Source organism: Dokdonia pacifica, from assembly GCF_900188275.1.
GTDB lineage: Bacteria > Bacteroidota > Bacteroidia > Flavobacteriales > Flavobacteriaceae > Dokdonia > Dokdonia pacifica.
The window spans coordinates 459,934-517,604 of sequence record NZ_FZNY01000004.1; the positions used below are offsets into that span (position 1 = coordinate 459,934).

The following is a 57,671-nucleotide window of genomic DNA, read 5'->3' on the forward strand; positions in this document are numbered from 1 at the left end:
GGGTGAGTGATGGAAAAGCAGCTCAAAATGCAGGTCTTGAAAAAGGAGATGTTGTTATTAAAATGGGGGATAGTACTGTGGTAGATATGATGAGTTATATGCGTGTGCTCTCCACCTTTGATGCAGGCGATACCACGACAATTGTTATTGATAGAAAAGGAGAAAACCTCACTAAAGAAATTGTTTTTATAAAGGACTAGTACGCTTTCAAGGAGAGAAGCGACACAGAAGTTTATACTGAGCGATGTCTAAGTGCGAAAGCATATAAAGAAAATATAGTTAAAAGAATAGCATGGCAAAAATTGGAGATATAGATGTAGGTGATTTTCCGTTATTATTAGCGCCTATGGAGGATGTAAGTGATCCTCCCTTTCGTGCTTTGTGTAAAGAGCAAGGTGCAGATGTGGTGTATACAGAGTTTATCTCTTCAGAAGGTTTGATACGTGATGCCGCCAAAAGTACCATGAAGCTAGATATTTATGAAAAAGAGCGTCCCGTTGGGATTCAAATCTTTGGCGCTGTGATGGAATCTATGCTTAAAAGTGTAGAAATTGTGGAAGCGAGTGGTCCGGATATTATAGATATTAATTTTGGTTGCCCAGTTAAGAAAGTAGTTTCTAAAGGCGCTGGAGCAGGTATTCTGAAAGATATTGATCTGATGGTAAAGCTTACCGAAGCTATGGTAAAACATACAAAGCTTCCTGTAACAGTCAAAACACGCTTAGGTTGGGATCATGACAGTATTAGAATTGTTGAAGTTGCAGAACGACTACAAGATGTAGGGTGTGCTGCTATTTCTATACATGGACGTACGAGAGCACAAATGTATAAAGGAGATGCGAATTGGCATCCTATTGCAGAAGTGAAAAATAATCCAAGAATGCATATTCCTGTATTTGGAAATGGTGATGTAAATACTCCAGAACGTGCTGTAGAAATGAGAGATCAATATGGGTTGGATGGCGCTATGATAGGAAGAGCGAGTATTGGATATCCATGGTTTTTTAAAGAAGTAAAACATTATATGGCTACTGGAGAAAAATGCAAACCTCCTACATTAGAAGAACGTATAGAAGCAGCGAGAAGACATCTTCAAATGTCTATAGATTGGAAGGGAGAAAAATTAGGTGTTTTTGAAACGAGACGTCACTATACAAATTATTTTAGAGGAATTCCGCATTTTAAAGAATACCGTATGAAGCTTGTAACAAGCGATCATAGCGAAGATGTATTTGCCGCAATGGATCTTATAGAGAGAGAATTTGCCGGCTATGAGTTTACCTGAATTAATTAGTTGTTAGGAAGTTGTTGTTTATTCTACTGGATGCTAATCTTGCAGCCAATATTCCTAAAACAAGAATAGTTGCATATACTATCAAAAGATTTAAGAATTCAAAACGCATAGGGTAGGGAAGTGAAGCGGTAATATTTACTAAGCCAAATTGTTGCTGTATAAGAACAATAATGCTTCCTATAAATAGGCCTATGCCTCCTCCTAAAATGATCATTAAAGCGCCTTGGTAGAAAAAACTTCTACGTATGTCTGTAAGCGTAGCGCCAAGGTCTGAAAGTGTTTTGATATGACCCTTTTTGTCAATAATAATCATGATAATACTCCCTACAAAACTAAATAAGGCGATAATGAGCACTAAGGTACAAATGAAATATAATGCAAGGTTTTCTGTATTGAGCATTTTATAAAGTGCATCATTAAGTTCTGTTCTGTTTTTAATAAGTATCGTGTCTAAAAAAATAGTTTCTAGTTCATTTCTTATTTCAGCTTCATTAGCGTCCTGAGTCAGTTTTAGTTCTAGTGTGCTTACTTTATCTAATGGATAGTCTAATAATTCACCCACAAAATCAATGTTTGAAAAAAGATGATCGTTGTCTAGAGATTCACCTGCTTGAAAAATTCCACTGGCAACAGCACTGGATCTATTAAAAGCACTTGTGGGGTCGGTAATCTGTCCTGTGCCAGGTTTTGGTACCATGATACGCAACAAATTTCCGTAATCACTTATGCCTAAAGATAGCCTACGCCTTATACCAATACTGATGACTACTTCTGGTTCTCCTATACTAGGCCAAGAGCCTGCAAATAAAGTAGTATCTATATTAGTTACTTTTAGGTAGTTTTGATCAACGCCTTTTATAAACCCAAGATGTGTTTTTCCGTCGTATTCTAAGTATACACGTTCTTCTATTACTTTAGAATAGTTTTGTATACCGGTTATTGCAGCAAGTTTTTTTTCTTGCTCAGGAGTTATGGTAATTGTTTTTCCGCTACTTGGAAGGATTTTAATATCTGGATCTATAATGGAGGTTACAGATATATTATAATCTTTAAGTCCAGCAAATCCAGAGAGTACAATAAAAAGTACAGCTGTTCCTATAATAATACTTATAACAGATATTAGTGTAATAATATTAATTGCATTAGTGCCGCTTTTTGAAAAGAGGTATCGTTTAGCAATATATAAGGGAAACCGCATTTACGATTTTTTTCTTTTTTCCAATAGGGTAGGATCTTCAATAGGATTATCAATTCCTTTAAGAGATCTGTCTATTTCTTCCATGTATTCAAGAGAATCATCTATATAAAATTGAAGTTCAGGCATGCGCCTTAATTGATGACGTGTGCGTTGTGAAATCTCATGCCTAATTTTAGGTTTAACTAAATTGAGCTCTTCAAGCATTTTTTGAGCCTCAGCATTTGGGAATACACTTATATATACTTTGGCAATAGAAAGATCTGTTGGGACTTTTACTTTTGAGACAGATACAATAATGCCTCTATGACCACTATCTCTTAAGGCATTTTGTAATACATCTGCTAGGTCTTTTTGTAAAACACCTGCTACTTTCTTCTGTCTGTTAGATTCCATACGGCAAAAATACACTTTTTATAGATTGTGTTACTTTTGTAGGGCATGTTTTCAGTAATTATATGCTTTCGCGAAAGCGTATTTAGAAAGAAATAAAATAAATGGATAAAATAGAACACATAGGAATCGCCGTTAAAAATCTTGAGGCCTCTAATAAATTATATGAAAAATTACTTGGGAAGCCACATTATAAGATCGAAGAAGTATTATCAGAAGGGGTAAAAACATCTTTTTTTGAAGTGGGACCTAATAAAATTGAATTGTTAGAAGCAACAAAAGCAGATAGTCCTATCGCAAAGTTTATTGAGAAGAAAGGAGAAGGGATACATCATATTGCTTTTGCTGTAGAAAATATAGAAAAAGAGATGGCTCGTTTAGAAAAAGAAGGTTTTGTGTTGCTTAATAAAATACCTAAGCAAGGTGCTGATAATAAGCTTGTAGCGTTTGTTCACCCGAAGACAGCTGGAGGGGTTTTAGTAGAATTGTGTCAAGAAAATAATAATAAGGTGTAAAATTCTTTGCTCTGTTGAGTAATTATTATAAATTTGCACCCGTTTTTGGTCCCATAGCTCAGTTGGTTAGAGCATCTGACTCATAATCAGAGGGTCCTTGGTTCGAGCCCAAGTGGGACCACTTTTAAAAGATCATCATACGTGTAAAATAATAGATTGAAATTACTTTTTACGTGTATGATGTTTTTTTATGAATGTTAATTGAAATTTATGTTTTTGTAAAAAAAACAATAAAATACTTGTTTTTACCGATAAAATGCTTAATATTGTCGACCAAGAACACAAATTGCATTATACTATTAGTATATTTATAACGTTAGTATTAAGTACATTTTTAATTACATATTTTTGTAGTCCATGAGCCCCAAACTCAAAAACTTACATATGACAGTATTCCTACTTGCTGTTGGGTATACCTCTTTAGCACAAGAGGTAGTGACTGGTGGTCCTACTCCTCCACCTCCGCCTGATGGTGGACGTATCCCTGCACTCCCAGGACTTGTAGTTCCAATAGATGAAAATATATTGATACTTCTTGTATTAGGTGTAATTACAGGAATAATATATTTCATAAAGAAACGTACTGTAAAAACTTGTTAATAGGCTTCTGTAAGTCTCTTAACATATTTCCCTATTACGTCAAATTCTAAGTTGACAATACTCTCCTTTTGTATATTTTTAAATACAGTATGCTTGTATGTGTATGGTATAATAGCTACACTAAAGCCATTTTTTGTAGAGTCAACTACAGTAAGGCTTACTCCATTTACAGTGATAGATCCTTTTTCTATTGTTACATTGGCTAGTTTTGGATTATATGAAAAATCAAATCGCCAACTTCCATTTTCTTCTAGTTTATTTGTGCAAATCCCTATTTGATCAACATGTCCTTGTACAATATGACCATCTAATCTAGCGCCTAATACCATAGCGCGCTCAAGATTTACTTCATCATGTACATTTAAGGTATGTAAGTTAGTTTTTTCAAGTGTCTCTTTTATAGCTGTAACAGTATATTGGCTGTTGTTTATGGATACCACAGTTAAGCATACCCCATTGTGTGCAACACTCTGATCAATTTTAAGTTCTGGAGTAAGATTACTTTCAACAGTGATGTGAATATTATCTTGTTCTTTTTCGATGGAAATAATCTTGCCTAAATCTTCGATAATGCCTGTAAACATGAATGACTATAATTTGGTTACTTTTGTGGTGTAAAAATACAAAACCCATAGCTGGTATATAATGAAGAAAGATCAAAAAATTAAAGTTGGAATATCTATAGGAGATCTTAATGGTATAGGAACTGAAATAGTGTTCAAGACTTTTGCCGATAGTATGATGTTAGATTTTTGTACCCCCATACTGTTTGCTTCTGTTAAAACACTTTCTTATGTGAAAAAAGTTTTGGGAAGTCAGATTGGATTACACGGTATAGATACGGTGTCTAAAGCGCTAGAAGGAAAGATAAATGTTTTGAATGTATGGAAAGAGCCTGTGAAAATAGCATTTGGAGAAGCGACAGAAGAAGCCGGGAAGTATGCACTAAAATCATTTGTTAGAGCAACAAAGGCTCTCAAAGATGGTGAGATAGATGTCTTGGTGACTGCTCCTATAAATAAAGCTACGATTCAAACCGATGATTTTAAATTTCCAGGGCATACAGATTATCTAGCTAAAGAATTAAATGGGGATGCAATGATGCTTATGACTACAGATAGTCTTAAAGTTGGCTTGCTTACAGATCATGTAGCAGTAAAAGACGTTCCGGTTCATATTACACCAGAAGTAATTACTCAAAAAGTAGAAACCTTATATAAAACACTTCAAAGTGATTTTGGAATTCATTTGCCTAAAATAGCCTTGTTAGGTATCAATCCCCATGTAGGAGATAATGGTGTGATTGGTGATGAAGATGATAAGGTGCTCATTCCTACTTTAGAAAAAATAAGAGATACGGGCAAAATTGTTTATGGTCCTTATGCGGCTGATAGTTTTTTTGGATCGGGTAATTACAAAAACTTTGACGCAATATTGGCGGCATACCACGATCAAGGTTTAATTCCTTTTAAGACATTGTCATTTGGGAAAGGGGTGAATTATACAGCAGGCTTAGATCAGGTTAGGACCTCTCCAGATCATGGAACTGCTTATGAGATTGCAGGTCAGAATAAAGCAGATCATGGTTCTTTTAGAGAAGCTGTTTTTATGGCAATAGAGATATATAAAAAAAGGGAAGATTATGAAGAGCTTACAAGAGATGTTTTGAAAATTTCACCAAGAAAATCTGTTCATAAAGGACGTCAAGCTCCTAAAGAATCTTAAATAAAATCTTTTCACTCATAAGTAGGTTGCAACCTATTAATAAAAAAAGAATAAGAAGTTTTTAAATAAAGAAAATTATGTATCTTTGCACGCTCCTAACGGATGAAGTGATGAAAGATTTGAAACTATTTACCATACAGTATGTAGGTTTAAAAGAAGGAGAGCATAATTTTGAATATCAAATAGACAAGTCGTTCTTTGATTATTTTGAATTTGATGACTTTAACAGTGTCGCTATACAAGTAAGTCTTGGTTTTGAAAAAAAAACAACACTTATGCAGTTACACTTTAAAGTAGAAGGAAGCGTCAATGTAAATTGTGATCTTACTAATGAGCCTTATGATGAACCTATTCAAGGTGAATTTGAGCTTGTTGTAAAGTTCGGTCATGAATATAATGATGAGAATGAAGAGATTCTTATTCTACCGTATGGAGAATATGAATTAAATGTGGCACATCATATTTATGAGCTTATCATTCTATCTGTTCCTAATAAAAGGGTTCACCCTGGCGTTAAGGACGGAACATTAAAATCAGAAATACTAAATAAACTTGAAGAGTTGAGTTTAGGAAGTAAAAAAGAACAAGAAAATAACGATCAGTCGGAAACAGATCCCAGATGGGATTCATTAAAAAAACTATTAACAGATAAATAAGAGTACGTAATGGCACATCCTAAAAGAAAAATCTCCAAAACTAGAAGAGATAAAAGAAGAACACATTACAAAGCTGCTGTACCACAAATAGCTGTAGACCCTACAACAGGAGAAGCACACCTTTACCACAGAGCACACTGGCACGAAGGAAAATTATATTATAGAGGTCAAGTAGTTATTGATAAAACTGGAGAAGAAATAGAAGCGTAAAACCTCTCTAACTCTACATAACACAAAAACTCTCACGATGTGAGAGTTTTTTTTGTAAATGTTTTTTGGTAAAAAAAGTTAATTTTTGACTGGTTTTGGTCAAATTTTAGTATTTTTCGCTCCATTTTACATCATTTTTGAGTAAAATGTACAAACCTAACTGAAGCAAATGAATAAAATCTCAGCGGCAATTACAGCTGTAGGGGCATATGTTCCAGACTACGTGCTCACCAATAAAATTTTGGAGACCATGGTAGACACTAACGACGAGTGGATTACTACCCGAACGGGAATAAAAGAACGTCGTATTCTTAAAGAAGAGGGGAAGGGTACTTCTTTTCTCGCTATTCAAGCCGCAAACGATTTACTTAAGAAAGCAAACCTCGATCCTTTAGAGATTGATATGGTCATTGTTGCTACTGCTACTCCAGATATGCCAGTGGCATCTACAGCAGTGTATACAGCATCTCAAATAGGTGCTACCAATGCATTTGCGTATGATCTTACGGCAGCTTGTTCAAGCTTCTTATATGGAATGTCTACAGCCTCTAGCTATATAGAGTCAGGACGCTATAAAAAAGTACTGTTAATAGGAGCAGATAAAATGTCTTCTATTATTGATTATACAGATAGAGCTACGTGTATCATTTTTGGTGATGGCGCAGGAGCTGTTCTTTTTGAACCTAATGAAGAAGGATATGGATTGCAAGATGAAATCTTACGATCTGATGGCGTAGGACGCGAGTTCTTAAAAATAGACGCAGGAGGCTCTATACTTCCAGCTTCTCACGAAACTGTAACTAATAAGCAACATACTGTTTTTCAAGATGGGAAAACGGTATTTAAATATGCTGTTTCTAATATGGCTGATGTAAGTGATAAAATCATGGCCCGAAATAACCTAACGGGAGATGATGTAGATTACTTAATTGCACATCAAGCTAATAAAAGAATAATTGATGCTACCGCAAAACGAATGAAATTAGAAGAAGATAAAGTTCTTATTAATATTCATCGTTACGGTAATACAACATCAGCAACATTACCACTGCTGATGAGTGATTATGAAAGCCAACTTAAAAAAGGAGACAATATCGTGTTTGCTGCCTTTGGAGGCGGATTTACATGGGGGTCTATTTATTTAAAGTGGGCCTATAACTCCTAAAACAAAAAACCTAAAAGACTAACAAACGCACTATGGATTTAAAAGAAATTCAAAACCTTATCAGATTTGTTGCAAAATCGGGCGCTAGTGAAGTGAAACTTGAAATGGATGATGTAAAAATCACCATAAAAACGGGTGCCGATGAAGATAAAGGTGCTACGACAATAGTACAGCAAATGCCAGCAATGGCTCCAGTTCAAGCTCAAGCACAACCTGTAGCAGCAGCACCAGTTGAAGCAGCAGCTCCTGCTCCAGCAGCTCCTGCAGAAGACGATAACTCAAAATACATTACAATAAAATCACCAATCATTGGAACATTTTATCGTAAACCATCTCCAGATAAACCTACGTTTGTAGAAGTAGGAAAATCAATCGCAGAAGGAGACGTTCTTTGTGTAATTGAGGCAATGAAACTTTTCAATGAAATTGAAAGTGAAGTTTCAGGAACCATCGTAAAAGTTCTTGTAGACGACTCATCACCAGTTGAGTTTGATCAACCATTATTTTTAGTAGACCCATCATAACCCCTTACGGGTATTTTTAATGTATTAAGGAATAAGTACGCTTTCGCGAAAGCGTATAATGAATTTTTTAGAATTCTATAATTTCTTAAAAATAAATTGAACACTATGTTTAAGAAAATACTTATTGCAAATAGAGGCGAGATCGCATTACGCGTTATAAGAACGTGTAAAGAGATGGGTATAAAAACCGTAGCTGTATATTCAAAAGCAGATGAAGAAAGTCTTCATGTGAAATTTGCAGACGAAGCAGTGTGTATAGGACCCGCTCCAAGTAACGAGTCTTACCTTAAAATGGCAAATATTATTGCTGCTGCAGAAATCACAAATGCCGATGCAATACATCCAGGATATGGATTCCTGTCTGAAAATGCTAAATTTTCAAAAATCTGTGAAGAGCACGATATTAAATTTATTGGGGCAAGTGCAGATATGATTAGTAAGATGGGAGATAAGGCAACTGCAAAAGCTACAATGAAAGCGGCAGGAGTGCCTTGTGTACCAGGCTCTGATGGAATTATTGCAGATTTTGAAGAGTGTACAAAATTAGCACTTGAAGTTGGATATCCAGTGATGCTTAAAGCAACTGCCGGAGGTGGAGGAAAAGGAATGCGTGCTGTTTGGAAAGAAGAAGATCTTTTAAAAGCATGGGAATCTGCTCGTCAAGAATCTAAAGCTGCTTTTGGAAATGATGGAATGTATATGGAGAAGCTTATTGAAGAGCCTCGTCATATTGAAATCCAAGTGGTGGGCGATAGTAATGGTAAAGCATGTCACTTGTCTGAAAGAGATTGCTCCGTACAACGTCGTCACCAAAAATTAACAGAAGAGACACCATCTCCGTTTATGACAGATAAACTTCGAGATGCTATGGGAGAAGCTGCAGTACGCGCAGCAGAATTTATCAAATATGAAGGCGCAGGAACGGTAGAGTTTTTAGTAGACAAGCACCGTAACTTCTACTTTATGGAGATGAATACACGTATTCAAGTAGAGCACCCTATTACAGAGCAAGTAGTAGATTACGATTTAATTCGTGAGCAAATTCTTGTTGCTGCTGGTGTGCCTATTTCTGGAAAGAATTACTACCCTCAATTACATTCTATAGAGTGTCGTATCAATGCAGAAGACCCTTATAACGATTTTAGACCTTCTCCAGGACGTATTACTAATTTACATGCGCCAGGAGGACACGGGGTTCGTATTGATACCCATGTGTATAGCGGGTATATGATACCACCTAATTATGACTCTATGATCGCTAAGTTAATTACTACAGCGCAGACTCGTGAAGAGGCTATCAATAAAATGAAACGTGCATTAGATGAGTTTGTGATTGAAGGAATTAAAACAACAATTCCTTTCCATAGACAATTAATGGATCATCCTGATTATATTGCTGGAAATTACACAACAAAGTTTATGGAAGACTTTGAAATGAAAGCATAAGTATAATTGAAAGAATATATTTTTAAAAGCCAACCTAGTTTTAGGTTGGTTTTTCTTTTTTAAAATACTATTAAGATTATTTTATAGATATGGTTTTATCTTTAGTGCTCCATTGAAATGAAGAACGTGAAGAAAAGAAAAATTTTAATTCTAGATTATTCAGTAGATCGGTTAGAAACCCCTACCATTAAAAATTGTTTGACCGAACCTAACTGGGAGGTGTCTTCCTTGTTTATAGATACCGCTGCATCATTTCCAGATGATCTGATCACAAAGGAGTATACGCATATCATTCACACAGGATCTGCATTGTCTATAAATGATACGGCTCCTTTTACAGAGAAGGCTATTCAATATATTCAGGATGCTTGTGATAAAGGAATATGGCAAATGGGGATTTGTTATGGGCATCAGTTAGTTTGTAAGGCCTTGGTAGGTGATCACGCGATTAGATCTTCTCCTCATGGATTTGAAGTAGGATGGGGACGCGTAAAATTTATAAATAGTGCAGCAAGTATATTACAGGTAGAACATCAAGAAGATGTATGGCAACACCATTTTGATGAAGTAGTAGCATTACCCGAAGGATCAGAGGTGTTAGCAACAAATGCGCATTCTTCAATACAAGCCTATATTAATTATGATCTCCATTTATTAGGAACTCAATTTCATCCTGAATTTTCTAAAGAAGCAGGAGATGCCTATTTTCAAAAGGATCGAGCGTTTATAGAAAAAAATAATGTAAGTGTAGATGATCTAGTATTGGGATGTCCCTCTTTTGATACCGCAAAAGTGTTCTTTACCTATTTCTTATCACAAGAGTCATCCTAATGTTATCCATATAGGGGAGGACTATTTAAAATATCACGATGAATTTCCCCTGGATAAATTACATGTACAGGAACTTTGATATGATAGTATTTGCAGAGTTTAATAACATTGGTGTTTATCTCTTCTTTGGAATATCGAGATGAAAAGTGGTGTAAAATGAGCCTGTCTATAGTAATATTAGAAACCATTTCTAATACTTCATTTAGTTTACTGTGTTTATTTCTTTCTTTAGGACTCTTTATAATAGCATTTGCTTGATCCTGAAGAAATGTAGATTCATGGATGAGTATTTTTGAGTGATCCCATTTGTTATAGTCATCTACGGGTGTATCTCCTGCATAAGAGAGTATATTGGTATGTATAGTTTCCATCAAGTGATCTCTACCGTGTAATCCGATCATTTCTTTGATACTATTACCATTAAGATGAGAAAATTCTTTTTTTAATTTTTGTTTGGTTTGATAGAGTTTAAAGCTCAAGCTTTTTGAAACGTTTTGAGGAACAGCCACATGTTCATTACGAATAGCTTCTACATATAAATCATTACGAATTTCGATAGTATCTAAATGTTTTATAGGGTGCCATTCAGTTCCTTGTATGTGTGTGTCAAATTTGTGCAAAAAATCCTTTATTGCGGGAAAAGAGCCACTATCTTTTGGATAATATACTTTTGGGAGTCCTTTTCTTGCATTAAGTTGATGAAGCTGAAAAAGCCCTGTGATATGATCTCTATCTGGGTGCGTAATAAAAACATATTTAATCTTTCCAGATTTTTGTAATAATCCAGCTGTAACTCCATCACCAGCATCGAATAAAAGATGTAATTCTTCTATATTAATCCATGTAGAAAATAAGGCTGTAGAATAGGCAGTGATGTTTAAGTTCATTATTGAGTTTTAATTTTTTGCTGAAGTTTCAGTAATTAAACTACTTATGGTTTTAGATAAAAGATCTTTTTCTTTCTTTTTAAAAATAGTAATAATAAATAATGGGGTATTCTTTCCTTGGTAGTAATAAACTAATTGATATTCATGTTTTTTATCTTTAGTATATCCTATATCTAGTACATAGATATTATTAACTGCTTGTATTTTTTTTCCAATTTTTGGATTGTGAGAAATGTCTTCTATAAGATTTTCTATATAATCGGCATCATATTTTTTCTTACTCTTTTTTTGAAATTCTAATCCAATAATAACTGTATGCATATGAAATATAGTGTTCCTTTGATTGATTGTAAAAAAATGAGTTCTAAATGTATAATAAAAAACCGCCTCAATAGAAGCGGTTTTTGTTTTTTTATACGCTTTATCGCTTCGCTCTTCCGGTGGTCGTGAATCTCACAAGTTCGATTTCGCGAAAGCGTACATATAAAGAATCTTATAGTAATTAACTTGCGTTTTTATTATTTACATAGTCCATTAGGTCTACATCATTTCCTAATAATACTTCAGTAGGATTGATACGACCTTCTAAAGAATCGTTTTCTAATTTAAGAACGCCACGAGGACATACCGCAGAACATACACCGCATCCTACACAACTAGAGCGTACAATGTTTTCTCCTTTTTGTGCATAACTACGTACGTCAATTCCCATTTCACAATGTGTAGAACAATTACCACAAGAGATACATTGTCCTCCGTTAGTGGTAATTCTAAATTTAGAGAAAAGACGTTGTTGTATTCCTAAAATACCCGCCATTGGACATCCCATACGACACCATACACGATTTCCAAGAATAGGATAGAATCCTGTCCCAATAACTCCTGAAAAGATAGAACCTATTCCAAATCCGTAAAAAGTTCGCATAGCCCCATCAAGACCATACGTATTTGTATTTAGCCCAAAAGAGAAATAAGCAGCATTTATTTGAATCTCATGAAAACGTAAGTATGACATTGCTACAAATGAAGCTAAAGTGATGACTAATGCAATTACGGCACCTTTAAAAGCATCATTCTTAAGTTGGTCTCTCTTAAAATATGCTACAATGGCAAACATAATGACTAGAAATGCTCCAGCACTTATAAGAAAAGTATTTTTTGTAAACCAGTATTTTGTACTGTCATAACCTAGATATGTAGAAATAACCGCAGTAGTCATTACTACAGAAAATACAAGTACAGCATTGATCATCCAACGCTCTAATTTCCAAGCAGACATTTTTTTGGAAGATAAGTGTCTATATGGGTCTCCTGCAGTTTCTGCAAGACCACCACAACCACAAACCCAACTGCAATACCAACGTTTTCCGTATTTATACGTAAGAAATGGAGAGATAACAAAGATGGTTACGATCCCTAATATCAAAAAGAATAATCCAATATTTTGAGCATTTATAAATTGATCTACACGCCATTGATCAAAAGCATAGTAGTTTAGAGGCCACATGAGCTTAATATCATTGTATGGTAAAGAGAATGTATCTGAATTTAAACGAGCCATAAGTTCTGGAATGACAAAAGCAAATGCTGTTTGGAAAAACATGACACTTATGGTACGTAATTGCTCATAACGGTTGTGCTTATATTTCCACATAAACTTGACACCAAAAGCTAAGATAGCTATGGTGTATAAGGTTCCATATACAAACCATTCACTTGCGGCGCTTCCTTTTAATAAATAACTTAATGGGTCAAAAAGGCCAATAAGACCTGTGTTTGCACCATCTACTCCTTGGCCAAGCCCTAGTACTCCTGCGTAGAAATAAAGGATAATGTAGAAGCCTGTGAGCACAATACCAGCGATCCAACCCAATACTCCACGCGATGACATTGATTTAAACCAAACGCCATCATTTTTAATACCAGGAAGCTTATGAGCATATGCTCCTTTTGCAAAAATAATGACACCAGCAGTGATCGCTGTAAGTGAGATAGTAAGCCATAATGCAGCACTTCCTAAATCTACTCCTAATGCTGCTAGTAGCAGTATAAAAAGGCCAGCCATTCCTATGAGAACACCTATTTTTTGAGTTGTATTAATACTTACAGGTGGCTGTCCCGTAAGTGACATATTTCTTTCTATTGCCATATCTTATAATTTAAACTCCTATTTTGTGAAATAAGAACTTTGTTGATTTATGATTTGATTTTGTTGTTTTACGCAGTTACTGCTTGCGATTTATATGTACTTATAATATCTTTTTCAAAGTGTTTGAAAAATTCAGGGTCAAAGTTTGCTTCAGCAAGATGTTCAACAACATAATCTGTACTGCGTTCTTCTGTAAGCCAACGATCAAAAACCTCATGTCTCATGCGGATCCCAAAATTGTTGATTCCTATAAATTTTCCAGTTGCAGCTTCCGTATTGATAGTGATACACTTTGTGTCATCTGTATGTTTCCAATGGAAATGTGTTTCTCCTTCGCGAGGTTTAGAAAATACCCATCCATAAGTTTGATATTCTATATCTAAAAACTTAGCGCTATTAAACCAGTGACCAGGATTGTATTGTCTAGGATTTCCACATATGGTTTGTGCTACGGTTTCTCCCATCATTCTTCCTGTATACCATACTGCTTCTATAGGACGTCTTCCATTAATCCCTTCATGTTGCTCTGCGCAATCGCCTACAGCATAAATATCTGGAATATTGGTTTCTAGCATCCTATTTACTTTAATGCCTCTACCTAGTTCAATACCACTGTCTCTTAAGAAGTCAATGTTTGGAGATACACCAGCCGTAAGGCCTACGACATTACATGGAATTTCTTCTCCAGTTTCACCTATAACAATAGCACGAGCACGTCCATTTTCATCAGAGATAATTTCTCTAAGATTGGTGCCAAGTCGTAAATCAATATGATGATTTTTAATATGACGATTTATCATACCACTTTCACCATCTGGTAACACCCCATTCCAAAAACTCTTTTCTCTTACTAGAAAGGTAACAGGAATATCTCTAGATCGTAACATTTCTGCCATTTCAATTCCGATAAGACCTCCACCTACAATAACAGCTCTATTACAGGCACTTTTATTAGGTGCATTTTTTTCAAGTTTTTCTAAATCTTGATAGGAGTATAAGCCTTGGACACCTTCTAAATCTTGACCGGGCCATCCAAATTTGTTCGGTTTAGAACCTACAGCAAGAACTAACTTATCATATGACATCGTTGTATCGTCTGCAAATTGTAACTGCTTATTGGCATGATCTACATTCTTTACAAATGCACGTTTTAACTCAATTCTGTTTTTCTTCCAAAAATAATTTTCATACGGTTTTGTATGTTCATATTTCATATGCCCCATGTATATGTACATAAGTGCAGTACGTGAAAAGAAGTGATCAGTTTCTGCCGAGATAATAGTGATTTTCTTGTCAGATAACTTTCGGATGTGTCTTGCAGTCGTTACACCAGAAATTCCGTTACCTATTATAACAATGTGTTCTTCCATATGATGGTGGTTGTTTTTTTGCTTTCGCGAAAGCGTATAAAACAGCAATCACGATAGATTCCTAAATAAGGTCGTCTTAAAGATAATGAACTTAACAAATACAAATCATTTAGAATTATTTTAAATAAGCTTACAGTTTGTAAGGTTTTTGTGTTTTTTACTACACGGATTTTTTTTGCAGAAAAGGAAAATATGACAACTTTTTTTGTAAGCGTAAAGAAATACTCACGACAGAAGCCAACATAAAATCGAAAATAAAAATGAAACAAATAACCACTCTTATCGCATTATTATTTGTAGCCGTAAGCTACTCACAAAGTGTAGATACTTTTGTAAATAAAGCAGATGCTTTTTTCAAAACGCATATAAAAAATGGTCGTGTAGATTATAAAGCAATTAAAAATAATCCAGCTACACTAAATGAACTTACATCGCTTGCAAAAGAAGTGAGAGTTTCAAAAAGTGATGCAAAATCATACCAAGCATTTTGGATTAATGCATACAATATCACTGTTATAAATGGTATTGTAGCTAATTATCCAGTAAAACAACCTTTAGATATCAAAGGGTTTTTTGATAAAACAACACATGAGGTGGGAGGTGTCAAAACAACTTTAAATGATATTGAAAATAAGTTATTAAGAGCAGTATTTCCAAAAGAAGCACGTTTTCACTTTGTGTTAGTATGTGCAGGCTTAGGATGTCCTCCTATAATTAATGAAGCATATACACCTGGAAAGTTAGAAGCACAGTTACAAAGACAAACGGTGAAGGCGTTAAACAATCCTAATTTTATTAGAGTAAAAGGGAATAAAGTGCAAATCTCTCAAATCTTTGAATGGTATAAAGGAGATTTTACACAAGGAGGATCGGAAGTCGATTTTATCAATAAGTACAGAAAAGAATCACTTCCTGCAAAAGCAAAAGTTTCCTACTATCCTTATAATTGGACATTAAATCAAGTAAAATAATAACAGATTACATTTTTTATATAAAAGTCTTCCTGCCTGATTTACTGCTATGAATAAGTCAGGTACGGGAAGCACAAATCAAAAAAACAAAATGAAAAAGATTTATACACTAGCATTAGCCACATTATTTACTATAGGAGCTTTTGCTCAAGACAACTCAGATGATGATCAAGATCAAGGAGGGTCGGTAATACAAAACTTAACGCCTTCAAAATTGATTGGAAAAGGGCAAGTAGATGTTAAATGGTTTAATAATTTATTTACACAAACTAGAGTTGCAGATGCTAATGGAGATGTCTCAACTGCGCCTCGTGGAAACTTTTTTACTTCTACCTTAGATTTCTTTTATGGAGTATCTGAAAATCGTCGCGTAAGTATAGGTGCAATTCTTGAGTTTCGATCTAACACAATAGGAGGTCGTGGAGCTTTTGATGTATTTAGCTTTGATGGAGAGAGAGGTTCTGCTCGTAGTGGTTTAACAAGTATAGCCCCTAGTATCAAATATGTACCTTTTGCAAGTTTGAGTAATTTCTCTATTCAGAGTAGTATAGTGATTCCACTTATAGATAGCGAATTTGAAAATGGCGTGTTTTTAGATGAAGATGCTTTTGTTCTTCAAAATAGATTCTTTTATGATCTTCCATTAGGAACTTCAAAAGAATGGCAGTTATTTTTTGATGTAAATACAGAGTATAACTTTGGTGACGATTTAGTTTTTACTGATGACGGTCGATCTGAAGGAAGTTTTGCTAGTAATAGTTTAAGACTAACTCCGGGAGCTTTCTTAAGTTATTTCCCAACATCTAAATTTACAGCACAGGTATTTGCACAACATTTCCAACTTATCTCTTTTGATGATGATGGTTTTGAGCAAGATTTAACGGCCGTAGGTGCAGGAGCAAAATATCAACTTACAGAATCATTAAACCTAGAAGTACTTTGGAGTTATTTTGCTAGAGGGAATGATACTGGATTAGGAGAATCATATAATTTCGGACTTCGTTATGTCCTTTAAGAAATAACGTACATCGCCTAGTCAGTGTTCCCCCTATATTTATACTCTCTAGGCTATCGTATTCCAAGTGCCTCGCAAAGTTTTGAAACCGGTTAAACAAGCTTTGCGGGCCTTATTTTTCAACAAAGGAAATAACCCTAATTGTATTAGGGTTTTACCTTTTTATAGTACTGATAGGAATTGTCTTGAAGTTATGACGATTTTAACACTAGCATATCTATATAATACAGTAATTTGATATAAAAAATAACTATGTACTCTAAGATTCGTTTTTTTATTGCATTCATTTTTGTTTTTCAAATAAACTGCCTACATGCTCAGAAAATTAATGGGATTAGCTTTGTCGCTTCAAGAGATAAGGCTACCAATGAACATGTAAAACCTGTTGTGGAAGTAGGAGCTAATTATGCTGCAGTCATGCCATTTGGGTTTATACGTGCTTTAGATAACCCAACTATAGTGTACAATACAGATCGGCAATGGTATGGTGAACGTCGAGAAGGGGCTAAAGACTATATAAAATTATTGCAGTCTAATGGGATTAAGGTGATGTTAAAGCCTCAATTATGGATCTGGAGAGGCGAGTATACTGGATACCTCAAAATGGAAACAGAAGAAAATTGGAAGGCATTAGAAACTTCTTATGAGGCGTTTATTTTAGATTATGCAAAACTGGCACAAGAAACGGGAACATCTATTTTTTCTATAGGAACAGAGTTAGAACAATTTGTTGCAAATCGGCCAGCATTTTGGGAATCCCTTATCAAAAAAATAAAAGCAGTTTATAAAGGGAAACTTACCTATGCTTCCAATTGGGATGAGTACAAACGTGTTCCTTTTTGGGATCAAATGGATTATGTAGGTGTAGATGCCTATTTTCCTCTTTCAGAAATGCAAACTCCTTCTGTAAAAAGTGTGATAGATGGATGGCGATGGTGGAAAGGAGAGCTATCTGCTTTTTCAAAATTGCATGGTAAAAAAATCTTATTTACAGAATGGGGATATCGTAGTGTAGATTTTACAGCTAAAGAACCATGGACTTCAGATCATTCTGTAACTACTGTAAATCTAGAGGCACAAGCAAATACAACCAAGGCTACTTTTGATGCTTTATGGGGAGAAGATTGGTTTGCAGGCGGATTTATATGGAAGTGGTTTATTCATCATTCAAGATCTGGGGGAAGTGATAATAATAGATTTACACCTCAAAATAAACCTGCTGAAGCAGTAATAAAAGAATATTATGATAAAAACTGATTTCTTATGGGTTTGTTTTTTAGTATTGCTAATGTCATGTAATAGTGATAATGAGACGATTGCTGGACAAGATGATGATGGCTCATTAGCTACTTTGGTGGCTCAAAATACTATAGAAATAGATAATGTGATTGCCTGTGCTTCAGGTTCTGAAAATCCAAATGAAATTATTGCGTATGTATATCCTAGGCCGGGCGCTTCAGATATACGTTATTTTGAAACGGAAACCGTTACAGTAGATAAAAATGATTATCAAAATTACACTCAAGTACTTCTTCCTGAGGGTGATTTTTTTAATGGATATCTCAAAACTTTTACACAACAAACGGCTGTTGAGAAATGGGTGATTATAAGCTTTCGCGAAAGCGGAATACTGCACCTTTCCAATCCTATACGATTAAAACATCAAACGCAGAATACTCATTTTACCGATATGGTATCTATTGATCAATCCCAGACAGGAATGCCTCTTTTTAATTGGGAACCTTTAGTACAGCCTCAAGATGCTATTTATTTTCAAGTAGTATCTGATGCTTCTAATGAATTACTTTCTGGAACATACACCTTTGAACCTCAATTTAGATATTACCAATTAGAGAATGTGGTGCTTAATATCACAGAAGAAACACCGCCAGAATTAATAAGTCAAACTCCATATGGTTATACCGTGATGGGCGTAAGTGAAGATAATTGGGTTAATACATTGTTACAGGCAGAATTTGTTTTGGAGGATTAATAATTAGGGAATAAAATAAAAGTAGATTTTGTTTTAATATTCTGTAATTATCCTAAACATATCCCGTCTAAATTTCCTGAACCTCGAAAAAAAAATTGCTATGAAAAAAACCATCATTTTGTTGGTTTTAATGGTGACTTCTTTTGCCTTTTCGCAAGAAGTGATTGTTACAAAAATTGAGATAGAAGGACTTAAAAGAACGAAAGAATCTTTTTTAAGAAGATTAGTTAAAGTCAAACCTGGAAGTGTATATGATTCCTTAAAAGTTGCTACCGATGTAGAACGCCTTAATAGGCTTGCGGGTATTGCAAATGCTACTTCAAAAATCACCGAAAATTCTGATACAGATTACACCATTACGTATACGATTGTAGAGAATTTTACAATTATTCCTGGGATACGTGTATCACAAGCTAATAATGATGAAGATGTTGCTTTTAGGATTTCGGCATTTGAGTTTAATCTCTTTGGCCGAGGACAAATTTTAGGAGGTTTTTACTCTAGAGATGTTTTTGATTCTTATGGAGTGTTTTGGGAAGCACCTTTTTTGTTTACTAATAAGCTAGGTGTAGGAATTAACTATCAGGATAATGTAACTTTTGAGCCTATTTTTACTGATTCTAAAGATACTTCGGAAGATTTTAGATTTCAAAATAGAGCTTTTCAAGCTAGCTTGATTTATGAATATGATTTTCATAATAGATTTGAACTAGGCTTTACCATAGGAAGTCAAGATTATGTAGTGCAACCTGACCAACCTGATCTAGATCTTCCTGATGAGTTGCAAGCAAATAGTGTAGGAGTGATTAGTGAATATGAGTATAATGACTTAGATATAGAATATCAATATGTATCGGGTTTTAGAAATCAAACAAATGCTCAATATATTTTTAACTCTGGAAGTGAAGAATTTTTAGAAGATGCTTTTGTAGGGACCAATGATCTGGAGTACTTTCACAGGATAGGTGAACGAGGAAATCTTGCCAATAGACTGCGCTTGTCATTTACTTCAAATAGAGATTCGCCTTTTGCACCTTTTGCACTAGATAATCAAGTAAACATTCGAGGCGTAGGAAATACTGTAGATAGGGGAACAGCTTCTGTTGTTATTAATACAGAATACAGGCATACTTTATTGGAAAAAGGCTGGTTTGTGATTCAGAGTAATGCATTTATAGATGCTGGGACTTGGCGTACACCTGGAAATGATATTAATCAATTATTTGATGGAAGTACGATTCGTGTAAACCCAGGGTTAGGAGTGCGCTTTATACATAAACGTATTTTTAATGCAGTGATCCGATTAGATTATGGATTTGGGTTAGGAGAAAATGAAACCAGTGGTCTTGTTTTTGGAATCGGGCAATTTTTTTGATAGAAACTATATAATAATACTAACTTTAAGGTTTATATTACTGATTCTACTTTACGCTAAAAAATAATGTACAAAAAAGCACTACTATTTTTCTTTCTGATAGCTTTGTTTACAAAAGGCTATGGACAAGAATCTTATATAGCAGATGTAAAAGTGCAAGGTAATAAGCGCCTTAAAAGTTCTTTCGTACGTTTAATAAGCGATGCAAAGACGGGACGTAAATTAGACTCTACAGTATTAGATCATGATATTATTAGATTAAAACGTCTTCCAGCAGTTTCACATGCCTATTATCAGGTTTTTTATTCGCAGGATAATCATTACAATGTTTTTTATAATATAGAAGAAAACTTTACCATTAATCCTCAGCTTAATGTGTATACAACAAACGATGATGAGTTTGCATATAGAGCTGGTCTTTACGAGTTTAATACCTTAGGTAGAAATATTGCTTTTGGAGGGTTTTATCAAAGAGATATTTTTGACTCTTTTGGAATCAATTTAAGGGCTCCATTTGTGTTTAATAATAAAATTGGAATCGCTTTAAATTTTCAAAGTCTAACAACGCAAGAACCTGTGTTTTTAGAAGAAGGAACTGCAGAGTATAAGTATAATAATACCTCTTTTGAAGTTTTAGGATTGTATGCTTTTAATTTCAGACACCGTATAGAATCTGGTGTTACTTTTTTTACTGAAGATTATGAGTATTTATTTGGCGCAACAAGTGAAGCGGTTCCGCAAGAGCTTGTTGTAGATAAATTACTTTTTAAAGGGGTGTATGAGTTTGATAATTTAGATTATTATTATCAATATACGGGTGGTTTTAAGAGTACGTTTAATATTCAGTATGTTATTGCAAGTAATGAGACCTTACCTGATTTTTTAATATGGTGGAATGATTTTCAATATTTCATGAGAGTAGGGGATAAAGGTAATTGGGCAAATAGGTTACGTATTGGTTTGGCTACCAATGCAGATTCTCCTTTTGCTCCCTTTTCAGTAGATAATAATTTGAATGTGCGAGGCGTAGGAAATACTATTGATCGTGGTACTGGAGTTATTGTTTTAAATACAGAATACCGATACACCTTTGTAGATAAGTCTTGGTTTGTAGTGCAAGGAAATGCATTTGTAGATGCAGGAAGCTGGCGTAATCCAGGAGGTGATTTAAGTGATTTTGGGGATGATCAAAATTTACGTGTGTATCCAGGAATTGGGATGCGATTTATACATAAGAAGATATTTAATGCTACCTTTAGAGTGGATTATGGGTATGGTATAACTCCTAGTGCAACTAGTGGTTTTGTGTTTGGAATCGGTCAATACTTTTAACTAAATAACAATGATGAAAAATAGCATTAAAATTGGATTTCTTTTACTAATAATTCAAATAGGGATGGTTGTAAACGCACAAACAGCATTTGAACAAAATGCAATCAGTATAGGGGTCGTGGTTTCTGATTTAGAAGCATCTACTACGTTTTATAAAGATGTAGTGGGAATGCTAGAAGTTCCTGGTTTTAATGTGACAAGTGAAGTCGCAAAGAAAACAGGTCTTACAGGCGGATTGCCTCTACAAGTAACTGTATTGAAATTAGAGGACAGTCCTACAGCTACAGAATGGAAGTTAATGAGTTTCAAAAAAGAAGCAACACATCCTAAACAACAATATATTCAAGATGATACAGGGATGCAGTATATTACTATCTTCCCTAAAGATATGAAACAAGCGATGGCACGTATCAAGAAATATAATGTCCCTACTTTGGGTGAAACGCCTACAAAACTCCCTAATGGGAAAACATTTATCTTGATACAAGATCCAGATGGAACATTTATAGAATTGATAGGAGATTTATAAGCTGTTGTCTATTTTGATATAAAAAAGCTCTCGAATGATTATTCGAGAGCTTTTTTATTGGTGACACCAAAAGGGGTTGATACTCCGAGGCTACCCTCGAAATTAAAATTCAGTTCCATGTAAATGCCTTCCGGACTTTCCCCGTGGTAGTTTGCTTAGCTGTATATGAAATTTACTTTTGAATAAATACAGAACGATCTACATTTCCAAACTGAATGTTTTCCCAAGTTGTAATTGCGGGAATGGTACCAATAATCTCACCATCCCAATTAGATTTTATATAATTTCTTCGCGTAGGAATTTTAATCCCATCTATAGTTTCGTAATCAAATCGCATAAGGTTAGGCTCTGTAACTCCAAATGCTGTGATCGTAAACAAGAATTGATCAATCAGTTTTGTTTCTTTATTGATATATAATACATAGGTATCTTGAGCATCTCCTACTTTTTCTCCAAACGTAATTTTAACGATGTTATACGTCTTACCATTCATTGTTTTAGTACCTGTAAATTCTTGATTCACACCGTCATCTAAAAGTTTAAAAAACATGGTAAACCAATAGTAATTTGTTTTACGTAAGAAGCGAGCAAAGCCTAGGGCTTCTTCACTAGTTGTTTTTTGACCATCTATGTTTACCCAAAAATTTGTGCCATCATAACCTTCGGTAACGGCTCCACCTTTTGGGGCGGTCATGGTGTGTGTTGTAAAATTGGCGCGAGATAATTCTCCGTCAAAATGATACATCTCTTTTCCTACAAAATGAAGTCCTGAATTTGGATCGTTATACTCATAATCATAGGATACGCTTCCTTTATTATAAAAATTTGTTTTTCCTCCCATAGCTTCCATCGTTTCTGCTAAGAGTTGTTTTGCATCTTGCGCATACGTAGTGCTTACTATAATGCTTAGTAGTAAAATAAAAAGATTCTTTTTCATGATGTTGTTTTTATGTTTGATATTATTTTGATTCTAGATATTTGTAAATAGCGGTAAAGTCTAAATCTCCTAAACCGTTTTGTGTTGCTTTTGCATAGAGCTCTTTTGTTACATTTAAACTAGGAGTAGCTACACCAACTTCGTACGCAGAAATACTAGAGAGGTGCAAATCTTTATGTAGCCATTTTAGGGGGAAGTTTGCCTCGTAGTTTTGTTGTTCTAATTTAGGTCTTACGGCCTGTATAACAGGAGCGACTACAGGTGTAGCAGTCAAAACATTCAATAGAAGTTCTTCTTGAAGTCCCATTGCTTTTCCCATGGTAAGCGCCTCGGCAACAGCTGCCATTTGCTGTCCTAGTAATTGATTGATCAGCATTTTCATAGCGGCTCCTTTTCCAATAGTACCCAGGTGTATTGTTTTTTTGCCCATACAATCCAAAAGCGGTTTTGCTTGTGCCAGATCTTGTGAATCTCCTCCTACCAAAAACAGCAATTCTCCAGCTTCAGCAGGACCTTTAGTTCCAGCTACAGGAGCATCTAAATAACGTATGTTATGCTTTCGCGAAAGCGTACCCATCATTTCTGTAAATGAGGGGTTAATGGTGCTCGTATTGATCCAAAGCGCATTGTCTTTAAATGATGACAGTATGGGTGTGATAGTATTCTCAACCACTTCTGGAGTAGATAGCATGGTGATTAGAATATCGCTTTTCATGACTACATCTTTAGGGCTAGAAGCCCATAATGCACCGTTTTCTATAAGCGCTGTTGCTTTTTCTTTTGTGCGATTATAAATAATGAGATCACAACCTGCTTTTTGAAGATTGCGAGCCATACGACTTCCCATAATTCCTAATCCGATAAATCCTATTTTTTTATTCATGATTTTTGTTTTATGAGAACAAATTTCTATCAAAATGGAAGCGTTAAATTTCCAAATACATCAAAAATGGTGATTTCTAGTCAAAAATCATATGAGTGTATTTTTTCTATTCTGAATTTGATATTGTTTGGGAGAAGTGCCAAATAATTTATGAAAAGCTTTGATAAAATGTGATACATTTTCGTAGCCTACTCGATAGGCAATATCCGTCACAGAATCTGATGTTGTACGTAATAATTTGGACGCTTCTTGCATACGTTTTTCAATAAGCCATTTTTTAGGAGACATATGAAATGTAGATTTAAAGTCCCTTTGAAATGTAGAAAGACTTCTTCCAGTGAGATATGCATAATCAACAATATCTAATGGTTTTTCAAAATTTTGAAGCATGAATTTTTTGATATGTAAACGCTCTCTGTTTTTTAATGCAAAAAGATGTTGTACAAAAGCATCTCCCTTTTCAGAAATACTAATAAGATGTAATAGCTCTAATAGTTTTGGTTTGGTAAATTGATGCGTGCTTTTGCCTCTGTATAAAGCTAGTAGAGTGTCTGTGAATAGACGTAAATTCTCATCGTAATCTATTAAGAATGTACATGTTGTATGCTGTGACTTGCTTATCTCAAAACTGTTTAAAAACTCATCTGTAATTTCTTGATCAAAGAAAAAGACAATAGCCTCAAAGCATTGATCCACTGGAATAATATCAGTTATGGCATACAATCCTTTTGGTAATAACACCATTTGGTTTTTGTGGATTTTGGTGAATTCCCCACTATGTTTTTCTATTTGCAGTCCTCCTTGCAGAACAAGCGTAAGCGCATGAGAAGCTAAATAGCGTTGGTTTTGTATATCTGATGCTGTCACTTTTTTATGAATGACAGCAGAATTTCCATCTATTAAAATTTTTTCAATAGCTGGATTCAAATAAAAAGCGTGTGGTACTACTTTCATAGGCAAAAGGTGTTTCTGTATATGGAAACACAAGACAAGATTATAATTTTAAAATCATATAATCTTGTCTCTTTTCTTAAAAGTAGTGATTTCTGGTCAACAATTACTTTTTTATAAATGTTAAGCTTCCTTTCAATGTAAAATCATCTGCAATAACATTTTCTTTTAAGCTTTTAAATATAGATGGAGAATTATAATTTACACCATACGTAGTGCGATCCATTTTATGGTTAAAAGCAATTGAGATCATTCCTTCTCTTATAGTTACTGTGGCTTTTACTTGCTCTTTGTTTTGAGTGTCTTTTATGGTCATATAACCATTTAAAATACAAGTGCCAGATGAAATAGCTGCTGGTTCAGAAAGCGTGAATTTTGCTATTTTGTATTTTTTGACGTGAAAGAAATCCTTATCTCTTAAATGTCCAGACAGTTGTTTATTTTCTTGATATAAACTTGTCATATCTACAATAATTTCAAGAGCGGTAATGGTATTGCTTTCACAGGTAATTATTGCCTTTTGGATTTGTAAAGTTCCTTCAGGTGCATAACCGCCTACAGCGGCTTTTCCACCCCAAGTAAGGGTGCTGCTATTGTCTGTGATGGTATAGGTTTCCTGGCTAAATAGTAGCGTAGAGATACTTAAAAATAAAATTGAGATATATGTTTTCATAATTAATTGTTTAAAATATTATTTGTTGTGTGAATGGTATTATAACCGCAAACAGTTTCTCCATTTGCTGTTTTGCCTATAAAGTACCACATGGCCCAACCTGCATATGGATTTTTATCTGTACGCCAATTATCTGTCCAGGTGTAGGGCTCTCCTTGGAGTAATTGTTGTTTTTTAGTACCGAAAGTTTTATCAAGCTCTTTAAGAGGATATGATTTTCGAAGATTCCATTTACCATCATAAAATAAATAAGCGCCGTACTCTATGATCGTAATAGCACTTTCTTTACATAAAATGGAAGTCGCATGCTTCCAGTAATAACGATCTTTTATTTGTACAGGATCATTTTCTTTAGGGAAGTTGACAACAGTTATCGCTTGTCGAATATCTTTTAGTTTTTCTGGTAATGGTTCTTTTCCTGTGGGACCTGTCCAATCTCTTTGGCTACATGCCGAGAGCGTTATAAGCATAAAACAGATAGTGAGATATGTTTTCATCTTTTGTGTTTTTTATTGGTTGACACAAAGATGCTATATGAAAGGATGCTAGTCGTCTCAATTCTGGGAATGACACTTTTAAAAGGTGTCAATTTGAAAATTGAGCCTTTTAAGTGTTTGCCTTTAAGTGCGTTGGAGATTTTCCGGTAATTTTCTTAACCGCTCTATTAAAAGATGCTTTTGAATTAAAACCAGCATCATAGGCAATAGAAAGTAAGGTGTATTTATTGCTTTTAGGGTCTTGGAGTACTCGTTTTACTTCTTCTATTCGAAGCTCATTGATGTAATCGGTAAACTTTTTTTGTAGAATGTTGTTTAAAGATTTGGTCACGAGGTATGGTTTCTGGTTTAGCTTTCGCGAAAGCGTACTCAACGTTAATTCTGGATCTTTATATAAAGATTCTTCTTCCATGAGTTTCTGTATGGATGCTGCAATGTCTTCTAGTTGTCTTTGCTCTTTGGTAGATAGCTTCTGGATGGGTTTTACTGCGGCATCTTTACGTCTGGAAAATCCTTCTATTCCTAACCAATAGGTGATGATTGCCATTCCTATAAAAACAGGGTGTCCATAAAATAAATTACTAGCAAAATTGAAGAAAAAGTAATCTATAAGAATCCCTATGATGTATACAATAGCAAATATTTTGATCACGATTACAACGCGCTTAATCCATTGTAGCTTTCCTGCTATACGTTCATAATTTGTAAGTTCAGAAAGGTGAGAAAGTATTTTTTGAGATTTGCTTGTATAATAGATGAGAAGCGCACTTGAAATAACGTACATGGTTGGATAAAGCATCCAAGCCATATATCCATAATAACCAAGCCAAGAAAGACTTTCTCTGGTTCCATCCCAATAGAAGTTTTGAGATTTTATAAAGAAACTCCAAATGATTTCAATAACAACGGGAAGGAAATGAATGTAATCTTTTCGCTTTAAGCGAAAATCAGGATTGACATAACTCTTCACAAAGAAAAAGAGGAGTGTACCGTATATCCAATTATACTCTAAGAGTACTTGATACCAAAAATCATATCGGCCATATCCAAATATCTTACTTGTTTCTACTAATAATCGATAAGAAAAAAAGAAAAGAATAGCTGCGAGAAATCTATTGGCATAAAAATGCATGCCTTTTTTTTGAGATAGAATACTTCCATATACAATCCCTTGAAAAGCACCTACAGATAATAAGACAATGAGGATATACTCTATAGATTTCACTCCTCTAAGATAAAAAAGTGTCGTTAAGAAACAATTTTCTTTTTATAGTACTCATGCAATTCTTCGGCAGAAGCGCCTAACCATTTTTTTACATAAATGGCCCAGAAATGGTATTGTAGTTTCCAAATACCATTGTTTTTATAACGTCTAGAGGAAGTTGTTATTTTTTTATTGATCACCACAAACTCTTTGCGAGCGTATAGTTTATTAATGAGGTCATTATCTTCATAAATAATAAAACGTTCATCATATCCGCCTAGTTCTTCAAATAAATCTTTAGTGATAAACTGACTTTGATCACCTCCTCTACAAGCTCTCCATGAGAATTGGGTGAGCCAGCTAGCGAGACGTAACCACCAGTGATTACTATCAAAGCGCATTCTAAAACATCCTGCGTGATTCCCTTTTGAAACTTCAAGTATGATATTTTGATCGTAGTTTTTTGGAGGGAAACTATCGGCGTGTAAAAAATATAAAATAGGCCCTTTTGCAATAGCAGCGCCTGCATTCATTTGTTTAGCTCTGCCTTTGGAAGCAGTAGTTACCTGAATGTTATTGATGTTGTTTTGAGTAGCATAATTTTGGATGATACTCAGTGTTTTGTCATCACTACCCCCATCTACAATAATAATTTCTACGGGCGTACGAGCATCTTTATTACTTGATAGATGCTCTAAAAGCCGAGAGATATTCTCGGCTTCATTGAGTGTGGGTATTATTATTGAAATTTTGGGAGTTCCCAAATATGTTTATTTATTAAGCGACCAATTATAATCTTTATATTTCCTCTTTGCCTTTGCATTAATTGGCGTATCCGAGTACTTATTTAAAAAGTCTATAACCGATCCATCTGTTTTAAAATCTTTTGCAAACCAATTAAAAATTTCTGAGATTTCAATACTATTAGCCGTAATAGTATTACGTTTTTCATCATTTACAAAACGTCTTGCTAATATGTCTAATTGCTTATCTACTTTTTGAGCAGTAAATGCTTCATTTAATAGAGGCGGACACGAGAAGGAAGCACAGTTAATTCCAAAATGAATTCGGGCATCTCCCATTTTACGTAATATCTTATGTTCAATTTCATTAAGATTATAGTATTTTTCGCCTAGTTTCCAGAAACGTTGTCCCCAAGGGTCTTTAATATCTTTAATACTAGCCAATGGATAGTTGCGAAGTATAAGATCTATAGTCATTGCATTATATGCATTCATCCAAAAGGCAAGCTTATCTTCTTTTGACCATGCATCGGTAGGCATGTTTTCGCTTAATGCTTTTATATAATTTCTTAAAGAACTCCAGTTTCTTTTAAAACCATCATAATCTACATTTCCTTGCTCAGATACATATTTTGAAATTAAGTCATCGTAGCTAGTATGATCAAAAGCTTCTAGGATGTTTTTTACAGGCACTTCAGCTTCTCCCATTTTTTCTTCATTGGGTTGTATATCTGTATTAGGTACAATTAATGTTTCCTCTTTCTTTGGAGCTTCCATCATGTCTTTTTCTACTTCAGGAGCTTCACGTTCTATAACAGTTTTGGTTTCTGTTTTTACTTCTTCTTTAACTACGTTTTCTTTAACAGTAACTGTTTGTTTTGTTTGCTCTGTGGCAGCTATTCTTTTACTTCCGCCACAGGCAGTTAGGATGCCAGTGATAAGTGTTAATGCTATTAGGTAATATTTCATTTGTTTGATTTTATGGGGTATATTATACCAATACTTCCTTTTTGAACTTATTCTATTTTCATTCTAGTAGTCCAAAATTTAAGCCATACTTTACATATTGAGTTATTTATTTTTCCATAAGTGTTTTGATAGGAAAGGAAACCAAGCAGTTATTGAACTATTCACGAAACGAATTCAAAGTTTATTTTGAGTTTCGGTTTTTATAAATACATAATAAACTGCATAGGAATTGTAATGGTATTTAAACACCTATATCTATTTTATTTAGAGCTTGATTTAAATTCATGTGCTGCGATGCCACAAGTGATGGAATATAAGAGACGAAGGATAGAAAAATTTATTAAAAAACAACTTTAACTGTAGAATATGGAAAATTCAAATTATAAAGGAATTACACCAATGGTCCTATTTATGTGCGATTTGCTTCGCTGGCAAATCACACATAAATTAGGATTAGGTTATCATCCAGAGCAGATGAAGTTTTCATCCATACAGATTATTGAGCATGTAGTGCAACTTCTTACAAAACGACTACTATAAACAGTAGGACCTTTGCAAGTGCAATAAGAATTACCAGAAGAAATGGAATCTTCCCCTATACCACCTTGAATAGCTTTTTGTTGGGCTTTATCTAAAACTGAACCCAAGCTTGAAATTTTTTTTAACATAATATAAAATTTTATAGTCAATAATAGGATTGTTCAAAAAATAACAGAAATGTTACCCTTGTCACCTAAAGAAATAGTAATTAGTAGATAATCTTAAAAAAAATATAAGAAAAAAGATAAATAAAAATTATTAGTAAGAGAAGATGCACAAAAACAAAATAAATGACCATAACAACATTTGTCAAGGGTTTATCCTTTTTTAATTTTATTTCTTGGGTGCGTAAAATTTTTTTCATAATCAATCCTGTAAATACAAATGAAATTATGATACATATAACCCAAAGAATTCCTTTCATGTTAATAAGACTGAGTAAAATTGAAATAGTTACAAATCCATGAATACTGTAAAAAAAAGTGATAAAACCAGATAGCCAACTTAACTCAGACAGAATCCATCTATTAATATCTGCTTAAATAGATGCAGGAAAGCTGATGTTTAACGTCACAAAAGTGAATCTTATCACTCCGTAAATATAAAAACAACTTTAAATACTGTGGTTAATTATTAACAAATACATCTTTAAAAAGTGAATATTCAGCTGACATATAGCATACATAAATAATTGCAATGGATATTATAATTATGATACCCCATTTTAGGACAAAAAAGAATATGTCTATTAATCGTTTTGTAAAAGGTTTCATAAATGATAAGTCAATAAACCAAGTGTAAATTTACAAATCAATTAATACTATAGTTATGGCATTAAGAAACTTTAATAATTGGTTTGAAGCATACAGGAAACTTCTAAAAGATAAAGAAAGTTGGAGTCATTCAACCTTTGGACACCTAAGATCAAAAAACATTTAAGGAAACATATTTTGATGAAGGTTTAACCGTGGAGCAATCTTATCAAGAGGTGCTGTATGCTTCAATTTAACAGTACTAATCTGATGTACCACAAATATTAAGACAAATACTTACACTAGAAGCGCAGAAGCTACCACCATTACAATTACATCGGAACATTCCAGAAGGGCACCAATTAGGACAAAAAGCACCAACACCCCCTCCATTAATAGAGGACTCCTCATTTTTACTTAGAGTTTGACCGAGATTTGAAAGTTTTTTTAACATAATAAAAAATTTAAAGATTAATAATGATAAAACATAGAAAATATGAAAACAATATTCAAGTGCTATTTCAAAAGCGCAAGTGAATAATGTAAAAGTGTAAGTACTATTTTAATTAGCTAAGAATTAACTAATAATGGTAGTTTTCGTATTAGAAATACAAGTTTCTGTTTTTTATTTCAGGCAAAAAACACCCAATAAAAAAGGATAGCTCAACAGCTATCCTTTTTACTATTCTGATTAAAATGCGTATTAGCAACATCCACCTCCATCATAATGGAATGTAGACTCGCTAATAAAAATATCATTACGTCCTAAATCGGCAATGGCTTGTGCTGTTTTATCACAAATCGCTAACGGCTGATTCTTTAAAAGCACATGTCCTTTTTTGTCATCAAAGTACTCTTCACTTCCGTAATAAATAGCAGCCTTTCCTGTAAAGATACAAGGACCATCTGCTGGCATAGGATCTTTAATCGCTGCAATCTCTATAGACTCTATATAGATTAATTCATCGGTAGGATAATCACCAGGATTTAAGATACGGTATGGTTTACGAGCTCTTATCTCAATCGTTCCAAAACCTACATCTGTCAATGCTTTTACATATTCGGCTATAGGAAGGCTTCCACTTAAGCAAAGTGCACGTAACCTGTCATCATTACGCAACTCTTCATTCATAGGTTGCTCACAGGTAGGATCACTCATCACCAAACGACCATGCGGTTTTAAAACGCGGTACATCTCTTCTATAGCTTTCTTTAAATCTTCTGCTTTAAAGATGTTAAAAAGGCAGTTTTGAGCAGCCACATCAATAGTATTATCTTCCACAGGTAAGTTAAGTGCATCTCCTTTTTTAAGATCTACAAATTCGCTTTTAAACCAAGGATTTAATTCTTCTGCTTCTTTAAAATTAACACGAGATGCTTCAAGCATTTCATCTACAACATCTACACCTACAACACCTCCTTTGTTTCGGTTAAAATATGCAAACTGTAAAAGTTCCATACCACCACCTACACCAACATATAACATCTTTGGTTCATTGGTGAGATCTCTTGCATTTACGGTACTACCACATCCATAGTTCATTTCTTGCATGATTCTAGGTATTTTTAATCCTGGTAGTTCCCAAATAGGATTTGTAGTACAACATAATCCTACATCTGGTGTTAAAGCCGCTTCTTTATATACATCTACTGTGGCATCTAAATAACTCATATTTCTGTCTGTTTTATTATAAAATGGTAAGGGGTTTTGTATAACTAGACTCCTTAGTCGTATTAATTTCTTTTTATATAGTTTTTATTAATTCTGTAAATAAGGTGATCATATTAGGCTCTGCTTTTGCTGCCATCGCTATAATCTCTGGAATATCTACAGGTGCTAAATTATCAGGATCACACTCATCTGTTAATACAGAAATAGCACTTACAGGAAGCTTTAAATGATTGGCAACAATAATTTCTGGTACAGTACTCATTCCTACTGCATCAGCGCCAATAAGCTTAATGTATCTGTATTCTGCTCTAGTTTCTAATTGTGGTCCAACTACAGAGGCATACACTCCTTTATGTAAATGAATTCCATGCGTAGTAGCTATTTTTTCTAGAGAAGCATTCATCGTTGCATTATAGGGAGCGCTCATATCTGTAAACCGTTCTCCCAGTTTTTCTACACCTTTAAAAGCAAGAGGAGATCCACCTTGTAAATTGATGTGGTCATCAATAAGCATAAGTTCTCCTTTTTTAAAGTTGAGGTTTACAGCGCCTGCAGCATTAGAGACTAATAGTTTTTGAATACCTAATGCATGCATAATGCGTACAGGAAATGTCACATCTGTAAGGGAATACCCTTCATACAAATGAAAACGCCCTTGCATGACAATCACTTTCTTTCCTACTAATGTTCCATAAATTAACTTCCCCGTATGAAACTCAACTGTCGCGGTAGGAAAATTAGGGATGTGATTATAACTCACTTCTTTGATGATCGTTATTTTATCTAGAAGTTGTCCTAGTCCAGTTCCTAGAATAATTCCAATTTCTGGATTGTCAAATCCTTTGTTTTTAAGGTAGTCTGTAGTCTCTTGAATGATTTTTATCATAGTTGTTAGTTACTGAATGATCAGTTTTTTTGTTGTTTTTTGATCCCCTGATGAAATGGTCATGATATAGATTCCAGCTTTTAAAGAGGGTACATATATGGTTTGATTGGTAATATTTTGTTGTGTATGAACTTGCTTTCCTAGAACATCATAAATTACCATATCGTTATTTTGTGTGGTAAGTCCTGATATGGAAAATTGATCTTTCATAGGATTTGGAGAAATATCCATGCTATCAAATACATTTGCATCTACAGCAAGTGTTGAGCAATCTGCACCTTCATTATCCCCTAATGTAGCACGTCCCCATAAAACATCAGCTTGCACGCATTGTATAATGATATATGTGAAATCTCCAAGGTTTACACTATCTGGAACATCAAAAGTTTTCATTCCGGTAATTGGATCATTCATATCTTGACCTCCATTATCATCTTGTAGAGGTTCTGTCGTTACTTCTAGTTCGGTTCCTCCTTGATCAAGGCGTTCGGTAGTTGATAGGAATACACGTAATTCTATTCCTTGTACTGTTGCAAAATCATCTGCAAAGATTACTTGTTTGCTTCCGTCGGTTTCAAATTGTAAAAATGCAGTACCTTCTACTGGATAATCTTGAGGATCATCTACAGCAGCAAGTGCTCCTTCTCTAAAGCATTGTGCTTGTGTAATAGTTGAGATTAAAATAAATGCAATAAGTACGATTGTTGTTTTTTTCATGGCTGTAGTTTTAATTGATTTATATAGTTAGTAAACTCTGGATAAGGTTGTAAATCTTCCGCAAAGTCTATGTCATTTAATTCTTCTAATGTATGGACTGTATATGATGAAAGGTCTTTTAAAGTGCTTTCAAGCACCGTGTCGCCTCCCCATTCTTTATGTTTAAAAACGTCGGAAACAAGGGTGCTCATCCCTAATAAATAATAGCCTCCATCTTTTGCAGGACCAATAACAGCATCATGTGTAGATAATGCATGAAAAGCCTCTTCTATGTGATGCGGTTGTAAATCATAAAGATCACTTCCTATAATCACTACTTTTTTATAATTATCTGAAAATGCATCAGAAAATGCTTCTTCCATACGTTGTCCTAAGTCATCTCCTTGCTGTTGGAATTTCTCAAAAAGAGATTCTTCCCAGATGTCATTTGTTCGCACTTTTACAGAATAACCCACTCTTTTTGTGCAGTTATTTTGAACAACTACATCATGTGTGTGTTGTAATAGCTGCTTATAAATAGTGAGTGCGTTTTCTTGTCCAACCCCTTTTGCTAGGCGTGTTTTTACTTTACCCAGCTCAGGATTTCGAGTGAATATAAGAAGAATGTTATCTGTGTTTTGTATGCTCACTATTTATATACTTTAATACCTGTTTGTAAATATTTTCCCCATTCTTTGCTATACACATGTACGCTATCTGTGGGTCTTTTTTGTTGATTCACGATTGTATACCCTTTGTCTTTCCAAGAGAAAATACTTCCGTAGAGGTTAAACACATTCGTGTAACCTAGTTTTTGAAGGCTTTCTCCAAAGTTTTCAGAACGCACTCCTATAGAACAGTAGACTACAATGGGTTGCGATTTGTCTGGGTACGCTTTCGCGAAAGCGTATACATCTAATTTCTCATTACTCCATATAGCATTTGGGATATGACTCACCAAAAACTCTTCTTTTTTACGGGTATCTAAAATCAAATAGGCATCTTTATTTTTGTGTAGTTTTTCTACCGAAATATAGGGCACCGTTTGATCATTGTAGTTTTTTAATACAACATCTATATCCATAGGTTCTTGAGCCCATGTAGGTGCTGTAATAAAAAATAAAATGATAACTATTAATTTCATGTTTGATCTAAATACTTCTGAGTGAATTACAACATGTATGTGTACTGTTGCATTGCTATCCATTATGATGGATTGATTTTATGCTAGATGTAGCATAAATTATAGAAGATGAGGAGAAGGAGAACCTTTATTCAATATGTTATTAAGAATAAAGGAGTGTATGAAATTTTGAATGTCTTTACGTGCATTTGTTGTTGTAGTAACGATAGCTTGTAAAGTTTGCTTAAGTACACTGTTTGTTAACTTTGGCTCTTTTTGAAGCATCTTTTCAATATCAAATACAGTATCAATATCGGTTAATGCTTGCAGTATGATTATATTTTCATTTTCTGATGTTAAACTAAGTAGTTTGTCAGAAAGTGAATTTGTTTGCCAAGGTAATTCTATAAATTGCGCTGGATCAAATTTTGATTTGTGTAATCCTATAAGATAGAAACCTCCATCTTTTGAAGGGCCTAAAATAAATTTATGTGATTCTAATTTTTGAGCCGCTTCTACAATGTGATGTACTTGTAAATTGGGAGTGTCATTTCCTATCGTTATGACATTATCATACCCTTTGTCATAAATGGATTGTATGGCATTTGTTAAGCGTTCTCCAAAGGTATTCCCTGTTTGTTCTTCTTCAGTAATTCTGAAGTAGGGGAGGTTGCTTTTTTGTACGGTAGCAATGGTATGATTATTTAACTGCGTAAATAAGTGCGCTGCATTTTTAAACGGTTTATTGGCCGCTTCTTTTTGAGCAGATTGTGCAAATATTAATATGGCAGTTTTTTCTGTTTTCACTATACTTAAGCTACTGTTCCTTGACAACTACTACCTGCACCAGCAGTGCATCCATAGCAATGTTGTGAGATGACAATATCGCGATTATTTAGAACTTCTTCGTTATACTCAGAAATATGTTTGATTTTTGAATTGACTTTAAGGCCAAGCATTTGGTTAAAATCACAGTCGTAAAGCCATCCATCCCAACTTATAGAAATGGTATTGGTACACATCACATTAGCCACTGCCATTGGATTATAGGCCTCTACCAATTGGTACATATAATCCTCATAGTTTTCTGATGCGATTAGGTAATCTAAGAATCTAGCAATAGGGAGATTGGTAATGGCAAAAAGATTATGGAATTGAATACCAAAATCTTCCATTAATGCTTTTTTGAAATCCTTCTCCATACTGGCTTGATCTCCAGGTAAAAATGCTCCTGATGGGTTGTATACAAGATCCAATCGTAAATCACTATCAGGCATTCCATAACCTACAGCATTTAATTCTTGTAAGGCTTTGATAGATTTGTCAAAAACACCATCACCACGTTGTTTATCTGTTTTTCCTTTAGTCCAGTGTGGCATAGAAGAGATGACATGTACATTGTGTTTTTTGAAAAACTCAGGTAAGTCATAGTACTTTTTATTAGCTCTTATAATGGTAAGATTACTACGTACAATAAAATCTTTAATTCCAGCTTTACTTGCTTCTTCTACAAAGCGTCTAAAATGCGGATTCATTTCTGGTGCTCCTCCTGTAAGGTCTAATGTATGTGCACCTGTATTGCGTATCACATCTAAACATAACTCCATCGTTTCCCAAGTCATAATTTCTTTACGATCAGGACCTGCATCTACATGGCAGTGATCGCATACTTGATTACACATATATCCTACATTAATTTGTAGAATTTCTAGTTTTCGAGGACGCAATGGAAACTGATTTGTTTCTTTTATTTTTTTTGCAAATGTGGGTAATTCTCCATTTTGGAAAATACCATTAGAGAGTATTTCCAACTGGCGATTTGCATCTGCCAGTTCGTTTTCGCTCTTTTTAAGTGATTTTGTTGCTCCCATATATATTGCCTGTAAGGCGGGTATCTTTACTGTATACGCTTTCGCGAAAGCGTATATTTATCCATCTAATTTGTTAACTTTATTCATCATCATTACACCATGTACTAATGTTGCTCCACTTTTTATAGCAGCGCCTACATGTACAGCTTCCATCATTTCTTCTTTGGTGATTCCTTTTTGGAGCCCATCTTTTGTATAAGCATCTATACAATAAGGACATTGTTCGGTATGTGCTACAGCAAGGGCTATAAGTGATTTTTCTCGAGCGGTAAGGGCGCCTTCTTCAAAGACTTTACCGTAATAATCAAAGAATTTTGTTCCTAACTCTTCGCTCCATTCTGTGATCTTTCCAAATTTTCTAAGATCTTTTGGGTCGTAATATTGATCTGCCATAATATAATTGATTGCGTAGGCTAAAGTATAATTAATCGTAATTCTGTCCAATTACTTACGGTAAATTTAAATAAATGGTTTTATTTAACAATTTTGAGTTCTAATGTATTGATTTTAGGTGTTTGGAAATTTAAAAATAAAAAGATGTGCAATTTTTCTAAAAAAGTTGTTGTTCATATTTAAATAAGGTTATATATTTGCACCCGCATTAGCGAGGTACCTTAGCTCAGTTGGTAGAGCAACGGACTGAAAATCCGTGTGTCCCTGGTTCGATTCCTGGAGGTACCACCACTAATTTTAGAAGCCCTTGATTATCAGAATGATAGTTGAGGGTTTTTTCTTTTACATCGGAAAATACATTGAAAAATATTGCATAGGTAATGCGGATTATATTTCAAAGATTTTTTCTACTCTACAATAAGAAACCTCTGTTTTAGAATTAAAAAGCAGAGGTGTTGAAATAATTAATATTTATAAAGAAATAACAGCTTTTTTAAATACTGGATGTGGTTTCCTAGTAGTTGAAACTCCAAGAGAGAAAAAATAAATAACATAAATAACATATATAAAAATAAAATAATTCATTTTTTCAATAGGTACTTTTAAAAGATATTTGTCTACTTCCCAGTATTCAGGATTGCAAAAGAATGTCTAATGGTTTGTCATGTTCTTTCATATTTTAATTTATGTTATTTATTATTTCCTCCATTTTCTTAATTGCTTCCTGCTCTTTTAAATGAGCTTGGTATCTCAATTCATTTGCTTTTAAAACCAAGTTATTTATTTCTTTCTGCTTCTTCTCATTCTTTAAAAGCGGAATATGAATTCCGTCAACATTTTTGTCGTCAATCATGTCTACAACAGAACCATAAATCTCTCTTTTAATTAAAACTTGTCCATAGTCCGAATTAAGGAAACAAAACAAGTATCCTGCAAGATCATTGGAATTTGCTATGACTTTGATAATATTCTGACTTACTGCCCAACCATTCCAATGTTTTGGTACAATTTGAACTTTTCCAATTGTTCCTCTATCTGAAATCAGGACGTAATTCTCAAAAACTTCTAACTCCTTTTTAATTCTTGCTTCGTGAACAGCTTTAGAGAGGAATTTTTCAACTTTTGGATTCAATTGTGTTATATCTCGTCCGCCAAGAAATGGCACTCCATTTTCTTTGTCTACATAAGTTCTTTTGAATACACCTGCAAGAATTATTTTTTTTGAAAGTTCTCCAATTGAAGATATTTCTTTTGAGTTTTTATTAATTTCTTGCTCTACCAATTGAACAATAGGAATGTGGTATGAACAATCAAAACGCAATCTTAAATCATTCAATTTTGTAGTGTAATTCCTTAATTCTACAGAATTATCGAAATACTCCGCTTTTAGTTCTTCAATCGGTTTTAAATCAAGTTCTTTATATAGGATTTGTTCTGCTTTATCAATGAGGTCGTTAGATTGGTCTCTCAAATCAAAAGATTCAACAATTAGCTCATGAATTACTTTTTTTAGACTTTCAGGTGCATTTGGAATAATTACTTTTTCCAAATGGTGTGGTTCAATTTCTGGAATTACAGCGCCATATATTAAAGATTGGACTTGAGCCTGTGCCTCATTGGTGTTTAAAAATGCATATACATAACCTGAATATTCTTTACAGATTAAGCGAATGATATGTTGACTGAAAGAATAGTTTTTGAGAGTCTTATTAACAAAAGTTGTTTTCCCAATTGTTCCTGAACACGATATTAAAACCGTTCCTTTTTCTACGAACAAGTTTTTTTGAACTGCCTGTGTTTTAGGAAGAAACTTGATTGCTTTAGGTTTTATATTTAACATTTCAGCACTTCCTAAAAACCCAACTGAATTTGGAACAGTAGATTTTATATAATTCCTTTTAAAGCGTGGTGCATGAAATGCATCTACAACAAAATCAGGATTTGGATATAAATTAGATACGCCATTTTTACATCGCTGAAGTTTTTCGATTGCATTTCTTGCTTCGATACTGAATGCACTTGCTTCTAATCTCAATTTATTAGCAAAGACTTCTGTAAGAGAAACTGAAGTATATTGAAGTTTATCAGGTAAATAGGTGTAATCAATTTCCTGTTCAACTTCTTGAAATGTATATGCTAAATTACTTTTATCTACCATGCTATCCCTTGTTTAGTTTTCCAACTGCTGAAAACATCAGCAACATGGATAGTTTGGTCATTTACAATTTTTTCTTGTGTAATTTCTTTACGTGCTATTAAATTTCCTTCGGCATCTTTTTCTTTTACAAGTTTCTCAACTTCAAGCATCGCGATATTTCCTTTTTCATCACGTTTAAAGATTTTACCACCTCTTTTGTCATGACCAATATGATCAATCATTGTCATGAAAATATCGTAGTCGATTATTTGTCTGGATTTTTCTTCTTCGGCAATTTCTTCTTTGGTTTTCTTTTGAAGGATTAGGATAGAGCATTGTGTTCCATTTCTTGGTTGAAATGCATCTGCATGTAAATCTACACTTGCAATGATTTTAGTGTTCTTAACCAACCAATGACGAATAAACTCAAGTCCTGGTGCACCTAAAATAGAATCAGGTAAAACAATTGCAGTTCTTCCTCCTTCTTTTAGAAGTTGTATAATTCGTTCAATAAAAAGCTGTTCAGGTGGAACGCTTGATTGAAGTCGGTCTGTTTTATACCAATTCCCATCTTCGTCTTTGTTCCATATATAAGCAATGTCAAATTGTTCTAAAATTTGTTGGTCTTTGATTGGAATTTTTGAGCCAAAGGGTGGATTGGTCACAATTACGTCAAAGTGTCCTAAACTCCTATGATTACGAATGTTGCTTGCCGAAATGCCTAATGCTTTAGCTAATTTCTTTTTCGTTTCTTCCTCCCATTCTGCTGGTGGTAATAATGAATTAAGCTGTAAAATATTTCCGCTTCCGTCATTATTCATCACCATGTTCATTTTGGTGGCTTTTACCAAGTCTGGATTAATATCAAAACCATAGTAGTTTTCAGCAGCTATTTCAGAAATTTTATCGTTGAATGCTTTTCTAACATCCGCATTCCAACCTTCTTCTTCACCGTATTTACTTTCCATTCTTTCACGTAGTGAATCAATTACAGAAGTCATTGCAGTAACAACAAAGCCTCCTGTTCCACAACTGCTATCCAAAACACGTTCAGTTTCTATTGGATTTATCATGGCAACTGTCATTTTCATTACATTTCTTGGCGTGAAAAATTCTCCTCTATCTCCTCTTAAATTTGCCCCTACTATTTCTTCATAAGCTTTTCCTTTAATATCAATGTTGGTTGTTAAGAGAGCATATTTTTGAAGTTCTGCAACTAAATATGTAATTGTTCTTGGAAGTAATTTAATCTCGTCATTTTTATCAAAAATTTGTCCATGACGTTTTTTTACTTCTTCAAATATTTTGGAAATACGTTTGTAAACACTTGCTTGTCCGTCTTTATAATTTCGTTCTTTTGAGGTTGTAAAAAATTCTATAGGTTCAAGTAAGTTTCTCTCGTCATGTATCTTACAGAAAATGATTTTTAAGAATTCAAAAAACGCAGGTTGCTTTTGCAATCCCTCGTTTACATATATAATGTTGTGACAGGTTTTAAAAGTAAAAAGTAAATTGTCTTCGTAAGCCTTAATTAAGGTGTTTCGATTTGGTCTTTCTTGTTCGTCTGTTGTTCCATCAGCAGAGGGAATGTCATTAAACTCTTCGTAAACGTATTTACCTTTCTCATTTTTTACTTTTCGCCAAACTTCCTTGTGCATTCCATTTGTCCACATTCCCCATTCGCAGTTTGCACAAGCAGCCATGTAAGACTTCATTTGCTCAACTCCATTGTTTTTGTCTGTTGGTTTTATAGCTTCTTTTTTGCATTCAATGACTAACCAAATATTGTCTTGGTCTTTCATTTCTTCCTCTGTAGAACCTTCTGAAAATATTACAATGTCTGCACGTTTTTTTCCTGAACCCATTTGAACTCCATATTCAATTTTGACTTGGTTTTTTGAATATTTGTGTTCGTTGATTAATCGTTTTTCGACTGTCTGTCTAACGTATTCTTCTGGAGTGTCTTTACGAATAGTTCCGTCAATATAATCTCTTAATTTCCCTTCGGGAATTGAAATGATAACCTTGGTTTCACTCATTAATTGGTTTTTAGAAAGATTAAAATTAATTATTCACAAGATAGAAAAACTTCATTATTGAACGATACAATTAATTGTAGTATTTCTTAAGAAATTGATTGCAAAGGATAAAATAAAAAATATTTAACCTCTGTAGAAGGCGATTGGGAATATAAAAGTGAATATTAAGCAAGCAAAAGAAAAATTTACATTACAAAGCCTTCTTACTTCACTTGGACATTATCCAAATCAAAAAAAGTCTAAAGGTAATGACTTGTGGTATAAATCACCTTTTCGCCCTAACGAGCAAGATGCTAGTTTTCATATAGATACGAGTAAAGGGTTTTATAAAGATTTTGGAGATACAGAGAAAGGTGGGGATTTGATTTGGTTCGCACAAATGTATTTGAAGAGTAGAGGAGGAGGGTATTCTGTATCAGATGCTTTAAAATGGTTTGATGATCTTAGTGGTGGTACTCAAATTCATTCTTTTAATAGCAAAGCTTTTCGTAAAAAGGTAATTCCTTTAGAAAAACAAGATGTTTATACGATTTTAAGCAATAAAGAAATTTTTAGTTCTTCTCTTATTGAATATCTAAAGCAAAAAAATATAGCATTAGATTTAGCCAAGAAATACTTTCGTCAGATTTATTTTCTTAATACTAAAACGAAAAAGAAAATTTATGGTTTAGGTTTTGAGACTAGGGCAGGGGGCTTCGATATAAGAACAGCTAATGGCTTTAAAACTATGATAGGGAATAAAGATATTACCCTTATTGAAGGTTGTCATAAGAATGGTATTTTAGATGTGTTTGAGGGTGCAACAGACTTTTTAAGCTTATTGACTTTGGAAGGTCGTGACATTCCAAAGAATGATTGTATTATTCTCAATTCAGGTAATCTTTATAAAGCGGCCGCAGACCTTGCAAAGCAAAGAGGCTATTATAAAGTTAAGCTTTGGCTTGATAATGATGAAGCTGGTCATAAATTCCAAAATGCAATCTTAAAAGAATTAAATGATACAGAAAAACCAATGTCAGTATTTTCTATGAATCATATCTATAAAGGATTTAAAGATCTCAATGCATGGCATAAAAATTCTCATTTAAGTTTATCTAATAAAAAGAATGCGTTACAAGATTTCCCAAAACGTATTTCTAAGAATTTCATTGAAAGAAAATTATGATACAAGAAAACCTACTCTTTTCAGAGCAGGTTTCTTAAAAGCGAAACGTTCTGTTTTATTAGAGGTTAAAAGCTAATATATCTTTTTCTAGCTGCTCTTTACGTGTTTCTAATGTTTTTTGAAGTTCTGTAGCTACCAGTTTAATAAGATTTGAATTTGTAGTTTGAAATTCCAAACCACTTGCATCTTTAAGACTAAATGTAGAAGATTCAGCTTGATTATAATTAAACCGTGTTAACTCACTCAAAGTGTTGACTAAACGCTCTCTTTGATTTGCTAAACCTCTTAGTTTTTCAAACTGTTTGATACGATCATCAAGGTTAATGAATTTAACTTCTTGTTGTTTTTCTTTTGCTGCTGTCTGCACAGGTACTTTTGCTTGACCTGTCGCTTCTTTCGCCAATTGTTTTTTGACGGTCGTGCTTGGCGTTGTTGTTTCTCTTTTGCTTGTTCCGTTTGTTTTAGCCATAATTTAAAATTTTAGATGAATAATTATTTTTGCTTGCATTTGTTGTTTTCAGATGCGAAAGCAGGGCTACATTAGCTGGGGCGGTGGCTAAGGCAAGGCATTAGCGGTTATTTTTTCTTTTTCAGAAAAAATGTTCGTAATCCCGAAGGGTTTAGCCTTGCAAGCGGCAAAGGATAACAGCTATATTTGCGATGATTAAGTATCTGGGTGCAATATCTTTGCAATGCCTTAATCATTCATTTTTTTAAATTCTGGTTCTTCTGCTTTTGAAAACAAAAAGGAGCAAGTGAAGAAGAAACCATCACTGCTATTCAAATAGTCTTTTGTTGTGATAGGTTGATATTTGTAGAGGTGTATATCTCTAAAATTAATAGGGCTTCGTAACCCATATATACACAACTTAGTCTTTATGGACTGGGTGACAGCATTATGTACAGGGCTTTCGAGCCTAAAACTGCTGTGACTGTATGTGTATGCGGTTTACGAACACCCAGTTCACCAAGAAGGGTTTTGTAATGACTAATATGAGTAATCGAATAATCTCTCAATTAATGGAAAAAGCATTGAAGTCTGTAGAGGAATATTCAGAAATTGAAGTAATTATAAGTAATGAAAATGAGCGCATCATTATTGATCATGACAATAAATTCATTTGGAATTATAAAAAGAGGTGATTACCAAATTTTTTTAGCAATTTCCCTCTCTTCTGCTCCTATTACATTGAGATAAATTTCAGTGGTTTCTAAGGTAGCATGACCTAACCATTTTTTCACTAGTGTAAGAGGTGCTTTGTTTACTGCATGGACAGCAAAGCCATGCCGAAGACCCCTAGCACAACTCCTTACTCCTGTTATTTTAGCATTTAGCATAACACTTTTTAAATATCTTGAAGCAGTCCGTAAAGAGAATGAAAATAATCGAGAACTGTTTTGAGAAGATTTATAACTATCAACAAATTTGTGTAAATCATTAAGTAAATATGCTGGTAAAGGAATTTCTCTATATATGCCTTTTCTTCTTCTTTTAAGCGTTTCGAGTACGACAGTTTTATTTGCAAAATCAATATTTTCAGATGTGAGATTATGGATTTCTGCTATACGTGCTCCAGTATAATAAAGTAGTTGGCAAAACAGTTTTATATCTGTTCTACAAGTCTTAGTTTCTTTTAAAAACCGTAAGCGTTCTACTTGGTTAAGATATTTACGATGCCCCTTGTTATTGTGTAGTGACATTGTTGTTTTGTACATGATCGGGGTATCTTCTTTGTTTATTATATAACTGTCCGATTATTAGATATTTTCGGACAAAAATCAAAATAAAAAATACCTTTTTTGATTATTTGGATCTGAAAGAAATTAGAGAATCGTATTTTAAATTTGTAGCTTGAATTTTTATGTCGACAGTAGTTGTTTTGTAAGTAAGTTTTTTTAATTCATTCTGAATATTTATGTAGCATATCGGTTAGTGTATATGGAATAGCGACTGAATGGAAAGTATGAACATCATATACACTTTTGTAGGCCGTTTTCTCTTATTTTTTGAATTCTTTTACAGCCAAAATCACTCTTTTTATATCATCACTGTCCATTCCTTCGTGGCAAGGTAATGTAAAGAGTTCTTTCATCATTTTCTCCGCATTTGGACAATCCTTGTTGCTGTTTGAGAATATTGGATAATTATACAAAGGTGTATAGTTATATCTATAAGGATCAGAAATAATACCTTTGTCACTTAAATATTTACCAAACTTATCTGCATCATAATCTGAATCAACAATTCGAAAGACTAAAGAATAATAATTTTGTCGTGAATGTTTAGGGTATTCGATTTCTTTAAACCAAGTTAGCTTTGTTAAGCCACTTCGTATTTCTTCAGCTACTTCACGTCTTAAATTAATTTTATCTTCCAATTTTGCTAATTGAGTTACTCCTAAAGCAACAGATGTTGAGTTAATCTTGAAGTTTAGTCCTTTATGGTTTCCAATAGCACTTCCGTCTGGTTCTAACCCATACCATTTTATAGTTTTTATTTTATTTGCTAAAGCAATATTCGAGGTAATGACAAGTCCACCTTCACCTGTAGAAATTAACTTTCTTTGCTGAGTACTTAAACATCCAATTTCACCATAAGTACCTAATAATTTATGATTCCATTTTGTTCCATGTGATTGAGAAACATCTTCAATGACAGAAATATTTCGTTTCTGACAGAAATTTACAATTGATTCTATATCTATAGGGTATCCCCACATTGGGACAGCAATTACGGCTTTCGTTTTATTTGTTACGACCTTTTTCAAATGGTCTAAATCAAATCCAAATGATGATTTTTGGGGAGTATCAACAAATACAGCTTTGGCTCCAATTTGAGCTATAGGTAACCCTGACATTATAACTGACGCAGGATTTAATATCACTTCATCACCTTCACCAATCCCTAATGCAAGTAATGCACAATAAATTGATACTGTCCCGCTACAGACGGTAACTGCTTTTTTCACTCCAAAGTACTCTTCGATTTTTTCCTCAAACTCAATCATATTTGAGGGAGCACCAGAAATTGATTGAGTAGTTAATGATTGAGCGACTTTTAAAATTTCTTGTGAAGTTATATTTACGTAAAGATTTTGAAGAGTTTTCATCTTTTCTAATTTTTGATTTGTTAAAATATCTGCTAAGTGTTGACTTAAAGCAACCATTGTTAAAGTAGGATTCCAAGATGCACCAGTTGGCCAAAGAGAAGCTCCTGTGACATAGATATTCTTAACTCCAGATAATTCATACTTTAGAGAAACAACACTTTGGTCGTCGTTGGTTATACATAGAGTTGATGCATCATGTACAACCAGTGGTGCTCGATAATCTTTTTTTTCTGGCCTTTTATTTTGCCAACCTTGATTATTATGCCAATATTCAACATTCATTTTTCCATTTGGAGAAAGTATTTTTTCTATACAATTAAAAGTTGCAATATCCATTGAGTCCCATACTTTTTCATCATTTTCATTGGTTACGACTTGAAGAGTAGAGTTAAGAGTAAGGTCGCTGTCTTGATTTTTTCTAAACCAGTTGTTAGAATTTTTAAAATCAATCTCACCTAATGAAGCACAAACAAATACGATATAATCTTTTGAAGTTTCTAATTGTTCAAGACTTGCTGTAGCAACGACATCAGGCATATTCATCAAAGCCGTCTTTGAATTCTTTTGAGGATTCCTATCTGCCAAAGCTGTCATCTGGATATGAAATTGACCTTCTTGTCCTCTATTTTCGTCGACACCAGCAATATAAAAAGCTCCTATTTCTAAATTTGACAGATTTGAAGAAAAGTGAAAATCTTTTCTTGGAATTCTTGCGTAAATTGAACTTATAAAATGAGAAGTAAATCTTTCCCCTATATTATTTAAAGCTGGGAAGGAATTACGTATCAAAGTAGTAGGAGGTAATGCACCCATAGCTAAAACAATTTTAGCTTTATTGACTGAAACATTTCCTTTAGATGTTTGAATAGTTATTGGTAATCCATTCTTTTCGTCTATTTTTTGAACTACACAATTGACAACTACACTAATCTTGTCCTTGTAATCTGAAATAATTTCAAGGAATTTTGACTGTGTAGAAAATTTAGAAAAATCAATATCTCCGATTTCAGGTTCTTTCACCGCAAGTGGTGCAGGTATTATTCTTGTTAAGCCTTTAACTTTATCTATTTCATTTTTTAGTCTGGATTGAATTTCATCTTGAAGAGTACCATAAATAGGTTTGTTTTTATTGGTTGATTTGATTTGGTCAGCATCTATTACATTCAATAGTTTTTCTGCACTTGAATAGTATTTATTTGCATTTTCTATTAGCTCTTTTGGCCAATTAATCATTTCATCTTTTGTTGGCCTCGGACACCAACCACTCCAGACAGAAGAACGACCACCGAAAAAAGGGACAGAACCAGCTTGCCATTTTATATATTCTCCTTCTGTTGTTTTCTTCGAAATTGTCCATGGAAAGGTTTCGCTTAGACCGCCAAGAGTTCTTTTAAATGATTCTGGAAGATTTTGGAAATGTTCTGGAAGGAAAAAACTCCCTCTTTCAAGTACCAAAATTTTTGCATTTTTATCATTTTGAAAAACACGTTCGATAAATGCTAAACCACAGAACCCAGTTCCAATAACTATATAATCGAATTTTCCAGATGACTTAATTTTATCCCATTCGTCATCAGAAGTAAAGAATACATCATTCATTACCGATTCCGAGGAAGGATTTTGATTTCCTGGAGCAATTAACTTTTTACTTTTGTTCTGAAATTTATTTGTATTTATCATTTGAAGGTTTTTTGTTTACAATAGTTAGTGTTGACGACTCTATTGTAGTAAGATTTAAAACACATTTTTAGTCCATCTTTTTCTAATAATGATTTGGTACAGGTGTTTTATCGGTAATAAAGATTTAATAATATTCAGACTTGTATTGTATTTTTGAGTAATATAATTCATGTTAGTATGAAATTAATTTAACTCTTCTAATTGAATCTTTCTGAGTTGATGACCAATTATAATTTCCTTCATATATTCCTTTAGTTTCCCAATCACCATACATAGGGTTTGGCAATACAATGAACTCTTTTCCAAACTTATTCCTTAAATTATCTACTATTTTATTTCTTTCACTTGTAGGCTTATTATCAAATAAATCATCAAAGTCGGAGAGGTTATCACCAATGAGCATTATTACAGAATTTTCTTTTAAAACCTCTTGTCTTCTTTCTTGCTTTCCACTTGTTTTTTCTCTTAATAGAATATGTTTCTGGTCTATAAAAGGGAAACCCAATTTTATAAGATTCTTTTTTGTCTCCTTCTCTTGAATAAGATATCTATTAGAAATGTAAAATATCTGGACTCCCTTTGATTCAGCATATTTAAAAAATTCCAAAGAACCAGGTATAGGTGTTGCCTTTTCTAAAAGTCCCCACTTTATCCAATTTTCTTTTGAATAATTTTTATCTGTTTCTATCAATTTAGCATTAAATGGACTATTGTTTAAAAGAGTTTCGTCAATATCTGTAATAATAGCCAATGGCTTTCCTTGTTTATTTTTCTGGAGAAGAATGTTGTCGAGTTGAAGTTGGGCTAAATTAAATGCTTGATGACACAACGCTTTATATTCTGCTGAATGCTGTTGCCATAAAACAGATTGAATAGAATGTTCTCTAATTGGTATTTTATTGCCAAAATTGTTTTGATTATTATTTTTTAAATGAGATGTGCGACACCCGCTCAACAATATAAACAAAAGAATTAAGCATGAATTTTTCATATAGATTACCTATTTAGTTTTTTCTTAATCACCTACAACAATGATGTGTAGGGCATATGTTCTATTATACCGCCCTCTATATATAACTTTATGAAAATAGCATATTTATTTGATATAGAGAAATTTATATTTTTTTTATTAGCAGATAACTTTAAAAATACTTGCAAAAGATAAGAGCTATACTATCTAAAAATTATCCTGATAAAGAGTTTCTCAAAAGCATTAATACGATCATACAATTGTCTAAATCTTACTATTAATACATCAGTCTACTATCAATAAATAATCTAAGGCATAAATTACCAGTGAAAGCTAAAAAAATACAAGATGGCACAATATATCTAATTTTCGGACAAAATCTTAAAACATAGATAAACAGGCGAGTTAAAGCATTCTTTTGGAAGCTTAAAATCATATTAATAATGAAAAACATACTATTCACTGCGCTAGCCCTATGCGTGTCATTGGGTTATGCGCAAGAAACAACGTGGGAAGGACTTGACCTATCTAACTATCCATTCATTGAGGGACATATTTCTGATGCAGAAAGATATTCTTATCAAAAGAACAAAATAGCTATTTATATTTCAGGCGGGCAGGGTATTGAAGGGGTGCCAGAACAATATACTGCAAGAGAATATGCAGAGCTCTTATATAGTGCTTTTAAAGATACTGAGTACACAAACTATCCAACTGAAATAGTAGTTTTTTATGACGAAGAGGGTAAAGACAGGGTAACAAAAGCTAGTGTTATAATTTGTGGTGATGAATATAAAACTAAAAGCGGTAATCGTAATTTCACACCTACCGCTATTGGAAATAATATCGATATATTTACAAAATGCTATTTAGAAGCGGAATGTCTTTCATCCCTAAAGAAGACAACTGGAAAAGGGGCAGGATATTAATTCAGTCCCATTCCTTTATATTCAGGAAATAATAATTTAGTTTCTTTTTGCGCGGGATCATTCGCGCGGTCTTCTGCTAACTGTTCACTTAATTCGTCACTGCTGTCGCTTTTGGAATCATAGACTTCATGTTTATCTTTATTATTCTCGCTTTTCAAAACTTCAAAACCATCATTGTTTCTAACTCTTAAATATTTTTCTGCATCACTGTAATTCAAATTATTTTGAGCTGATACCTTCTGCAATTCCACGCGCCGGCTATCTAGTTCCGTTTTGTAATTTTGATACTCCTCTGAATTATGATTCAGTCCATCAATGCGATCCTCAAATTGAATTAAAACTTGCTCAAGGGCGTTTTGAAGCTCTTGCTGTTCATCAATCGTATCTACAATTAAACTCTGTGTAGCGTTGCGAATTTCATCATCATTAAGCGCGTGAACACTCTTGTTTTGCCCTGATAGTAAACTGCGCATCCCATCAACATCATTCGTTTTAAGTAGCGCAAACCCGTCACGGATAAAGTCATTATTATCCGCAATCCTGTCCAAAAGATCATCAATCCGAGAAAGCCGCTCATCCAACTCAGAATGCACATTTTGTAAGTGTAGAAATTCGAGAAGATACCGATACCGCTTCTCTTTTTCTTGAATGTAATGCGAAGATTTATTTCGAACGAAATTCCCTGTAATCATCCGCCCAATCTCCTTGATGTCACCCTTAATCGAGTAATCAAAATCAAGTTGTTTTAGATGCTCTGCCTTGTCATTGAATATGCTTTTAAGCATTTTTTATTCCTCACTATCTACAAGGAATATTATGATAGAAATTGGTTAAGGATTGGTTACTTTTTAGATTGTAGTAATGATCTTTGACAAATACGTGCTAGTGTGGTATTCTATACGTATGATGAAAAAACTAACTATAACAGTTTCAGAAGAGGTGTATAATGGCCTTTACGCTAAAATTGGAGCAGGGCGCATTAGTCGTTTTTTAGATGGATTGGCACGCCAGCATGTTATTAATAATGATATAATAAAGGGATATGAGCAAATGTCCAAAGATGAAGCTCGTGAAAAGCATGCTGAACAATGGGTGTCGGAGTTAATGAATGAGGCGTGGTGAGATATGGTGGGTTAATTTTGATCCATCTATTGGTTCTGAAATTAAAAAGACAAGACCAGCAATTATAGTAAGTAATGATATTTCCAATTATCATAGCAGTAGAGTCCAAGTTATACCTGCTACTAGCGCTACACAAAAACTTTACCCTCCTGAGTGCTATATAAATATAAAGGGCAAGGCTTCTAAAGTAATGGCTGATCAAATTATGACAGTTTCTAAAGAACGATTATACAATTGTATGGGTACTATAACTCAAGAAGAAATTAAAGATGTTGAAAGGATCATTTCTATTCAGTTAGGACTTATCTCAGCAAATTAATGTGTTAATCTATTGAGGAAATTCTTTTCTGCTGAAAGTATTTCAGCTTTTAATTCTTTCTGCTCATCTTTTATGGTAGAGATATTATTGCGAATAGCCCTTAAATAATCCAAGATCAAATTTTTAAAATTGTCAGTCACGATTATAGATTAGCACTAGTAGCTGGCTAGTGTCTATAACCTAAATAAAATGTGATAATATATCTTATGAAAAGTTAAATCCAAATCTGAAATTATTAATCACATTTTGGAACATCAACTTTTATACTATAAGCATGATTATTACCTTCGGAAGCCTTTTGGCAAACTACGGATTCCAGATTTTGTCCTTTTAAGTCTTCTTGGATGTTATCAAGTCTTTTTTCCATCTGCATTAAAACTTGCTGATTATTTTCAAATTCCTGAATGTTTTTTGAAATGAAATCTCTCGCATCGTTAGGAAGACCATGGTCTGCGAGAAATAAATCTGGTATTTCGTTTATCAAATCATGTTTTACTAGTATTTTCAAAGATTTACTAACTTGGATAGCATTAGACTCTGTAAGTACTAATTTGACATTGGTTTCATTCTCATAAGCATCAATTGCTTTGTTTATACTATGAATAGATGCATCTTTTAATTTTTTCATTTCGTCAATGAATTCATCATAAGTTAACATTTCTGAATATGCATATTCGTTTTCTAATTCATTATCAGAGTATTCTTTAATTTCATTTAAATCTTTCCCTCCCCTACCAGAGATTGCTCTTAAAGTCCAAGCAGCTTCAGGAAAAACTTTGGCTAAACCATGATATTCGTGAACTATATTATTGCCGTTTTGATCCTTACCTAAATAGATAGGCTCTCTAAGTATATCTCTTGATTTAACTTTAAAAATTGTATGTAGTCCCATAAAAATCTCCTAATTAGGTCAATCATCAATATAATCTTACAATATGATTTTTAAGAAATGATTAATTATGATTCTATTTCTTCATTAAATGAATTAATCATCCCAAATATGAAAGCTACAGTGAAAATTAACATTCTCCATCTGAAACCAATAGCATCATTTTCTTTATTTCTAAAGAGCCAAGGGCCATTAGGATCATCTATATATGATAATATTAATGATGAATATGGATCAAAAAATGTGTCCCATGTAAAGATTATGAAGAAAAGAACAAAACAAAGAGTGGGAATAGCAATAGCTCTTTGAACTTTTATATTCTTCACAGGAGCAATCCAGTACCCGACATATGTCCAGGAATAGATAGTTGCATAGCCTGACACTAAATGTAGCCAAATTGAAGTAATTATCCAATGACCCAGTAGTTTCTCACTAACCCATGAAGTAACAAAGAGTGTTAATATCATTGATATGAAAGTGGATGGAGGAATTAAAAACCAACGTAATGTTTTCATAATTTCAGCTATTGCATTGAAGAATTAAAATTATGCATAATACAAACCAAATAAAGTAAGCCAAGAGTGCTTTCCACCAATGAATTTTAGCCTTTGGTGGAGACGAACTAATATCTGTTCTACTTTTACCAGTTGGTATTGTAAAAGGGTGAATTGGAGGCTTGGTTTGGTATTTTGAAAAGCCATTACCTATCCAAGTATCATTTTGAACTGATTCATAGAATGCTCTTCCCCAGTCTTCTGTATCTGGTCGTCCAGTTTCACCAAACTTGAGGTTTTCAAATGCTTTTTCAAATAAATTTATAAGATATTTAGGTAAAAGTTTATAATGATAGTGTAAATCAGGAATAACAGATATTTTATCTTTATTTTCACCATGTGCAAAAAGTGAATTTCGTATTCTATATTGAAAACTATTGTTCGTTTCGTTCATATCTTTAAAGGAAACGCTGTATGGGTGTAATCCAAACAATATTTGATAAAATATAACTGCTAAAGAAAACAAATCCCATGACTGTTTAATGGGGGTAGATTTGGTATCTATGTTTTTTCCTTCAGGTGGTATGTATTCTTCTGTAGCTACAGAGCCATAAAAAAATATCTTATCATTTTCTGATATTTGAATAGAATCACAATCAATTAAGGATATTTTACCATCCAGTGATACTAATATATTTGGTGGTTTCAAATCAACAAATACATAATCTGTAATTTTATGTACACTATTTATTGCAATTGAGATGTTTGTACAAAGTTTAAGTCTAGAGAGCACTCCCGTCTTCATTGAGCGATCATAAGTATTATGCCAATCACTTGAAAGGTTTTGCTTTAATTTTGGTTGACATAAACTATATAGCTGAACGGAATTAGGAAAAGCCAAAGGCATAATAAATCCAATAATATGATTATTTTCAAATATTGCATCTATAGGCCAACATATGCGTATTTTATCAGTTTCTATTTGACTAGGCTGATTTAAAATCATGTATTTGATTCTATAATCTCTATTTTCTAGTTCTTTTTTTGTTTTCGTTATAACTCTTTTATCAACAAAGATTTTTACACAATGATTCGGGAAATCTGACGAGGCAATAATTTTATATATTTTACCTTCACCACCTTTGCCAAAATGATTTTCTTCTAGACTTGCTTGTTTACCTTTAAGGGTTTTATATATTGTCATTGATATAAACTATATTTTAACTCCTAGAATAAGTGTTTTATCATCAGGTTCATTTTTTAATCTTTCAGTGCCATTTTCCAAAAATTCGTGCCATTTTTCTTGAATTATATCAAAATTCTCACCGTCAGAATTTAATTTTAGTATTGTATCTCTTAAGGGGTCAAAAAATTTTGGATAAGGCTGATTTTTTTCTACGAACACTTCGTTTTCTTCATCAAAATAACCTAATTCAAAAGAGTGGGATTCCAATCCATCTGACATTAGGGTGAATGCTTTTATGGGTTCGGTTATTATACAAGTTTCAGGCACTAAGATATTTTTCATTTTAAAATTGTCTAAGAGCCATGCATCTGATGTTATAAATATTGTTTGATTGGCTTCATCTCCTTTGTGAGGATTAATTAAAGGCTTCCAGATGCCTTCTTTGTCTTGGTAAGCGGCTCTTCCATCTCCTATATGTGTAACAAACAAAGCTTCTTTGAAAAAAATCACTACTATAATAGTACAGGCATAACTTTTAGAGTCTTTATTCTTTTCCTTTGCAAACTGTTCAAGTTCATGCCTTATTTTTTTTAAGCCTTTTAAGGAAACTGCCTTCCATTCAGCTTCAGAAGGGATTTTCTGATCTGACCAATTATTATCAGAAATAATTTGAGAAAACGTATCCAAGGCCCTTTTTACTGTAAATTGGGATCCTATATGCGAATTCTTAGCAGATCCAGCTCCATCACAAATTACAGCAATACCACTAGCATTATTGATCATTTTCACACCATTAGAATCCTGACATGGAATGGGTTCTTTAGAACTTAGATGCTGAAGACCAATTTTAGAGCCATGAGGTATTATCCATATAGGTCGGTCGGTTATCGCCTTTGGAGATGTAACATTAAAAAATTCAAATCCTAATATTTTTTTTTTAATTTTTGACTCTTGTTTTTTAGATTCTTCTATTGCTGAATTATGACAGGATTTCTGATGAATATCATGCTTTCTAATCCATATATTTATCTTATAAACTTGGATTATTAAAAATGAAAGAGACAATAAGACTGAAAAAATAATTATTTCAATCATCACTTATATTTTAAAACCTTCCATCCATTCACTCGGATCAGGTAGATTGATATTATCACCTTCTTTTGAGCTAGCTATTGAAGACATACTAGCACTAACCCATTCAAAAAATTCAAAGAATTTCAATCCTTGGATTTTCATTGCGGGTATTTTTTTTTCATTAATTGAACCTGAAATTTTATTTAATATAGACATGTCAGCACCTCCTACACCAATAGGAAGAAAAACAAACTTTTTTTCATTAGATGCCTGCTCAATTTCTAATTGTAGGCTATCTACATCTTGATCAAAATCAGGAAATCCATCTGTTACTAATATAATCCAAGGTCTTAAATAAGGTTGTCCAGTTTGCTTATACCAATTCTTTCTATCTTCGACTATGCGAATACCTTCTCTAACTCCATCTACTAGTTTTGTACTTCCTTTAGTAGTCAAGGTCGGCATATTAAAATTGTCAACCAAAGATGGTTCCAGTACAAGATTTACAGTACTATCAAAAGTAATTATTGCTACTTCAAGACGATTTGATGAAATAGGATCACTTACTATTTCTGAATGGAATTCTTGAAGACCACGGTTAAGTTCGTCTATTGGTTGACCGTTCATCGAACCTGATACGTCTAATACAAAGCAACAAATGCTTTTTTGTTCAAAATTTTCAGGAGATTCTACCCCAAATGGATTGTCATTATTAGCCATGATTAATGGTTTTAGTGATTACTGTTATATAGGGGTGTCTAAATATAATAATATTTATTAACTATCTGAATAAAAGGTGTTTATTTTATCTTCGGGTAACGTCATGAAATTTTCTGTCCATTGAAAATGAACGCTGCTCTTCAAAAAATAAAGCGGTAGAACTAATAGAAATTAGCCATCCAAAGTTAGTTTCAATATCGAAATAAATTAATCCAATACCAATAAGAAATAATATAAGTGGTTCTAAAAATCTAAGGAAAATTGTTTTATCTATCTTATTTGATTTATTAATAATATTTGAAAATAAAAAACTTGTGCCTCTATGTCTCACATGTGGTTTTTTTGTTTCTGGTACAAGTTGTTCATACAAGAGATTGAATATTCCCAAGGCTAAAACCACAAATGAAAAATAAAATGATGAAATGGATATTACTTCATTATGTTGCCAGTCCCACGAAATACTTTTTATTATCATTTTTAAGTTGTGAAAAATTTGAAAACTAGACCAGTAAATAGAAGCTAGCTGTTCTGGTAATTCATGAGGATTACTATAACTGGATAATGGCTTAAGTGAGATTTGATTTAGTACAAAATAATTACAGTATAAAAATGATACTCCAAGGACAGATATTCCCATTGATGCTCTTCCAAACCCATAGCGCAACATTACTAATGCTGGAAATGCTATGGAGCGTAACAATGTGTTTAAAACCCAAAATATAATACCGCGTATCAAACCATATTTTCGACTAAATGCCCAAAAATTATTAAGTAATATTTTATACTCTATATCTGGATCAGTAATTCTATTTAATGATTTCAAAACTTTTTATATTAATCTTGTATGAATTTTGCTCTTATAAAATTTTCCTTTTCAAACAACCTTCCTGTTTGGGTGATAATAGCAGTTACTAATTTTTTAGCCCCACCAGTTTTGAGTGCTATAAACTCATTTGGAGGAATTTGAAAGTCATAATTGCTAACATTGGATTTGGTTAGATTTCTTTCTCCGAAATTCAAGGTTGTTTTAATTTTTTCTTTTTTACTAATAACATTTGCTGCAAATTCGTTTGTGTCGAAATCACTATTTGCGTGAAAAATTTTAGTTGCCAGATTACCAACTAAGCTTTTGGTTCTTGCAATAGCATTACTTGATCCCATTGAGAAATAATAGTTATTAATATTCTGTGTAAGATAGACAGAACAGACAAATGAGCTTCGGGCTGTGGTTTGGAAAAGAGAATCATATTGAGGGTTTATAAAATATTGACTTTCATCTGCCCACAAGAATACAGGTCTATTATTTGATTTGATATCTCTTCTTTCCATAGCCTGTTGCCATATATATTTGTATACTCCTTGAATATATGCACCCGAGAGTAAAAACTCTTTTATAGAAAAATCTAATATTATGATTTTACCATGGAGATATGTTGATTCTGGTCTTAAAGAAGCATCACAACTACCGACAAAGTGTTCTTTTAGAATTCCGCTAAGAAATGGTTCGATTAAGCCAAGATAATACTCAGAGATCGTACTTTTTGTCTTTTCAGATAACGAATGAAATTCTGTTAGATAGTAGCTACATAGAAAATAAAACTTCTCAGTATTTATTTCTCCGCTTGACTCTAGGACTTTTCCTCTTTTAATCAGTTTTAAACAATAGTTTGCTTGAGCTAATTCCTTTATTGCCTTTACTAAAAGGTTGTAATCAGTATCGTCTTTGTTTACACTTTGAATTGCTTCTATGTACTCTTTAAAATCTTTTATTTGTTGCTCATTACCAGAGTCAATTATGATTTTTCTCAAATTTTCAATGGTTACATCTTCACCTACAATTTTTAATAGTTCAATTGATCTTGACACTGTTCTCCTAAGAGCATTCTCCCAATATCTCTCAGTTTCTATAGTGCCAGATGAAGACATAAAAGTTTGACCTATTTCATATATGCGCATGATGAGATCTACTATGTTGAGTGTTTGACCACCACCTGAAGTAATCCTAGTGCTTTCATAAATTAAAGGGTCAAAGCGTAAATTATTTTTATTTGAAAAAATAACTAAGTCTTTCTGTCTATTAGTTTTTTTTGCATATTCTTCCCACTCTTTTCGCTCATTTGGTTTTGCGCAAAGTACAATTCCTCCAAAACCATTTTTAAGAAAAGCTTGGGCAATTGTTTTACCAGATCCACTAGATTTTCCACTGCCAGTTGCACCAAATATCTGTGTACCCATGATAGCATGACGAAGTGTCCACGGATGTTTTTTAAGGTTTTCGTCTACAAAATGAAGTAGTGGCTTGTCAATAAAGCTTACTTGTAAATTTTCAGATATGGTATTTTTGTTTTTTTTAAGAAGAGATTTTAATAAGTTCAAGCTAAATTATTTTAAAAATAGTACTCTAAAAATAACTAATTTTAATTTAAGTTACTGATAATGAATGCTTAAATTGAGTTGGGGAGCCCAAATAAAGTTTTTAGTTTAAATTCAATAACATCTGAAAATTTATCTTTATTAAGATTATTACTATCCTCTAATAAATGACATATTTCTTTAGATGCGTGATAGATTAAATTGTTCTTTTTGTTAGAACTACTCTTAAAAACGGTTTCTCCTAAGAATAAATCATTCTTATTTAAGTTATATTTTTTTATAAATGTCAGTACTATATGTCTAGCTTTCGAAGCAGATTCAGGATATTTTTTTTTCAATTCTTCAAAACTCAAATTATCCAATACTGTATGTTCGTGTCTGATTAATAACTTAATTATATCGGCATAAGAATTATAAGATTTGAATTTATTATGAATTAGATCGTTTGGAGATAATGGTTCTCCTTCTCCTTTAGTATTTATTACTAAAGGCGACCACC

General features: G+C 33.4%; 63 protein-coding genes and 2 tRNA genes (2 of these 65 only partly in view). 26 read left to right on the plus strand and 39 right to left on the minus strand.

Translation table 11 applies throughout. The features are described 5' to 3' along the window. Nucleotides 1-200, plus strand: the 3' portion of a protein-coding gene (locus CHB80_RS14360) for a M28 family peptidase (protein WP_089372182.1). 1,039 nt of this gene lie to the left of the window's left edge; 200 of the gene's 1,239 nt are visible here — the last part of the coding sequence; its start codon lies beyond the left edge, outside the window; its stop codon occupies nucleotides 198-200. Between the two features lie 92 nt (nucleotides 201-292). Next, the gene (gene dusB, locus CHB80_RS14365; protein WP_089372183.1) at nucleotides 293-1,285 is read left to right on the plus strand and encodes a tRNA dihydrouridine synthase DusB; all 993 of its coding nucleotides are present in this window, start codon (nucleotides 293-295) and stop codon (nucleotides 1,283-1,285) included. A 1-nt stretch (nucleotide 1,286) separates the two neighbouring features. On the opposite strand, the gene CHB80_RS14370 is transcribed toward dusB, so the two are convergent. Both CHB80_RS14370 and rbfA read right to left on the minus strand, forming a co-directional pair. After that, a complete protein-coding gene (locus CHB80_RS14370; RefSeq protein ID WP_089372184.1) occupies nucleotides 1,287-2,492 on the minus strand; it encodes an ABC transporter permease in 1,206 nt (401 codons plus the stop codon). Continuing rightward, nucleotides 2,493-2,885: a 30S ribosome-binding factor RbfA gene (gene rbfA / locus CHB80_RS14375; RefSeq protein WP_089372185.1), complete on the minus strand. Its 393-nt coding sequence runs from the start codon at nucleotides 2,883-2,885 to the stop codon at nucleotides 2,493-2,495. It abuts the gene before it with no gap. A 101-nt stretch (nucleotides 2,886-2,986) separates the two neighbouring features. Here rbfA and mce point away from each other — a divergent pair, with 101 nt between their 5' ends. The 3 genes from mce to CHB80_RS14390 all read left to right on the plus strand — a co-directional run bounded on the left by mce (nucleotide 2,987) and on the right by CHB80_RS14390 (nucleotide 3,997). Beyond that, entirely contained in the window at nucleotides 2,987-3,397 is a 411-nt protein-coding gene (mce, locus tag CHB80_RS14380) for a methylmalonyl-CoA epimerase (protein ID WP_089372186.1), read from the plus strand. A 47-nt stretch (nucleotides 3,398-3,444) separates the two neighbouring features. Further along, nucleotides 3,445-3,518: transfer RNA gene (locus CHB80_RS14385), tRNA-Ile, on the plus strand. A gap of 263 nt (nucleotides 3,519-3,781) precedes the next feature. Continuing rightward, a complete protein-coding gene (locus CHB80_RS14390) occupies nucleotides 3,782-3,997 on the plus strand; it encodes a hypothetical protein (RefSeq protein ID WP_089372187.1) in 216 nt (71 codons plus the stop codon). Here the strand turns inward: CHB80_RS14390 and CHB80_RS14395 are convergent. Further along, a complete protein-coding gene (locus CHB80_RS14395; protein ID WP_089372188.1) occupies nucleotides 3,994-4,581 on the minus strand; it encodes a riboflavin synthase in 588 nt (195 codons plus the stop codon). The two genes, CHB80_RS14390 and CHB80_RS14395, sit on opposite strands and share 4 nt — an antisense overlap. 61 nt (nucleotides 4,582-4,642) lie before the next feature. On the opposite strand from CHB80_RS14395, the gene pdxA reads away from it, so the two are divergent. The 7 genes from pdxA (at nucleotide 4,643) to CHB80_RS14430 (ending at nucleotide 10,554) form a co-directional block, all read left to right on the plus strand. Then, nucleotides 4,643-5,722 carry a 4-hydroxythreonine-4-phosphate dehydrogenase PdxA gene (pdxA, locus tag CHB80_RS14400; RefSeq protein ID WP_089372189.1) on the plus strand — a complete coding sequence of 360 codons (1,080 nt, stop codon included), beginning with the start codon at nucleotides 4,643-4,645 and terminating at the stop codon, nucleotides 5,720-5,722. A 110-nt stretch (nucleotides 5,723-5,832) separates the two neighbouring features. Then, a complete protein-coding gene (locus tag CHB80_RS14405) occupies nucleotides 5,833-6,378 on the plus strand; it encodes a YceD family protein (protein ID WP_089372255.1) in 546 nt (181 codons plus the stop codon). A gap of 9 nt (nucleotides 6,379-6,387) precedes the next feature. Continuing rightward, on the plus strand, nucleotides 6,388-6,588 hold the full coding sequence (gene rpmF / locus CHB80_RS14410) for a 50S ribosomal protein L32 (protein WP_089372190.1): 201 nt from the start codon (nucleotides 6,388-6,390) through the stop codon (nucleotides 6,586-6,588). A gap of 169 nt (nucleotides 6,589-6,757) precedes the next feature. Next, nucleotides 6,758-7,753 (plus strand): beta-ketoacyl-ACP synthase III, encoded by a 996-nt coding sequence (locus CHB80_RS14415; RefSeq protein WP_089372191.1) that lies wholly within the window; start codon nucleotides 6,758-6,760, stop codon nucleotides 7,751-7,753. A gap of 32 nt (nucleotides 7,754-7,785) precedes the next feature. Further along, nucleotides 7,786-8,277: an acetyl-CoA carboxylase biotin carboxyl carrier protein gene (accB, locus tag CHB80_RS14420; RefSeq protein WP_089372192.1), complete on the plus strand. Its 492-nt coding sequence runs from the start codon at nucleotides 7,786-7,788 to the stop codon at nucleotides 8,275-8,277. A 105-nt stretch (nucleotides 8,278-8,382) separates the two neighbouring features. After that, a complete protein-coding gene (accC, locus tag CHB80_RS14425) occupies nucleotides 8,383-9,723 on the plus strand; it encodes an acetyl-CoA carboxylase biotin carboxylase subunit (RefSeq protein WP_089372193.1) in 1,341 nt (446 codons plus the stop codon). Nucleotides 9,724-9,849: 126 nt separating this feature from the next. Further along, nucleotides 9,850-10,554, plus strand: a complete 705-nt coding sequence (locus tag CHB80_RS14430; RefSeq protein WP_179218175.1) for a type 1 glutamine amidotransferase — start codon at nucleotides 9,850-9,852, stop codon at nucleotides 10,552-10,554. 2 nt (nucleotides 10,555-10,556) lie between these two features. On the opposite strand, the gene CHB80_RS14435 is transcribed toward CHB80_RS14430, so the two are convergent. From CHB80_RS14435 to CHB80_RS14450, 4 genes are all read right to left on the minus strand, one after another. Then, on the minus strand, nucleotides 10,557-11,441 hold the full coding sequence (locus CHB80_RS14435; RefSeq protein WP_089372195.1) for an MBL fold metallo-hydrolase: 885 nt from the start codon (nucleotides 11,439-11,441) through the stop codon (nucleotides 10,557-10,559). A 9-nt stretch (nucleotides 11,442-11,450) separates the two neighbouring features. Continuing rightward, complete coding sequence (locus tag CHB80_RS14440) at nucleotides 11,451-11,762, minus strand: hypothetical protein (RefSeq protein ID WP_089372196.1); 312 nt, start codon at nucleotides 11,760-11,762, stop codon at nucleotides 11,451-11,453. Nucleotides 11,763-11,943: 181 nt separating this feature from the next. Further along, entirely contained in the window at nucleotides 11,944-13,590 is a 1,647-nt protein-coding gene (locus CHB80_RS14445; protein WP_089372197.1) for a 4Fe-4S binding protein, read from the minus strand. Nucleotides 13,591-13,658: 68 nt separating this feature from the next. After that, complete coding sequence (locus tag CHB80_RS14450; protein WP_089372198.1) at nucleotides 13,659-14,960, minus strand: NAD(P)/FAD-dependent oxidoreductase; 1,302 nt, start codon at nucleotides 14,958-14,960, stop codon at nucleotides 13,659-13,661. Nucleotides 14,961-15,220: 260 nt separating this feature from the next. Between CHB80_RS14450 and CHB80_RS14455 the strand changes: the two genes are divergently transcribed. From CHB80_RS14455 to CHB80_RS14485, 7 genes are all read left to right on the plus strand, one after another. Further along, complete coding sequence (locus CHB80_RS14455; RefSeq protein ID WP_089372199.1) at nucleotides 15,221-15,931, plus strand: DUF547 domain-containing protein; 711 nt, start codon at nucleotides 15,221-15,223, stop codon at nucleotides 15,929-15,931. A 91-nt stretch (nucleotides 15,932-16,022) separates the two neighbouring features. Beyond that, entirely contained in the window at nucleotides 16,023-16,946 is a 924-nt protein-coding gene (locus CHB80_RS14460) for a hypothetical protein (protein WP_089372256.1), read from the plus strand. 252 nt (nucleotides 16,947-17,198) lie between these two features. After that, the gene (locus CHB80_RS14465; RefSeq protein WP_089372200.1) at nucleotides 17,199-18,203 is read left to right on the plus strand and encodes a glycoside hydrolase family 113; all 1,005 of its coding nucleotides are present in this window, start codon (nucleotides 17,199-17,201) and stop codon (nucleotides 18,201-18,203) included. Next, entirely contained in the window at nucleotides 18,190-18,939 is a 750-nt protein-coding gene (locus CHB80_RS14470) for a hypothetical protein (RefSeq protein WP_089372201.1), read from the plus strand. The genes CHB80_RS14465 and CHB80_RS14470 overlap by 14 nt, the downstream gene beginning before the upstream one ends. 100 nt (nucleotides 18,940-19,039) lie before the next feature. Then, nucleotides 19,040-20,314, plus strand: a complete 1,275-nt coding sequence (locus CHB80_RS14475) for a POTRA domain-containing protein (protein WP_089372202.1) — start codon at nucleotides 19,040-19,042, stop codon at nucleotides 20,312-20,314. Between the two features lie 66 nt (nucleotides 20,315-20,380). Then, nucleotides 20,381-21,646, plus strand: coding sequence for a BamA/TamA family outer membrane protein (locus CHB80_RS14480; protein WP_089372203.1), 1,266 nt, complete (start codon nucleotides 20,381-20,383; stop codon nucleotides 21,644-21,646). Between the two features lie 10 nt (nucleotides 21,647-21,656). Further along, a complete protein-coding gene (locus CHB80_RS14485; RefSeq protein WP_218823092.1) occupies nucleotides 21,657-22,175 on the plus strand; it encodes a VOC family protein in 519 nt (172 codons plus the stop codon). A 172-nt stretch (nucleotides 22,176-22,347) separates the two neighbouring features. On the opposite strand, the gene CHB80_RS14490 is transcribed toward CHB80_RS14485, so the two are convergent. The 8 genes from CHB80_RS14490 to CHB80_RS14525 all read right to left on the minus strand — a co-directional run bounded on the left by CHB80_RS14490 (nucleotide 22,348) and on the right by CHB80_RS14525 (nucleotide 29,032). Beyond that, nucleotides 22,348-23,112, minus strand: coding sequence for a DUF6503 family protein (locus CHB80_RS14490; protein WP_089372204.1), 765 nt, complete (start codon nucleotides 23,110-23,112; stop codon nucleotides 22,348-22,350). 22 nt (nucleotides 23,113-23,134) lie between these two features. Next, nucleotides 23,135-23,995, minus strand: a complete 861-nt coding sequence (locus CHB80_RS14495; protein ID WP_089372205.1) for an NAD(P)-dependent oxidoreductase — start codon at nucleotides 23,993-23,995, stop codon at nucleotides 23,135-23,137. Between the two features lie 87 nt (nucleotides 23,996-24,082). Continuing rightward, nucleotides 24,083-24,949, minus strand: a complete 867-nt coding sequence (locus CHB80_RS14500; RefSeq protein ID WP_089372206.1) for a helix-turn-helix transcriptional regulator — start codon at nucleotides 24,947-24,949, stop codon at nucleotides 24,083-24,085. Between the two features lie 103 nt (nucleotides 24,950-25,052). Further along, complete coding sequence (locus CHB80_RS14505) at nucleotides 25,053-25,619, minus strand: YceI family protein (protein WP_089372207.1); 567 nt, start codon at nucleotides 25,617-25,619, stop codon at nucleotides 25,053-25,055. Nucleotides 25,620-25,621: 2 nt separating this feature from the next. Further along, nucleotides 25,622-26,116: a hypothetical protein gene (locus CHB80_RS14510; protein ID WP_089372208.1), complete on the minus strand. Its 495-nt coding sequence runs from the start codon at nucleotides 26,114-26,116 to the stop codon at nucleotides 25,622-25,624. 109 nt (nucleotides 26,117-26,225) lie between these two features. Continuing rightward, nucleotides 26,226-27,341, minus strand: a complete 1,116-nt coding sequence (locus CHB80_RS14515) for a helix-turn-helix domain-containing protein (protein ID WP_089372209.1) — start codon at nucleotides 27,339-27,341, stop codon at nucleotides 26,226-26,228. Between the two features lie 23 nt (nucleotides 27,342-27,364). Further along, the gene (locus CHB80_RS14520) at nucleotides 27,365-28,084 is read right to left on the minus strand and encodes a TIGR04283 family arsenosugar biosynthesis glycosyltransferase (RefSeq protein WP_089372210.1); all 720 of its coding nucleotides are present in this window, start codon (nucleotides 28,082-28,084) and stop codon (nucleotides 27,365-27,367) included. Nucleotides 28,085-28,090: 6 nt separating this feature from the next. After that, complete coding sequence (locus tag CHB80_RS14525) at nucleotides 28,091-29,032, minus strand: DUF547 domain-containing protein (RefSeq protein ID WP_229746958.1); 942 nt, start codon at nucleotides 29,030-29,032, stop codon at nucleotides 28,091-28,093. Between the two features lie 366 nt (nucleotides 29,033-29,398). Here CHB80_RS14525 and CHB80_RS24685 point away from each other — a divergent pair, with 366 nt between their 5' ends. Beyond that, nucleotides 29,399-29,572, plus strand: coding sequence for a hypothetical protein (locus CHB80_RS24685; protein ID WP_179218176.1), 174 nt, complete (start codon nucleotides 29,399-29,401; stop codon nucleotides 29,570-29,572). A gap of 1,014 nt (nucleotides 29,573-30,586) precedes the next feature. Here the strand turns inward: CHB80_RS24685 and CHB80_RS24410 are convergent. The 9 genes from CHB80_RS24410 to CHB80_RS14565 all read right to left on the minus strand — a co-directional run bounded on the left by CHB80_RS24410 (nucleotide 30,587) and on the right by CHB80_RS14565 (nucleotide 36,965). Next, nucleotides 30,587-30,778, minus strand: coding sequence for a hypothetical protein (locus CHB80_RS24410; protein WP_143337147.1), 192 nt, complete (start codon nucleotides 30,776-30,778; stop codon nucleotides 30,587-30,589). 249 nt (nucleotides 30,779-31,027) lie between these two features. Then, complete coding sequence (gene arsM / locus CHB80_RS14530; RefSeq protein ID WP_089372211.1) at nucleotides 31,028-31,996, minus strand: arsenosugar biosynthesis arsenite methyltransferase ArsM; 969 nt, start codon at nucleotides 31,994-31,996, stop codon at nucleotides 31,028-31,030. Nucleotides 31,997-32,069: 73 nt separating this feature from the next. Then, complete coding sequence (locus tag CHB80_RS14535; RefSeq protein ID WP_089372212.1) at nucleotides 32,070-32,882, minus strand: purine-nucleoside phosphorylase; 813 nt, start codon at nucleotides 32,880-32,882, stop codon at nucleotides 32,070-32,072. A 9-nt stretch (nucleotides 32,883-32,891) separates the two neighbouring features. Then, nucleotides 32,892-33,599, minus strand: coding sequence for a T9SS type A sorting domain-containing protein (locus CHB80_RS14540; protein WP_089372213.1), 708 nt, complete (start codon nucleotides 33,597-33,599; stop codon nucleotides 32,892-32,894). Further along, a complete protein-coding gene (locus CHB80_RS14545; RefSeq protein WP_179218177.1) occupies nucleotides 33,596-34,228 on the minus strand; it encodes a TIGR04282 family arsenosugar biosynthesis glycosyltransferase in 633 nt (210 codons plus the stop codon). Before CHB80_RS14545 ends, CHB80_RS14540 begins: the two co-directional genes overlap by 4 nt. After that, entirely contained in the window at nucleotides 34,228-34,722 is a 495-nt protein-coding gene (locus CHB80_RS14550) for a rhodanese-like domain-containing protein (RefSeq protein ID WP_089372260.1), read from the minus strand. The genes CHB80_RS14545 and CHB80_RS14550 overlap by 1 nt, the downstream gene beginning before the upstream one ends. A 99-nt stretch (nucleotides 34,723-34,821) precedes the next feature. Further along, complete coding sequence (locus CHB80_RS14555) at nucleotides 34,822-35,508, minus strand: TIGR04282 family arsenosugar biosynthesis glycosyltransferase (protein WP_179218178.1); 687 nt, start codon at nucleotides 35,506-35,508, stop codon at nucleotides 34,822-34,824. Between the two features lie 5 nt (nucleotides 35,509-35,513). Beyond that, nucleotides 35,514-36,572 (minus strand): arsenosugar biosynthesis radical SAM (seleno)protein ArsS, encoded by a 1,059-nt coding sequence (gene arsS, locus CHB80_RS14560; protein WP_089372215.1) that lies wholly within the window; start codon nucleotides 36,570-36,572, stop codon nucleotides 35,514-35,516. Between the two features lie 57 nt (nucleotides 36,573-36,629). Further along, entirely contained in the window at nucleotides 36,630-36,965 is a 336-nt protein-coding gene (locus CHB80_RS14565) for an arsenosugar biosynthesis-associated peroxidase-like protein (protein WP_013750118.1), read from the minus strand. Nucleotides 36,966-37,180: 215 nt separating this feature from the next. Here CHB80_RS14565 and CHB80_RS14570 point away from each other — a divergent pair. Next, nucleotides 37,181-37,256, plus strand: a tRNA-Phe gene (locus tag CHB80_RS14570). Between the two features lie 388 nt (nucleotides 37,257-37,644). Here CHB80_RS14570 and CHB80_RS14575 read toward each other — a convergent pair. Further along, nucleotides 37,645-39,123: a restriction endonuclease subunit S gene (locus CHB80_RS14575; RefSeq protein WP_089372216.1), complete on the minus strand. Its 1,479-nt coding sequence runs from the start codon at nucleotides 39,121-39,123 to the stop codon at nucleotides 37,645-37,647. Further along, nucleotides 39,117-41,141, minus strand: a complete 2,025-nt coding sequence (locus tag CHB80_RS14580; protein ID WP_089372217.1) for an N-6 DNA methylase — start codon at nucleotides 41,139-41,141, stop codon at nucleotides 39,117-39,119. The genes CHB80_RS14575 and CHB80_RS14580 overlap by 7 nt, the downstream gene beginning before the upstream one ends. Nucleotides 41,142-41,298: 157 nt before the next feature. On the opposite strand from CHB80_RS14580, the gene CHB80_RS14585 reads away from it, so the two are divergent. After that, nucleotides 41,299-42,306 (plus strand): toprim domain-containing protein, encoded by a 1,008-nt coding sequence (locus CHB80_RS14585; RefSeq protein WP_089372218.1) that lies wholly within the window; start codon nucleotides 41,299-41,301, stop codon nucleotides 42,304-42,306. 58 nt (nucleotides 42,307-42,364) lie between these two features. Here CHB80_RS14585 and CHB80_RS14590 read toward each other — a convergent pair whose 3' ends face one another. Further along, nucleotides 42,365-42,775 carry a hypothetical protein gene (locus CHB80_RS14590; RefSeq protein ID WP_089372219.1) on the minus strand — a complete coding sequence of 137 codons (411 nt, stop codon included), beginning with the start codon at nucleotides 42,773-42,775 and terminating at the stop codon, nucleotides 42,365-42,367. Nucleotides 42,776-43,299: 524 nt separating this feature from the next. On the opposite strand from CHB80_RS14590, the gene CHB80_RS24690 reads away from it, so the two are divergent. Then, nucleotides 43,300-43,449, plus strand: coding sequence for a hypothetical protein (locus tag CHB80_RS24690; protein ID WP_179218179.1), 150 nt, complete (start codon nucleotides 43,300-43,302; stop codon nucleotides 43,447-43,449). Here the strand turns inward: CHB80_RS24690 and CHB80_RS14600 are convergent, their stop codons facing one another. The 3 genes from CHB80_RS14600 to CHB80_RS14610 form a co-directional block, all read right to left on the minus strand. After that, entirely contained in the window at nucleotides 43,450-44,022 is a 573-nt protein-coding gene (locus CHB80_RS14600; protein WP_089372221.1) for a tyrosine-type recombinase/integrase, read from the minus strand. A gap of 284 nt (nucleotides 44,023-44,306) precedes the next feature. After that, nucleotides 44,307-47,096, minus strand: a complete 2,790-nt coding sequence (locus CHB80_RS14605; RefSeq protein WP_089372222.1) for a DegT/DnrJ/EryC1/StrS family aminotransferase — start codon at nucleotides 47,094-47,096, stop codon at nucleotides 44,307-44,309. A 172-nt stretch (nucleotides 47,097-47,268) separates the two neighbouring features. Further along, a complete protein-coding gene (locus tag CHB80_RS14610) occupies nucleotides 47,269-48,087 on the minus strand; it encodes a 5'-nucleotidase, lipoprotein e(P4) family (RefSeq protein WP_089372223.1) in 819 nt (272 codons plus the stop codon). Nucleotides 48,088-48,509: 422 nt separating this feature from the next. Between CHB80_RS14610 and CHB80_RS14615 the strand changes: the two genes are divergently transcribed. Continuing rightward, complete coding sequence (locus CHB80_RS14615) at nucleotides 48,510-48,995, plus strand: hypothetical protein (protein ID WP_143337148.1); 486 nt, start codon at nucleotides 48,510-48,512, stop codon at nucleotides 48,993-48,995. On the opposite strand, the gene CHB80_RS14620 is transcribed toward CHB80_RS14615, so the two are convergent. After that, complete coding sequence (locus CHB80_RS14620) at nucleotides 48,992-49,780, minus strand: hypothetical protein (protein WP_089372225.1); 789 nt, start codon at nucleotides 49,778-49,780, stop codon at nucleotides 48,992-48,994. The genes CHB80_RS14615 and CHB80_RS14620 overlap by 4 nt on opposite strands. Before the next feature lie 94 nt (nucleotides 49,781-49,874). On the opposite strand from CHB80_RS14620, the gene CHB80_RS14625 reads away from it, so the two are divergent. After that, complete coding sequence (locus CHB80_RS14625) at nucleotides 49,875-50,117, plus strand: hypothetical protein (protein ID WP_218823093.1); 243 nt, start codon at nucleotides 49,875-49,877, stop codon at nucleotides 50,115-50,117. Then, complete coding sequence (locus CHB80_RS14630) at nucleotides 50,104-50,436, plus strand: type II toxin-antitoxin system PemK/MazF family toxin (RefSeq protein ID WP_089372227.1); 333 nt, start codon at nucleotides 50,104-50,106, stop codon at nucleotides 50,434-50,436. Before CHB80_RS14625 ends, CHB80_RS14630 begins: the two co-directional genes overlap by 14 nt. Nucleotides 50,437-50,671: 235 nt before the next feature. Here the strand turns inward: CHB80_RS14630 and CHB80_RS14635 are convergent, their stop codons facing one another. The 8 genes from CHB80_RS14635 to CHB80_RS14670 all read right to left on the minus strand — a co-directional run. Continuing rightward, the gene (locus CHB80_RS14635; RefSeq protein ID WP_089372228.1) at nucleotides 50,672-51,328 is read right to left on the minus strand and encodes a hypothetical protein; all 657 of its coding nucleotides are present in this window, start codon (nucleotides 51,326-51,328) and stop codon (nucleotides 50,672-50,674) included. 65 nt (nucleotides 51,329-51,393) lie between these two features. Continuing rightward, complete coding sequence (locus CHB80_RS14640; protein WP_143337149.1) at nucleotides 51,394-51,792, minus strand: hypothetical protein; 399 nt, start codon at nucleotides 51,790-51,792, stop codon at nucleotides 51,394-51,396. Nucleotides 51,793-51,844: 52 nt separating this feature from the next. After that, nucleotides 51,845-53,023, minus strand: coding sequence for a protein kinase domain-containing protein (locus CHB80_RS14645; RefSeq protein ID WP_089372230.1), 1,179 nt, complete (start codon nucleotides 53,021-53,023; stop codon nucleotides 51,845-51,847). 9 nt (nucleotides 53,024-53,032) lie between these two features. Continuing rightward, a complete protein-coding gene (locus tag CHB80_RS14650) occupies nucleotides 53,033-54,100 on the minus strand; it encodes a PP2C family serine/threonine-protein phosphatase (RefSeq protein ID WP_089372231.1) in 1,068 nt (355 codons plus the stop codon). Nucleotides 54,101-54,103: 3 nt separating this feature from the next. Next, nucleotides 54,104-54,799 (minus strand): vWA domain-containing protein, encoded by a 696-nt coding sequence (locus tag CHB80_RS14655; RefSeq protein WP_089372232.1) that lies wholly within the window; start codon nucleotides 54,797-54,799, stop codon nucleotides 54,104-54,106. Between the two features lie 85 nt (nucleotides 54,800-54,884). Continuing rightward, on the minus strand, nucleotides 54,885-55,622 hold the full coding sequence (locus tag CHB80_RS14660) for a hypothetical protein (RefSeq protein ID WP_089372233.1): 738 nt from the start codon (nucleotides 55,620-55,622) through the stop codon (nucleotides 54,885-54,887). An 11-nt stretch (nucleotides 55,623-55,633) separates the two neighbouring features. Further along, entirely contained in the window at nucleotides 55,634-57,175 is a 1,542-nt protein-coding gene (locus tag CHB80_RS14665) for a type IV secretory system conjugative DNA transfer family protein (protein WP_089372234.1), read from the minus strand. A gap of 68 nt (nucleotides 57,176-57,243) precedes the next feature. Next, nucleotides 57,244-57,671, minus strand: the 3' portion of a protein-coding gene (locus CHB80_RS14670) for a hypothetical protein (RefSeq protein WP_089372235.1). Its footprint extends 325 nt past the window's final position; only the last 428 of its 753 coding nucleotides appear in the window; its start codon lies off the right edge, out of view — the gene reads right to left on this strand; its stop codon occupies nucleotides 57,244-57,246.

Bases quoted from the DNA above. Each gene is read 5' to 3' on its own strand.
- dusB (WP_089372183.1), top strand. From the start codon at position 293: ATGGCAAAAATTGGAGATATAGATGTAGGTGATTTTCCGTTATTATTA.
- CHB80_RS14370 (WP_089372184.1), bottom strand. From the start codon at position 2,492: ATGCGGTTTCCCTTATATATTGCTAAACGATACCTCTTTTCAAAAAGC.
- rbfA (WP_089372185.1), bottom strand. From the start codon at position 2,885: ATGGAATCTAACAGACAGAAGAAAGTAGCAGGTGTTTTACAAAAAGAC.
- mce (WP_089372186.1), top strand. From the start codon at position 2,987: ATGGATAAAATAGAACACATAGGAATCGCCGTTAAAAATCTTGAGGCC.
- CHB80_RS14390 (WP_089372187.1), top strand. From the start codon at position 3,782: ATGACAGTATTCCTACTTGCTGTTGGGTATACCTCTTTAGCACAAGAG.
- CHB80_RS14395 (WP_089372188.1), bottom strand. From the start codon at position 4,581: ATGTTTACAGGCATTATCGAAGATTTAGGCAAGATTATTTCCATCGAA.
- pdxA (WP_089372189.1), top strand. From the start codon at position 4,643: ATGAAGAAAGATCAAAAAATTAAAGTTGGAATATCTATAGGAGATCTT.
- CHB80_RS14405 (WP_089372255.1), top strand. From the start codon at position 5,833: ATGAAAGATTTGAAACTATTTACCATACAGTATGTAGGTTTAAAAGAA.
- rpmF (WP_089372190.1), top strand. From the start codon at position 6,388: ATGGCACATCCTAAAAGAAAAATCTCCAAAACTAGAAGAGATAAAAGA.
- CHB80_RS14415 (WP_089372191.1), top strand. From the start codon at position 6,758: ATGAATAAAATCTCAGCGGCAATTACAGCTGTAGGGGCATATGTTCCA.
- accB (WP_089372192.1), top strand. From the start codon at position 7,786: ATGGATTTAAAAGAAATTCAAAACCTTATCAGATTTGTTGCAAAATCG.
- accC (WP_089372193.1), top strand. From the start codon at position 8,383: ATGTTTAAGAAAATACTTATTGCAAATAGAGGCGAGATCGCATTACGC.
- CHB80_RS14435 (WP_089372195.1), bottom strand. From the start codon at position 11,441: ATGAACTTAAACATCACTGCCTATTCTACAGCCTTATTTTCTACATGG.
- CHB80_RS14440 (WP_089372196.1), bottom strand. From the start codon at position 11,762: ATGCATACAGTTATTATTGGATTAGAATTTCAAAAAAAGAGTAAGAAA.
- CHB80_RS14445 (WP_089372197.1), bottom strand. From the start codon at position 13,590: ATGGCAATAGAAAGAAATATGTCACTTACGGGACAGCCACCTGTAAGT.
- CHB80_RS14450 (WP_089372198.1), bottom strand. From the start codon at position 14,960: ATGGAAGAACACATTGTTATAATAGGTAACGGAATTTCTGGTGTAACG.
- CHB80_RS14455 (WP_089372199.1), top strand. From the start codon at position 15,221: ATGAAACAAATAACCACTCTTATCGCATTATTATTTGTAGCCGTAAGC.
- CHB80_RS14460 (WP_089372256.1), top strand. From the start codon at position 16,023: ATGAAAAAGATTTATACACTAGCATTAGCCACATTATTTACTATAGGA.
- CHB80_RS14465 (WP_089372200.1), top strand. From the start codon at position 17,199: ATGTACTCTAAGATTCGTTTTTTTATTGCATTCATTTTTGTTTTTCAA.
- CHB80_RS14470 (WP_089372201.1), top strand. From the start codon at position 18,190: ATGATAAAAACTGATTTCTTATGGGTTTGTTTTTTAGTATTGCTAATG.
- CHB80_RS14475 (WP_089372202.1), top strand. From the start codon at position 19,040: ATGAAAAAAACCATCATTTTGTTGGTTTTAATGGTGACTTCTTTTGCC.
- CHB80_RS14480 (WP_089372203.1), top strand. From the start codon at position 20,381: ATGTACAAAAAAGCACTACTATTTTTCTTTCTGATAGCTTTGTTTACA.
- CHB80_RS14485 (WP_218823092.1), top strand. From the start codon at position 21,657: ATGATGAAAAATAGCATTAAAATTGGATTTCTTTTACTAATAATTCAA.
- CHB80_RS14490 (WP_089372204.1), bottom strand. From the start codon at position 23,112: ATGAAAAAGAATCTTTTTATTTTACTACTAAGCATTATAGTAAGCACT.
- CHB80_RS14495 (WP_089372205.1), bottom strand. From the start codon at position 23,995: ATGAATAAAAAAATAGGATTTATCGGATTAGGAATTATGGGAAGTCGT.
- CHB80_RS14500 (WP_089372206.1), bottom strand. From the start codon at position 24,949: ATGAAAGTAGTACCACACGCTTTTTATTTGAATCCAGCTATTGAAAAA.
- CHB80_RS14505 (WP_089372207.1), bottom strand. From the start codon at position 25,619: ATGAAAACATATATCTCAATTTTATTTTTAAGTATCTCTACGCTACTA.
- CHB80_RS14510 (WP_089372208.1), bottom strand. From the start codon at position 26,116: ATGAAAACATATCTCACTATCTGTTTTATGCTTATAACGCTCTCGGCA.
- CHB80_RS14525 (WP_229746958.1), bottom strand. From the start codon at position 29,032: ATGAAATATTACCTAATAGCATTAACACTTATCACTGGCATCCTAACT.
- CHB80_RS24685 (WP_179218176.1), top strand. From the start codon at position 29,399: ATGGAAAATTCAAATTATAAAGGAATTACACCAATGGTCCTATTTATG.
- CHB80_RS24410 (WP_143337147.1), bottom strand. From the start codon at position 30,778: ATGTTAAAAAAACTTTCAAATCTCGGTCAAACTCTAAGTAAAAATGAG.
- arsM (WP_089372211.1), bottom strand. From the start codon at position 31,996: ATGAGTTATTTAGATGCCACAGTAGATGTATATAAAGAAGCGGCTTTA.
- CHB80_RS14535 (WP_089372212.1), bottom strand. From the start codon at position 32,882: ATGATAAAAATCATTCAAGAGACTACAGACTACCTTAAAAACAAAGGA.
- CHB80_RS14540 (WP_089372213.1), bottom strand. From the start codon at position 33,599: ATGAAAAAAACAACAATCGTACTTATTGCATTTATTTTAATCTCAACT.
- CHB80_RS14550 (WP_089372260.1), bottom strand. From the start codon at position 34,722: ATGAAATTAATAGTTATCATTTTATTTTTTATTACAGCACCTACATGG.
- arsS (WP_089372215.1), bottom strand. From the start codon at position 36,572: ATGGGAGCAACAAAATCACTTAAAAAGAGCGAAAACGAACTGGCAGAT.
- CHB80_RS14565 (WP_013750118.1), bottom strand. From the start codon at position 36,965: ATGGCAGATCAATATTACGACCCAAAAGATCTTAGAAAATTTGGAAAG.
- CHB80_RS14575 (WP_089372216.1), bottom strand. From the start codon at position 39,123: ATGGTAGATAAAAGTAATTTAGCATATACATTTCAAGAAGTTGAACAG.
- CHB80_RS14580 (WP_089372217.1), bottom strand. From the start codon at position 41,141: ATGAGTGAAACCAAGGTTATCATTTCAATTCCCGAAGGGAAATTAAGA.
- CHB80_RS14590 (WP_089372219.1), bottom strand. From the start codon at position 42,775: ATGGCTAAAACAAACGGAACAAGCAAAAGAGAAACAACAACGCCAAGC.
- CHB80_RS24690 (WP_179218179.1), top strand. From the start codon at position 43,300: ATGAGTAATCGAATAATCTCTCAATTAATGGAAAAAGCATTGAAGTCT.
- CHB80_RS14600 (WP_089372221.1), bottom strand. From the start codon at position 44,022: ATGTACAAAACAACAATGTCACTACACAATAACAAGGGGCATCGTAAA.
- CHB80_RS14605 (WP_089372222.1), bottom strand. From the start codon at position 47,096: ATGATAAATACAAATAAATTTCAGAACAAAAGTAAAAAGTTAATTGCT.
- CHB80_RS14610 (WP_089372223.1), bottom strand. From the start codon at position 48,087: ATGAAAAATTCATGCTTAATTCTTTTGTTTATATTGTTGAGCGGGTGT.
- CHB80_RS14615 (WP_143337148.1), top strand. From the start codon at position 48,510: ATGAAAAACATACTATTCACTGCGCTAGCCCTATGCGTGTCATTGGGT.
- CHB80_RS14620 (WP_089372225.1), bottom strand. From the start codon at position 49,780: ATGCTTAAAAGCATATTCAATGACAAGGCAGAGCATCTAAAACAACTT.
- CHB80_RS14630 (WP_089372227.1), top strand. From the start codon at position 50,104: ATGAGGCGTGGTGAGATATGGTGGGTTAATTTTGATCCATCTATTGGT.
- CHB80_RS14635 (WP_089372228.1), bottom strand. From the start codon at position 51,328: ATGGGACTACATACAATTTTTAAAGTTAAATCAAGAGATATACTTAGA.
- CHB80_RS14640 (WP_143337149.1), bottom strand. From the start codon at position 51,792: ATGATATTAACACTCTTTGTTACTTCATGGGTTAGTGAGAAACTACTG.
- CHB80_RS14645 (WP_089372230.1), bottom strand. From the start codon at position 53,023: ATGACAATATATAAAACCCTTAAAGGTAAACAAGCAAGTCTAGAAGAA.
- CHB80_RS14650 (WP_089372231.1), bottom strand. From the start codon at position 54,100: ATGATTGAAATAATTATTTTTTCAGTCTTATTGTCTCTTTCATTTTTA.
- CHB80_RS14655 (WP_089372232.1), bottom strand. From the start codon at position 54,799: ATGGCTAATAATGACAATCCATTTGGGGTAGAATCTCCTGAAAATTTT.